General features: G+C 67.1%; 47 protein-coding genes, 1 tRNA gene and 1 pseudogene (1 of these 49 running past the window's edge). 23 read left to right on the top strand and 26 right to left on the bottom strand.

Going from position 1 to position 48,705, the window contains the following annotated elements:
- Positions 1-209: 209 nt before the first annotated feature.
- Entirely contained in the window at positions 210-1,490 is a 1,281-nt protein-coding gene (locus AC5QAB_RS05280) for an NAD(P)/FAD-dependent oxidoreductase (protein ID WP_164109782.1), read from the bottom strand.
- A gap of 123 nt (positions 1,491-1,613) precedes the next feature.
- Here AC5QAB_RS05280 and AC5QAB_RS05275 point away from each other — a divergent pair, with 123 nt between their 5' ends.
- Both AC5QAB_RS05275 and AC5QAB_RS05270 read left to right on the top strand, forming a co-directional pair.
- The gene (locus AC5QAB_RS05275) at positions 1,614-2,393 is read left to right on the top strand and encodes an NYN domain-containing protein (protein WP_014648580.1); all 780 of its coding nucleotides are present in this window, start codon (positions 1,614-1,616) and stop codon (positions 2,391-2,393) included.
- A 133-nt stretch (positions 2,394-2,526) separates the two neighbouring features.
- Entirely contained in the window at positions 2,527-3,147 is a 621-nt protein-coding gene (locus tag AC5QAB_RS05270; protein ID WP_014648579.1) for a glutathione S-transferase family protein, read from the top strand.
- 96 nt (positions 3,148-3,243) lie between these two features.
- Here the strand turns inward: AC5QAB_RS05270 and AC5QAB_RS05265 are convergent, their stop codons facing one another.
- Entirely contained in the window at positions 3,244-5,421 is a 2,178-nt protein-coding gene (locus AC5QAB_RS05265) for a primosomal protein N' (RefSeq protein WP_164109798.1), read from the bottom strand.
- Positions 5,422-5,833: 412 nt separating this feature from the next.
- Here AC5QAB_RS05265 and AC5QAB_RS05260 point away from each other — a divergent pair, with 412 nt between their 5' ends.
- The 4 genes from AC5QAB_RS05260 (at position 5,834) to sppA (ending at position 11,021) form a co-directional block, all read left to right on the top strand.
- Positions 5,834-6,838 (top strand): hypothetical protein, encoded by a 1,005-nt coding sequence (locus AC5QAB_RS05260; RefSeq protein ID WP_262216921.1) that lies wholly within the window; start codon positions 5,834-5,836, stop codon positions 6,836-6,838.
- The gene (locus AC5QAB_RS05255; RefSeq protein ID WP_046432756.1) at positions 6,831-7,412 is read left to right on the top strand and encodes a DUF3106 domain-containing protein; all 582 of its coding nucleotides are present in this window, start codon (positions 6,831-6,833) and stop codon (positions 7,410-7,412) included. The genes AC5QAB_RS05260 and AC5QAB_RS05255 overlap by 8 nt, the downstream gene beginning before the upstream one ends.
- Before the next feature lie 206 nt (positions 7,413-7,618).
- Positions 7,619-8,983: an MATE family efflux transporter gene (locus AC5QAB_RS05250; protein ID WP_262087833.1), complete on the top strand. Its 1,365-nt coding sequence runs from the start codon at positions 7,619-7,621 to the stop codon at positions 8,981-8,983.
- Positions 8,984-9,098: 115 nt separating this feature from the next.
- Positions 9,099-11,021 carry a signal peptide peptidase SppA gene (sppA, locus tag AC5QAB_RS05245; RefSeq protein ID WP_032958263.1) on the top strand — a complete coding sequence of 641 codons (1,923 nt, stop codon included), beginning with the start codon at positions 9,099-9,101 and terminating at the stop codon, positions 11,019-11,021.
- A 98-nt stretch (positions 11,022-11,119) separates the two neighbouring features.
- On the opposite strand, the gene AC5QAB_RS05240 is transcribed toward sppA, so the two are convergent.
- Entirely contained in the window at positions 11,120-11,332 is a 213-nt protein-coding gene (locus AC5QAB_RS05240; protein WP_262216925.1) for a hypothetical protein, read from the bottom strand.
- 112 nt (positions 11,333-11,444) lie between these two features.
- On the opposite strand from AC5QAB_RS05240, the gene AC5QAB_RS05235 reads away from it, so the two are divergent.
- A complete protein-coding gene (locus tag AC5QAB_RS05235) occupies positions 11,445-12,221 on the top strand; it encodes an SDR family oxidoreductase (protein WP_014038643.1) in 777 nt (258 codons plus the stop codon).
- Between the two features lie 94 nt (positions 12,222-12,315).
- Here the strand turns inward: AC5QAB_RS05235 and AC5QAB_RS05230 are convergent, their stop codons facing one another.
- From AC5QAB_RS05230 to AC5QAB_RS05190, 9 genes are all read right to left on the bottom strand, one after another.
- Positions 12,316-13,029 carry a hypothetical protein gene (locus AC5QAB_RS05230; protein WP_041864295.1) on the bottom strand — a complete coding sequence of 238 codons (714 nt, stop codon included), beginning with the start codon at positions 13,027-13,029 and terminating at the stop codon, positions 12,316-12,318.
- A gap of 34 nt (positions 13,030-13,063) precedes the next feature.
- Positions 13,064-13,753, bottom strand: a complete 690-nt coding sequence (locus AC5QAB_RS05225) for a hypothetical protein (protein ID WP_014648571.1) — start codon at positions 13,751-13,753, stop codon at positions 13,064-13,066.
- A 43-nt stretch (positions 13,754-13,796) separates the two neighbouring features.
- The gene (tsaC, locus tag AC5QAB_RS05220) at positions 13,797-14,387 is read right to left on the bottom strand and encodes an L-threonylcarbamoyladenylate synthase type 1 TsaC (RefSeq protein WP_080053022.1); all 591 of its coding nucleotides are present in this window, start codon (positions 14,385-14,387) and stop codon (positions 13,797-13,799) included.
- 128 nt (positions 14,388-14,515) lie between these two features.
- A complete protein-coding gene (locus tag AC5QAB_RS05215; RefSeq protein WP_069117783.1) occupies positions 14,516-17,008 on the bottom strand; it encodes a DNA topoisomerase I in 2,493 nt (830 codons plus the stop codon).
- 193 nt (positions 17,009-17,201) lie between these two features.
- Positions 17,202-18,131, bottom strand: a complete 930-nt coding sequence (locus tag AC5QAB_RS05210) for an RDD family protein (protein ID WP_164167315.1) — start codon at positions 18,129-18,131, stop codon at positions 17,202-17,204.
- 49 nt (positions 18,132-18,180) lie between these two features.
- The gene (locus AC5QAB_RS05205) at positions 18,181-18,945 is read right to left on the bottom strand and encodes a pilin (RefSeq protein ID WP_014648567.1); all 765 of its coding nucleotides are present in this window, start codon (positions 18,943-18,945) and stop codon (positions 18,181-18,183) included.
- Between the two features lie 39 nt (positions 18,946-18,984).
- Positions 18,985-19,458, bottom strand: coding sequence for a DUF494 family protein (locus tag AC5QAB_RS05200; protein ID WP_005419622.1), 474 nt, complete (start codon positions 19,456-19,458; stop codon positions 18,985-18,987).
- A gap of 43 nt (positions 19,459-19,501) precedes the next feature.
- Positions 19,502-20,629 carry a DNA-processing protein DprA gene (gene dprA / locus AC5QAB_RS05195; protein ID WP_111144189.1) on the bottom strand — a complete coding sequence of 376 codons (1,128 nt, stop codon included), beginning with the start codon at positions 20,627-20,629 and terminating at the stop codon, positions 19,502-19,504.
- Positions 20,630-20,758: 129 nt separating this feature from the next.
- Entirely contained in the window at positions 20,759-21,889 is a 1,131-nt protein-coding gene (locus AC5QAB_RS05190; RefSeq protein ID WP_032958270.1) for a LysM peptidoglycan-binding domain-containing protein, read from the bottom strand.
- A gap of 126 nt (positions 21,890-22,015) precedes the next feature.
- Here AC5QAB_RS05190 and def point away from each other — a divergent pair, with 126 nt between their 5' ends.
- The 5 genes from def to AC5QAB_RS05165 all read left to right on the top strand — a co-directional run bounded on the left by def (position 22,016) and on the right by AC5QAB_RS05165 (position 28,050).
- Positions 22,016-22,528 carry a peptide deformylase gene (gene def / locus AC5QAB_RS05185; RefSeq protein WP_014648564.1) on the top strand — a complete coding sequence of 171 codons (513 nt, stop codon included), beginning with the start codon at positions 22,016-22,018 and terminating at the stop codon, positions 22,526-22,528.
- Positions 22,529-22,648: 120 nt separating this feature from the next.
- On the top strand, positions 22,649-23,572 hold the full coding sequence (fmt, locus tag AC5QAB_RS05180) for a methionyl-tRNA formyltransferase (RefSeq protein ID WP_478439805.1): 924 nt from the start codon (positions 22,649-22,651) through the stop codon (positions 23,570-23,572).
- Positions 23,573-23,575: 3 nt separating this feature from the next.
- Positions 23,576-24,907 (top strand): 16S rRNA (cytosine(967)-C(5))-methyltransferase RsmB, encoded by a 1,332-nt coding sequence (gene rsmB, locus AC5QAB_RS05175; protein ID WP_046432737.1) that lies wholly within the window; start codon positions 23,576-23,578, stop codon positions 24,905-24,907.
- A 24-nt stretch (positions 24,908-24,931) separates the two neighbouring features.
- On the top strand, positions 24,932-26,641 hold the full coding sequence (locus tag AC5QAB_RS05170) for an ArnT family glycosyltransferase (RefSeq protein ID WP_495233199.1): 1,710 nt from the start codon (positions 24,932-24,934) through the stop codon (positions 26,639-26,641).
- Between the two features lie 152 nt (positions 26,642-26,793).
- A complete protein-coding gene (locus AC5QAB_RS05165) occupies positions 26,794-28,050 on the top strand; it encodes an O-antigen ligase family protein (protein WP_050483512.1) in 1,257 nt (418 codons plus the stop codon).
- A gap of 30 nt (positions 28,051-28,080) precedes the next feature.
- Here the strand turns inward: AC5QAB_RS05165 and AC5QAB_RS05160 are convergent, their stop codons facing one another.
- Positions 28,081-28,887 (bottom strand): glycosyltransferase family 2 protein, encoded by an 807-nt coding sequence (locus AC5QAB_RS05160; RefSeq protein WP_014648559.1) that lies wholly within the window; start codon positions 28,885-28,887, stop codon positions 28,081-28,083.
- Between AC5QAB_RS05160 and AC5QAB_RS05155 the strand changes: the two genes are divergently transcribed.
- Positions 28,886-29,944 carry a CDP-glycerol glycerophosphotransferase family protein gene (locus tag AC5QAB_RS05155; RefSeq protein WP_164167319.1) on the top strand — a complete coding sequence of 353 codons (1,059 nt, stop codon included), beginning with the start codon at positions 28,886-28,888 and terminating at the stop codon, positions 29,942-29,944. The two genes, AC5QAB_RS05160 and AC5QAB_RS05155, sit on opposite strands and share 2 nt — an antisense overlap.
- 97 nt (positions 29,945-30,041) lie before the next feature.
- Here AC5QAB_RS05155 and AC5QAB_RS05150 read toward each other — a convergent pair whose 3' ends face one another.
- The 4 genes from AC5QAB_RS05150 to AC5QAB_RS05135 all read right to left on the bottom strand — a co-directional run bounded on the left by AC5QAB_RS05150 (position 30,042) and on the right by AC5QAB_RS05135 (position 34,296).
- Positions 30,042-31,580, bottom strand: coding sequence for a PH domain-containing protein (locus AC5QAB_RS05150; RefSeq protein ID WP_262216771.1), 1,539 nt, complete (start codon positions 31,578-31,580; stop codon positions 30,042-30,044).
- Positions 31,577-32,077 carry a PH domain-containing protein gene (locus AC5QAB_RS05145; protein WP_032958281.1) on the bottom strand — a complete coding sequence of 167 codons (501 nt, stop codon included), beginning with the start codon at positions 32,075-32,077 and terminating at the stop codon, positions 31,577-31,579. The genes AC5QAB_RS05150 and AC5QAB_RS05145 overlap by 4 nt, the downstream gene beginning before the upstream one ends.
- A 74-nt stretch (positions 32,078-32,151) precedes the next feature.
- Positions 32,152-33,288: a GTP cyclohydrolase II RibA gene (gene ribA, locus AC5QAB_RS05140; protein WP_075076440.1), complete on the bottom strand. Its 1,137-nt coding sequence runs from the start codon at positions 33,286-33,288 to the stop codon at positions 32,152-32,154.
- Positions 33,289-33,375: 87 nt separating this feature from the next.
- Positions 33,376-34,296: a lauroyl acyltransferase gene (locus AC5QAB_RS05135; protein ID WP_075076439.1), complete on the bottom strand. Its 921-nt coding sequence runs from the start codon at positions 34,294-34,296 to the stop codon at positions 33,376-33,378.
- Between the two features lie 61 nt (positions 34,297-34,357).
- On the opposite strand from AC5QAB_RS05135, the gene dtd reads away from it, so the two are divergent.
- The 4 genes from dtd (at position 34,358) to AC5QAB_RS05115 (ending at position 37,435) form a co-directional block, all read left to right on the top strand.
- Positions 34,358-34,798, top strand: a complete 441-nt coding sequence (dtd, locus tag AC5QAB_RS05130) for a D-aminoacyl-tRNA deacylase (protein ID WP_014648553.1) — start codon at positions 34,358-34,360, stop codon at positions 34,796-34,798.
- Positions 34,799-34,888: 90 nt separating this feature from the next.
- The gene (rpoD, locus tag AC5QAB_RS05125) at positions 34,889-36,742 is read left to right on the top strand and encodes an RNA polymerase sigma factor RpoD (protein WP_014648552.1); all 1,854 of its coding nucleotides are present in this window, start codon (positions 34,889-34,891) and stop codon (positions 36,740-36,742) included.
- A 265-nt stretch (positions 36,743-37,007) separates the two neighbouring features.
- Positions 37,008-37,319, top strand: a complete 312-nt coding sequence (locus AC5QAB_RS05120; protein WP_032958284.1) for a hypothetical protein — start codon at positions 37,008-37,010, stop codon at positions 37,317-37,319.
- A 40-nt stretch (positions 37,320-37,359) separates the two neighbouring features.
- Positions 37,360-37,435 (top strand) — tRNA-Ile (locus AC5QAB_RS05115).
- 410 nt (positions 37,436-37,845) lie between these two features.
- Here AC5QAB_RS05115 and AC5QAB_RS05110 read toward each other — a convergent pair.
- The 5 genes from AC5QAB_RS05110 to AC5QAB_RS05090 form a co-directional block, all read right to left on the bottom strand.
- A complete protein-coding gene (locus AC5QAB_RS05110; RefSeq protein WP_262216772.1) occupies positions 37,846-38,415 on the bottom strand; it encodes a YdcF family protein in 570 nt (189 codons plus the stop codon).
- A gap of 484 nt (positions 38,416-38,899) precedes the next feature.
- The gene (locus AC5QAB_RS05105) at positions 38,900-39,460 is read right to left on the bottom strand and encodes a fasciclin domain-containing protein (RefSeq protein WP_032958323.1); all 561 of its coding nucleotides are present in this window, start codon (positions 39,458-39,460) and stop codon (positions 38,900-38,902) included.
- Positions 39,461-39,637: 177 nt separating this feature from the next.
- Positions 39,638-39,889 carry a hypothetical protein gene (locus tag AC5QAB_RS05100; protein ID WP_014648542.1) on the bottom strand — a complete coding sequence of 84 codons (252 nt, stop codon included), beginning with the start codon at positions 39,887-39,889 and terminating at the stop codon, positions 39,638-39,640.
- A 91-nt stretch (positions 39,890-39,980) separates the two neighbouring features.
- Positions 39,981-40,226: a hypothetical protein gene (locus AC5QAB_RS05095; protein ID WP_014648541.1), complete on the bottom strand. Its 246-nt coding sequence runs from the start codon at positions 40,224-40,226 to the stop codon at positions 39,981-39,983.
- 669 nt (positions 40,227-40,895) lie between these two features.
- Complete coding sequence (locus tag AC5QAB_RS05090; protein ID WP_262216773.1) at positions 40,896-41,288, bottom strand: DoxX family protein; 393 nt, start codon at positions 41,286-41,288, stop codon at positions 40,896-40,898.
- A 117-nt stretch (positions 41,289-41,405) separates the two neighbouring features.
- Here AC5QAB_RS05090 and AC5QAB_RS05085 point away from each other — a divergent pair, with 117 nt between their 5' ends.
- The 3 genes from AC5QAB_RS05085 to AC5QAB_RS05075 all read left to right on the top strand — a co-directional run bounded on the left by AC5QAB_RS05085 (position 41,406) and on the right by AC5QAB_RS05075 (position 43,071).
- Positions 41,406-41,825, top strand: a complete 420-nt coding sequence (locus AC5QAB_RS05085; RefSeq protein ID WP_041863852.1) for an H-NS histone family protein — start codon at positions 41,406-41,408, stop codon at positions 41,823-41,825.
- 50 nt (positions 41,826-41,875) lie between these two features.
- The gene (locus tag AC5QAB_RS05080) at positions 41,876-42,283 is read left to right on the top strand and encodes a hypothetical protein (RefSeq protein WP_262216774.1); all 408 of its coding nucleotides are present in this window, start codon (positions 41,876-41,878) and stop codon (positions 42,281-42,283) included.
- Between the two features lie 164 nt (positions 42,284-42,447).
- On the top strand, positions 42,448-43,071 hold the full coding sequence (locus tag AC5QAB_RS05075; protein ID WP_227864596.1) for a hypothetical protein: 624 nt from the start codon (positions 42,448-42,450) through the stop codon (positions 43,069-43,071).
- 287 nt (positions 43,072-43,358) lie between these two features.
- Here AC5QAB_RS05075 and AC5QAB_RS05070 read toward each other — a convergent pair whose 3' ends face one another.
- Positions 43,359-44,000: a glutathione S-transferase family protein gene (locus tag AC5QAB_RS05070; protein ID WP_046432704.1), complete on the bottom strand. Its 642-nt coding sequence runs from the start codon at positions 43,998-44,000 to the stop codon at positions 43,359-43,361.
- A gap of 86 nt (positions 44,001-44,086) precedes the next feature.
- Positions 44,087-44,356: pseudogene (locus tag AC5QAB_RS05065) on the bottom strand (helix-turn-helix domain-containing protein); the annotation flags it as partial.
- Between the two features lie 122 nt (positions 44,357-44,478).
- On the opposite strand from AC5QAB_RS05065, the gene AC5QAB_RS05060 reads away from it, so the two are divergent.
- Both AC5QAB_RS05060 and AC5QAB_RS05055 read left to right on the top strand, forming a co-directional pair.
- Positions 44,479-44,715, top strand: coding sequence for an EamA family transporter (locus tag AC5QAB_RS05060; RefSeq protein ID WP_232017591.1), 237 nt, complete (start codon positions 44,479-44,481; stop codon positions 44,713-44,715).
- Positions 44,716-45,168: 453 nt separating this feature from the next.
- Positions 45,169-45,621, top strand: coding sequence for a PA2169 family four-helix-bundle protein (locus AC5QAB_RS05055; protein ID WP_014648535.1), 453 nt, complete (start codon positions 45,169-45,171; stop codon positions 45,619-45,621).
- A 91-nt stretch (positions 45,622-45,712) separates the two neighbouring features.
- On the opposite strand, the gene AC5QAB_RS05050 is transcribed toward AC5QAB_RS05055, so the two are convergent.
- A complete protein-coding gene (locus tag AC5QAB_RS05050; protein WP_032958333.1) occupies positions 45,713-46,384 on the bottom strand; it encodes a response regulator transcription factor in 672 nt (223 codons plus the stop codon).
- A 314-nt stretch (positions 46,385-46,698) separates the two neighbouring features.
- Positions 46,699-46,800 carry a class III lanthipeptide gene (locus tag AC5QAB_RS05045; RefSeq protein ID WP_014038605.1) on the bottom strand — a complete coding sequence of 34 codons (102 nt, stop codon included), beginning with the start codon at positions 46,798-46,800 and terminating at the stop codon, positions 46,699-46,701.
- Between the two features lie 450 nt (positions 46,801-47,250).
- On the opposite strand from AC5QAB_RS05045, the gene lanKC reads away from it, so the two are divergent.
- A protein-coding gene (lanKC, locus tag AC5QAB_RS05040) for a class III lanthionine synthetase LanKC (protein ID WP_495233198.1) crosses the window boundary here: on the top strand, positions 47,251-48,705 show its 5' portion. Its footprint extends 1,266 nt past the window's final position; the window shows 1,455 of its 2,721 coding nt (coding positions 1-1,455); its start codon is at positions 47,251-47,253; the stop codon falls past the right edge of the window.

The following is a 48,705-nucleotide window of genomic DNA, read 5'->3' as shown; positions in this document are numbered from 1 at the left end:
GTTCAGGGAGAATCCGGCGTGGGGACCCAAGCTACTTCTCGGTCGCAAGACCTGGATCCACACGGTCGCCCACGCCGGGCTCTCGGCCCCCAAGGTGCCAGATCGGCAAGAGATAAGATCCACGCCATGCGTGGATGGCGCTCCATGTTTGTTGACGGGGTCAGAGCCCTTTCCCGCGGAAAGGGATCCGACCCCTGTTGCGTGCGGCCTTACCGCCTCGGCCGCCGGTCGTCCTGGTCATCACCGAAGATGATGCGCGCGCTGCGCTGGTAGCTCCAGTACGCGACCGCCCAGTTCAGCAACACCACGATGCGGTTGCGGAAGCCGATCAGGAAGAACACGTGCGCGGCCAGCCAGAACCACCAGGCCAGCACGCCGGAGAGCTGCAGCCGGCCCAGGTGCACGATCGCGGCCATGCGGCCAATGGTGGCCAGGTTGCCGTAGTCGGCGTACTTGAACGGACCGGGCTCGGGCTTGCCGTGCAGGCGTGCACGGACCACCTCGGCCACGTACTTGCCCATCTGCTTGGCCGCGGGCGCCACGCCGGGAACCGGCTTGCCGTCGGCCTGGCTCAGTGCGGCAAGGTCGCCGGCCACGAACAGCTCCGGGTGATCAGGCAGGGTCAGGTCCGGCTGCACCTGCACGCGGCCGGCGCGGTCCAGCGGCACGTCCAGCGTGCGCGCCAGTGGTGAAGCGGCCACGCCGGCGGCCCAGACCACGGTGCGGGCCGGCACGAACTGCTCACCGAGCTTGAAGCCCTGGCTGTCGATGTCGCTCACCGGGGTACCGGTCAGCACTTCCACGCCCAGCTTTTCCAGCTGGCGGCGCGCCTTCAGCGAAAGCACTTCCGGGAACGAGGACAGCACGCGCGGCCCAGCCTCGACCAGCCGCACCTTGGCGCTGGCCGGATCGATGTGGCGGAATTCGTTGCGCAGCGTGTGGCGCGCGATCTCGGCCAGCGTGCCGGCCAGTTCGACGCCGGTGGGACCACCACCGACGATGGCGAAACTCAGCCACGCCGCCTTCTTCGCCGGGTCCGGTTCGGCCTCGGCGCGTTCGAACGCCAGCAGCAGCTTGCGGCGCAGTGCAATGGCATCGTCCAGCGTTTTCAGGCCAGGGGCATCATCGGCCCACTGGTCGTTGCCGAAGTAGGCGTGGGTAGCGCCGGTGGCCAGCAGCAGGCTGTCGTAGTCCAGCGTGCTGCCATCGGCCATGCCGATCTGCCGTGCCTGCTTGTCGATGGCGACCACTTCGCCGAGGCGGACTTCCACGTTGCGCTGGTGGCCGAGGATGTGGCGCAGCGGTGCGGCGATATCCGGCGCGGACAGGCCGGCGGTGGCCACCTGGTACAGCAGCGGCTGGAACAGGTGATGGTTGCGGCGGTCGACCAGGGTGATGCGTATGCGCTCGCGAGCCAGGGCACGGGTGGCCCAGAGACCGGCAAAACCGCCGCCGACAACGACCAGGTGGGGAACGCGCTCGCGACTCATCGACTCACTCCAGTGGGGGCATTGGGGGAAGCGCCTGGCATCTTCGCACGGCGGCCACCTGTCACGTCAGCGCCCGCGTGGATCGGCGATACTCGGGTTCAGGCAACCGCCCGCGAGGAATCCATGAGCGAACCGGAAAAGCGCATCGCCCTGTTGATCGACGCCGACAATGCGCCGGCCTCGAAGATCGACGAGGTCCTGGCCGAAGTCGCCCGCTATGGCGTGGCCAACGTGCGCCGTGCCTACGGCAACTGGAAGAGCCCGCGGTTGAAGGGCTGGGAAGCGGTGCTGCACGAGTATGCGATCCGCCCGATCCAGCAGTTCGCCTACAGCAAGGGCAAGAATGCGTCGGACATGGCGATGGTGATCGATGCCATGGACCTGCTGTACGCGCGCAACCTTGATGGCTTCGCCATCGTGTCGAGCGATGCCGATTTCACCCCGATGGTGATGCGCCTGCTGACCGACGGCGTGAAGGTGTATGGCTTCGGCGAAAAGAAGACGCCGGAACCGTTCGTCAACGCGTGCTCGAAGTTCACCTATCTGGAAGCGCTGGGCCAGACCCACGCCAGCGTGCCGGATGCCGAGCAGGCATCGAGCGAACAGGCGTCGAACGAGCCCGTCGCCAATGATGATGCACGCCCGCGCAAGAGCGGGGCGGAGATGCGCAGCGACACCCGGCTGGTGAAGATGCTGCGCCGCGCGGTGTCCTCGGCCGAGGGCGAGGATGGCTGGTCGCACCTGGGGCCGGTCGGCAGCCAGATCGGCAACCAGGCCTCGTTCGATCCGCGCAACTATGGCTACGGCAAACTCAGCGATCTGCTGGCGGCGATCGGCCTGTTCGAGCTGAAGAAGGACGGCAAGTCGTCCTACGTGCGCGCGCTGCCAAAAAAGAACCGGTAGTGCCGGAAAAAGAACCGGTAGTGCCGGCCGCTGGCCGGCATGCTGTAGATGCCCGATCCCGCATCCGGCACGCACATCTCCACTCCAATCAGGCGTATCGTTGCCGCTCGCATTGCCAGCAAGGAAAACCCGCATGTTGAAGATCTGGGGCCGCCGCAATTCCAGCAACGTCCGCAAGGTGCTGTGGTGTGCCGAGGAGATCGGCCTGCCGTACGAATCCATCGAAGTCGGCGGCAGCCATGGCGGCACGCAGACGCCAGAGTACCAGGCGATGAATCCCAACGGCCTGGTGCCGGTGATCGAGGACCACGGCCTGCCGCTGTGGGAATCGAACACCATCGTGCGTTACCTGAGCGCGCGCTATGCGCTGGGCACGCTGTACGCCGAGGACCCGATGGAGCGCGCGCAGGCCGAGAAGTGGATGGACTGGAGCACCTCGCGGATGGCGCCGCTGTACAGCGACCTGGTCTGGGGCATCATGCGCACCGCGCCGGCCGACCGTGACGAAGCGCGCATCAGCGCGGCCATCGTCCGTGCCGGTGACTACCTGGCGATGGCCGATGCCACCCTGGCCACGCAGCCATGGCTGTCGGGCGGGACGTTCGCCATGGGCGACATTCCGCTCGGCTCGCTGGTGTACGCCTGGTATGAACTGCCGATCCAGCGCCCGGACCTGCCGCACCTGGCCGAGTGGTATGCGCGCCTGCGTGAGCGACCGGCCTACCAGCGCGGCGTGATGTCGCCGCTGACGTAAGCGAAGGCGTCCGGGGTCAGAACCCTTTTCTGCGAAAAGGGATCCGACCCCAGGGCATCGGGGTCGGATCCCACTCGACGGGTGGGCTCTGACCCTTCAATAAAGATCCGTTGGATCCACATCCAGCGACCAGCGCACCTTGCGTGCTTCCGGCAGCGCGTACAGCTGCGGAACCAGTTGCGAAAGCACGCCATGCAGAGGCGGCCGCTGCACCGCAGACAGCAGCAGCTGCGTGCGCTGGTAACCGGCCCGCCGTGGCATCGGCGCCGGCATCGGCCCGTAGGCCTCGACCACGTTCTGTTCGCCCAGCAGGTGCCGGGCCGCCAGCAGGAATGCATTGGCATGCTCCACCTGCTGCGCTTCGGCGCGCATCAGCGCCAGATGCGCGAAGGGCGGGAATCCGGCCGCCTGGCGCTGGTTCAACTCGGCTTGCGCGAACGGATGGTAGCCACCGCTCACCAGGGTTTCCAGCAGCGGGTGCCCGGGGTGATGGGTCTGCAGCCAGACCTCGCCCGGGTCGCGTGCACGTCCCGCGCGGCCGGCCACCTGGATCAGCTGCTGCGCCAGTTTTTCGCTGGCGCGGAAGTCGGCCGAGAACAGGCCCTCATCGATACCCACCACCACCACCAGGGTCAGCTTGGGCAGGTCGTGGCCCTTGGCCAGGATCTGCGTGCCGACCAGGATGCCGGGCTGGTCGCCCAGTTTCGCCAGCTGCTGTTCCAGCGCGTCGCGCCGTGAGGTGGTGCCGCGGTCGATGCGCACCACCGGGAAGTCGGCGAAGGCCGCAGTGAGATGTTCTTCCAGGCGTTCGGTACCGATGCCCTGCGGTTGCAGTGCCAGGCTGCCGCAGGCCGGACATGCCAGCGGCGCCGGTTGCCGCGCGCCGCAGTGGTGGCACTGCAGGCGACGACCGCCACCATGCACGGTCATCGGCGCATCGCAGCGCTGGCATGGCGCGGTCCAGCCGCAGTCGTGGCACAGCAGCACCGGTGCGTAGCCGCGGCGGTTCTTGAACACCAGCACCTGCTGGCCACGCTGCAGATGCTCCCCGATGCCGGCCAGCACATCGGCCGAGAGGCCGTCATGCAGCGGGCGCTTGCGTACATCGAGGATGCGCACGCGCGGTGGCCGCGCATCGCCGGCGCGCTGTTTCAGGCGCAGGTGGGTGTAACGCCCGGCATAGGCGTTGTGCAGGGTTTCCAGCGAGGGCGTGGCACTGCCCAGCAACACCGGAACGCCCAGCGACTTGGCCCGGACCAGGGCGAAATCGCGTGCGTGGTAACGGATGCCGTCCTGCTGCTTGTAGCTGCCGTCGTGTTCCTCGTCGACGATCAGCAGGCCGGCCTGGGGCAGCGGCGTGAACACCGCTGAGCGGGTGCCGACGATGACGCGCGCTTCGCCGCGTGAGGCCGCTGCCCAGACGCGCGCGCGCTCGTTGTCGTTCAACCCCGAGTGCAGCGCATGCACGGCGATGCCGAGGCGGCCACGGAAGCGTGCCAGGGTCTGCGGGGTCAGGCCGATTTCCGGCACCAGCACCAGCGCCTGCCTGCCCTGCGCCAGGCAATGGATGATCGCCTGCAGGTAGACCTCGGTCTTGCCGCTGCCGGTCACGCCATCCAGCAGGAACGGCTGGAAGCCGTCGGCGGCATTGATCGCGGCCACCGCCTCGGCCTGGTCCGGGTTGAGCGTGGGACCGGGCAGTGGCTGCGCGTGTTGGGGGGCCACGCTCAGCGCAACCCGCTCGGCCAGCCCGCGCTTGGCCAGGCTGCGCGCGGCGGTGCGCCAGTCCTGCATGCGTTCGCCCAGCACGTCCTCATCCACGATGGCTTCGGCCAGCAGCTCGGCCAGTTGCCGTGGACGGCTGCCGGCGCGCAGCTTTTCACGCTGGGCGTGGCCTTCGGTGGTCAGCTGCCAACCCCAGTGGTGTGTGTCGGGCAGGACCTCGCCATGGCGCAGCGGGCCGGGCAGGGCGGTGCTCAGCACCTCGCCCAGTGGCGCATGGGTGTAGCGCGCCAGCCATTGCAGGCTCTGCCACAGCTCCCCCTGCAGCAGCGGCTGCGGGTCGCACCAGGCCAGGGCCTGGCGCAGTCCCTGGCCGTCGTCGGTCTGGCCGTGCCCTGCCACCACACCGACCAGCTCCCGGTTGCCGAACGGCACCTTCAGGCGGCAGCCGACCGCGAGCGCCGGGGCATCTCCCTCCGGCGACAGGTAGTCGAACAGGCGGGGCAGGGGGACAGGCAGGGCGACCTGCAGGGTCGGAATCGGTGAAAGCATCGGGCCAGTGTAACGGGCCATGCGCGCGCGAACGGCAGCAGCGGGAGCGGCGGGGCGGCGCCCGTTGAATCATAAATGTCACCTAAATATCGGTGTCCATTGGAGATTCAGTCTTATCCACATGTTCTGTGGATAACGTTGTGCGTTAACGGCCATCGGAAACGTAGAAGGCCGATGGCGACGGCCTCAGGCTTGGGTTGGTCAAAAAATCGCCACACAACAAAAGACAATAAAATCAATATCTTAAGTGTGAAACAATGCTGAAACAGAGTGAATTCAGCCCGAAGCCACAGTTTTCGCCGGAGGGGGCGTGGTGCTGTGCACAACCTGCAGCACGAAGTGCCTGTGGGCGCAAGTCCTACGGGCGTCGATGGCCTGCCGCTATCATGCCGGCAGACCTTTGGAGTGACCGATGACGGCTGTGCCCGCCCCTGTTTCCTCGACCGCGGCCGGCGCGCTGTCGGCGTTCCTGCGTGGCGTCGAGCGCCGTGCCCTGGTGGTCGCTGAACTGCAGTGCGGCGATGCCGCGCGCGCCGAGCAGACCCTGGTGGCGGTGATGCGCGCCTTTGCCGCAGTGGCCAGCGACCTGCCGATGGCGCAGTGGCCGACCCGCTTCTGGACCCTTCTGGGCCAGCGCCAGGCGCTGCGCGAGCCGGTGGGCGGGCAGTGGCTGCCGCCGTTGGCCGTGCTGGGCGCGATGCCGCCGCTGCCGCGCCTTGCGCTGCTGCTGCGGGTGGGGGGCAGCCTGGACGAGGGCATCGCCATGCGCGTGCTCGACCAGGACGAGGCCGGCTACCAGCACCTGCTGGCCGACGCCTGCCCGCGTGATGCCCACGGCCAGCCGGATGCCTCGGCCTGGCGCCAGTTGGCCGAACAGGTGCAGGCGCGTATCCGTGAGTTGCCGGCCGCGCGCCTGCAGCAGCTGCAGCAACCCGCCGCCGCGACCGCCCACAATGAAGCCCCGACCCCGAGCTGGCGCGCACCGCAGCGCGATGAGCGGGCGGCCGCCAATGGCAAGCGCCGTCGCACGAACGCCAAGCCACGTTGGCGCGGTCCGCTGATCCTGCTGGCGACCGTGGCGATACTGTTGGCCGCAGCGCTGGGCTGGCGCCACTGGCAGGGGCATTCCTTCGGCGGTGATGCACCGCTGCCGGAGGGGGTGGTGGGCGAAGCCGGTCCGGTGACGGTGGAAGCCCTGCCACCCAGCAAGGTCAACGCCACGCCGGATGCGACCACGGCCCAGGCCACGGACGACGCAGCGATGCTGGCCGATCGTGACTACCCGCTGGTTGCCGATGCCGACCTGTACGCGTGGACTGCCGCGGGCGGCCCGCTGCCGGTGGATGAATCGCAATCCAGGCCGAGCCGGCCCGAGCCGGCCAGTGCCACGCTGGAAACCGCTGCTGCCGATGAATAAGTCCGTGTTCGCCAGCCTGCTGCTGGCCCTGCCGTTGTCGCTGTCTGCCGCGCCGCAATCGTTGAACGTGCCGTTGCCGCCACCGACGTCGCCGGCCACGCCGGTGGCTTCGCCAGCACCGTCGGCGGCAGCACCCTCTGGCTTCGCCCAGCTCGATGCGCAGCAGCAGCGCCAGCGCCGCGCCGACTACGCCGCCTGGCGCGCGCTGCCGGAAGGAGAGCGCGAGCGCATCCGCCAGGCGGCTGCGCGATTCAATGCGCTGCCTGCGGACCAGCAGCAGCGCCTGCGCCAACAGTTCCGCGACCAGGACCAGGCGTTCCGCGACGGGTGGCGGCTGGGCCCGCAACTGGGCCTGGAATTCCCCAAGCTGCATGGCTTGTTCGGCTTCGTGCCGCCGGAACAGCGCGAGACCGCGCTGGCCGTACTGCGCCAGCTCAGCCCGGCGCAGCTGGCCCAGCTCACTCTGGTCGCGCAGCGAACGCCACCGCAGGAACGCGACGCAGTGCGCAGCGCTTTCCTCGCCGTGCCCGCCGCCGAGCGCGACAGCTGGCTCAAGCGCCAGGCCGGCCAGTAAAAAAGGGGACGGAGGGGATTAAGTCGCATCCGGCACTAGCGGGCCTGAAACGACTTAATCCCCTCCGTCCCCTTTTTGTGTGGGGCGGCTGAAACCCAGCATTCACGCCATGTCATGGGAATGCTGGCGTCGCCCGCGTAAGATGGGCGCCCGCAACCCGGTGCCTGTGCCCTTCGCGCGCAACCGCAGTTCGCGTCAAGCACCTTATGTCTACTGCAACCTCCACGCCGCGCTTCAGCAAGGAAGTCGGCGCCACCGGTCTGCTCGCCCTGCCGCTTGTGCTGGGCCATGTGTCCACCGGTTTGATCTCCTTCGTCGACAACGTGATTGCCGGCCACCACGCCACGGCCACACTGGCCGCCGTCACCATCGGTACGGCGCTGCTGTGGCTGCCGATGCTGATTCCGATCGGCACCCTGATCTCGCTCACCGCCTCGGTGTCGCAGCTGCATGGCGCCGGCCGCGAGCGCGAGATCGGCCCGCTGTTCCGCCAGGCACTGTGGCTGGCCTTGGGGCTGGGCCTGATCATGTTCACCTTCCTCACCGTGGTGCCGCCGCTGCTGCCGTCGTTCGGCATCGCGCCGGACATCGTGCCGGGGGCGACCGCGTTCCTGCATGCGGTGCGCTGGGGCGGACCTGCGCTGACCCTGTACTTCTGCATGCGCTATCTCAGTGAAGGCATGCACTGGACGCTGCCGACCATGCTGCTCGGCTTCGGTGGCCTGCTGGTGCTGGCACCGATGGGCTATGTGCTGGCCAACGGCAAGCTCGGCTTCCCGGAAATGGGCGCCGAAGGCCTGGGCGTCGCCTCGGCGGTGATGATGTGGCTGCAGGCGATCGCCTTCGCCACCTACCTGTGGTTCACCAGGCGCTTCGCCCATCTGCAGCTGTTCTCGCATTTCGAAGGGCCGCGCTGGAAGGCGATCTGGGACTTGCTGCGCACCGGCCTGCCGATCGGCATCACCGTGCTGATGGAGGGCGGCCTGTTCATCGTCACCGCGCTGCTGATCGGCCGCCTTGGTGCCAACGAAGCCGCTGCGCACCAGATCGCGATCAATGTCGCGCAGCTGTGCTTCATGATCCCGATGGGCGTGGCCGAGGCCACCACCGTGCGCGTCGGCCATGCGGTCGGCCGTGGTGACGGCTTCGGCGTGCGGCGTGCGGCCTGGGCCGGTTACGCGATCATCATGGGCACGCAGACGTTGTCGGCGGCGGTGCTGCTGTTCGGCCACGATGCCATCGTCGGTGTGTACACCAACGACCTGGCAGTGGCCGGCCTGGCCTCGACCCTGCTGCTGTACGCGGCCACCTTCCAGTTCCCGGACGGCATCCAGGTGCTGTCGGCCGGCGCGCTGCGCGGCCTGAAGGACACCCGCGTGCCGATGTTCATCGCCATGTTCGCGTACTGGGGCCTGGGCATGCCGCTCGGCGCCGGGCTCGGCCTGGGGCTGGGCATGGGCCCGCAGGGCATGTGGATCGGCCTGATCGTCGGCTTGACCGCCGCTGCCATCCTGATGGGCTGGCGCCTGCGCCGCAGCAGCCAGCGCATCGGGCAATCCGCGCTGTCCTGATCTTCCCGCCCGCCACGTTCACCCGTGACGGGCGATCCCCTGACTTGTGTCCGATGCTGCATCACGCGGCACCGGCTATGCTGGTACCACGGCAAGAAGCCATCCGGAGCGTTCCATGAATCAACCCGTGCCCCCGCTGCCCCCGGCGCGTCGCAACCCCGTCGCCAGTTTCTTCATCGGGCTGTGGGACGTCATGAACTTCACCCGCCGGTTGATCCTCAACCTGGTGTTCTTCGGCCTGCTGTTCCTGCTGCTGGTGATGTTCGTCATCGCCGCCGGCATGGGTGCCGGTGCCAGCAAGTCGCTGCAGGACCGCACGACGCTGGTGATCGCGCCGGAAGGCCGCCTGGTCGAGCAGTTCAGCGCCGACCCGGTCAGCCGCGCGCTGGCCAAGGCGGTGGGTGACAACGGCGCCGAGGAGATCCAGCTGCGCGATCTGCTGCGGGTGATCGAGTCGGCCAAGGAAGACAAGAAGATCGAACGCGTGGTGCTGGAGCTGGACAAGCTGCAGCCGTCCGGTTTCGCCTCGCTGCGTGAGGTGGCCGCCGCGCTGCAGGACCTGCGCGCCTCCGGCAAGCAGCTGGTGGCCTACAGCGAGAGCATGGGCCAGTCGCAGTACCTGCTGGCCGCGCAGGCCGACGAGGTCTACCTGGACCCGATGGGTTCGGTCGTGCTCGAAGGCCTCGGCCGCTACCGCCAGTACTTCCGCACCGGCCTGCAGGACAAGCTGGGCGTGGACGTGCACCTGTTCAAGGTGGGCGAGTACAAGTCCGCGGCCGAGCCGTACGTGCTCGACGCGGCGTCGCCGGCCTCCAAGGAAGCCGACCTGTTCTGGATGAACGACGTGTGGCAGCGCTACCTGGGCGACATCGCCAAGGCCCGCCGCCTGGATCCGGCACAGCTGGCCGCCGGCATCGACACCCTGCCGGAAGGCATCGCTGCCGCCGGTGGTGACCTGGCCAAGTTCGCGCTGCAGCAGAAGCTGGTGACCGCGCTGAAGACCCGCGAGGAATTCGAGGATCTGATGATCGAGCGCGGCGTGGCCGACGAGGATGCCGACGGTGGTTTCCGCAACGTCGACTTCGGCCGCTACCTGGCCCTGCTCGACGCGCGCCGCAACCCGGTGGACTCGCGTCCGCAGGTGGCCGTGGTGGTGGCCGCCGGCGAAATCAGTGGCGGTGACCTGCCGGCCGGCCGCATCGGTGGCGAGTCGACCTCGGCGCTGCTGCGTGCCGCGCGCGACGACGACAACGTGAAGTCGGTGGTGCTGCGGGTGGATTCGCCGGGCGGTGAAGTGTTCGCCTCCGAGCAGATCCGTCGTGAAGTGGTAGCCCTGCAGGCCGCTGGCAAGCCGGTCGTGGTGTCGATGGGTGATCTGGCCGCTTCCGGTGGCTACTGGATCAGCATGAACGCCGATCGCATCTATGCCGATCCGTCGACCATCACCGGTTCGATCGGCATCTTCGGCATGGTGCCGAACTTCAGCCGCGCGCTGGACAAGATCGGCGTGCACACCGACGGTGTCGGCACCACCCGCTTCGCCGGCGCCTTCGATGTCACCCGCCCGATGGACCCCGCCGTGGGCCAGGTCATCCAGACGGTGATCAACAAGGGCTACGCGGACTTCACCGGCCGTGTCGCCGACGCCCGCAAGAAGCCGGTCGAGGCCGTGGACGAGGTCGCCCGTGGCCGCGTGTGGAGCGGTGCACAGGCCAAGGAACGCGGCCTGGTCGACGCCTTCGGTGGCCTGAAGGACGCGGTGGCCGATGCGGCCAGCCGCGCCAAGCTGGGCAAGGCCGATGCCTATCGCGTGCGCTACATCGAGAAGGCAGCCACGCCGTTCGCGCAGTTCGTCAGCGGTTTCGCCGGCAGCCGCGCCGGTGCCTGGATGCTGTCCGATTCGGGGATGGCGCGGATGATGCTGGCACGCACGATGCCGGAAGTGGACACTCAGTTGCGCTTCGTCGAGAACGCGGCCCGCGAGAAGGGCAATGGCGCTCCGGTGAAGGCGCTGGCGTACTGCTTCTGCGGATTCTGATCGGCAACGGTACCGAATGAAAACGCCCGGCTCTGGCCGGGCGTTTTCGTTCATGGGGTCGGATTCCTTGGCAGCACAAAGGTCTCTGACCCCACAGGTCATTGCGTCGCGTCGGCTTCGGCCTTGCGCTCACGCGCGGCGGCATCATCGACGGTTTTCTGCACGACCTTGGCGCGGTCCAGCGGGTCGTTGATCGCACGCGACATCGCTCGTGGCACCGGTGGCTTCTCCGGGTTGGGCGTGGGCGGCCGCTGGCAGGCCGCCAGCAGCAGGCTGGCCAGCAGCGACGTGGACAGGATCAGGATGCGCATGGCGGCTCTCCGCGGTGGGCGTATGGGCAAGTGTCGCATCCCCGGCCGAGCGCTGCCGTGAGCGCGTATCCTTGCGGCATCGAAACACAGCGGGCGCGGCCCCGGAGGACTCATGACCCAGCAACGGTGGCGCCTGGACGGCCAGACGGCCCTGATCACGGGTGCCAGCGCCGGTATTGGCCTGGCCATTGCGCACGAACTGGCTGGCCTCGGCGCCGATCTGATGATCGTCGGCCGCGACATCGACATGCTGGAAACGGCGCGCGACGAACTGCTGGATGTCTATCCGCAGCACCAGGTGCACGCGCTGGCGGCCGATGTCTCCGATGACGAGGACCGTCGGCAGATCCTGGACTGGGTGGAAGATCACAGCGATGGCCTGCACATCCTGGTCAACAATGCCGGTGGCAACGTCACCAAGGCGGCCACGGAATATTCCGAGGACGAATGGCGCAAGATCTTCGAGACCAACCTGTTCTCGGCCTTCGAGCTGTCGCGCTACGCGCATCCGCTGCTGGCCCGGCACGCGTCGTCGTCGATCGTCAATGTCGGCAGCGTGTCCGGGCTGACCCATGTGCGCAGTGGCGTGGTCTATGGCATGACCAAGGCGGCGATGCACCAGATGACCCGCAACCTGGCCGTCGAGTGGGCCGAGGATGGCATCCGGGTCAACGCGGTGGCGCCCTGGTACATCCGCACGCGGCGCACGTCCGGTCCGTTGTCGGACCCGGACTACTACGAGGAAGTGATCAACCGCACGCCGATGCGCCGCATCGGCGAGCCGGAGGAAGTGGCCGCAGCCGTCGGCTTCCTGTGCCTGCCGGCGGCCAGCTATGTCACCGGCGAATGCATCGCGGTGGATGGCGGCTTCCTGCGCTACGGGTTCTGATCTTCCAAAAGGTAGTGCCGGCCGCTGGCCGGCAACTGGAATCATTTGAAGATCCTGCGATTGCCGGCCAGCGGCCGGCACTACCGGGTGGCTGTCACCCCGGTACCGGGCAGTTGCTGGCCTCCAGCACGCCCTGCAGCCGTTCGCGTTCCCCACGGGCGTTGTCGCGGTTTTCCGGCGAGGCGAACCGCTCACGGCCACGTGCGTCGCGGAAGCGTTGCTGCCAGCTGCTGCAGCGCTGCGCGTCCGGCAGTTCCTCGCAGCGGTCGCGCACCACTTCGCAGCCGGCGGCATTGACCGGCGTGGCGCCGCCCAGTCCCTGCACGGTCATCAGTTCGCAGCGCCCGGGGGCGGCTTCGTATTCGTGCAGGTAGCCACCGCCCTGGCTGTCGGTGCACTGGAAGATCGGTGGCAGCGGCGGCTTCGGCGGCGCATTGCTGTCCGGCGCGGCATCGGCCTGGCGCGGCAGCGATGCACTGTCGAGTATCAGATCGCCGCCTTCGCGTTCGACCATGCCAGCTTCCATGATCGTGCGTCCTTCGCCGGGGCGACGAGGCGCGGGTGCGGGAACGGACGGCGCAGTGGCCGCGGCCGGTCCGGGCGCGGCCGGCACGGGTGCCGCTGAGGCCGGCGCCGGCGGAGCACTGGCCGGCACCCTCACCACCTGCTGCTTGCTGCCGGCAGGGCAGGGCGTGCGTTGCAGGGTAGGCACATCGCTGCTGCTGGAGGTACAACGGTAGATCACCCCGTCGTCGGCCAACGCGTTGCCGGCGAACAGGCCCAGGGCCAGCCAGATCAGGTTTTTCATGCGCACAGCGTACATGCCCAGGCAGGCATCGCGCTCAGCGTTCGCAGTCCCGCGACAGGCGCGCGTCGATGCCACGCTGTTCATTGCTGATGGCGGTGCGCTCACTCTGCAGCGCGCTGTTGTAACGGCGGTCCAGTTCCCAGCGGCGGTCACGCAGGCGCGCACAGACGTCCTGCGGCGGCAGCGCATGGCAGCTGTCACGGACCAGCACGCTGCCGGCCGGCACCTGCACGCCGACGCCCACCGCAGGCGGCCGGTAGCCTGTGCCTTCACCGATCGGCGCACCGACCGGCGTGCCGAAGCCCGGGCGTGGACCGGGATGGACCGCGCCGTGGTGCCCGTGCGGGAGCCACACGCTGGTCCACAACGGGACCCAGCGCGGATTGCCCTCGTTGCTGTCGCTGGTGTAGCGGCGACCGTCGTCGCTCACGCACTCGTACAACGGTTGTGGCGGCTGGATGTAGACGTGGCGGACTTCGCGATCGCGCATCACCGGAACCTCGCTGGGCGCCGCGGGAGGGGCGTCACTGCGCACCACCCGGGGTGCCGGATCGCGCGGGCGCTGCAGGTCACGCACCTCCTGCCGGCCGCTGCTGCAGGGCCTGTCCTGCAGGGCCACGGCGCCATTGCTGGCGACGCAGCGGTAGACGCGCACGTCCTCGGCGGCCGGTGCGGTCCATGGCAGCAGCAGGCACAGGCCCAGGGCGGTGCGCAGCAGGTTCATGGCGGCAGGGTGCGTGATTGTGCGTGGCAGTGCAATCGTCCGCTCAGGAGCGCAGCACGTTGCCGCTGAGCGCGTCGCGGATCGGGGTGGGCTGGGCCAGGCCGCCGGTTTCGCCATCGAGGATGCCATCGAGCAGGCGCAGCAGGCGTGGATCCAGCTCGGCACGGCTGCGTGCCGGTGGTTCACCGGCCAGGTTGGCGCTGGTGGAGACGAGGGGCCCCCCCCAGGCGCGGCACAGTGCGGCGACCAGCGGGTGCGCGCTGATGCGCACGGCGATGCCGCTGTGCTCGCCGGTAATCCAGGGCTGGGCGCGCGGACCGGCCGGCAGGATCCAGGTGTTGGCACCCGGCCAGCTGGCCAGCACCGCGCGCTGGCGGGCATCGGGCAACGCCTGCAGGCGCACCCAGCCCTCCAGCTGCGACAATTCGGCGGCGACCAGGATCATGCCCTTCTCGATCGGCCGCTGCTTCAGCCGCAGCACCATGTGCACCGCCGCCTCATGCGAGGGATCACAGCCCAGGCCCCAGACCGCTTCGGTCGGATAGGCGATCACGCCGCCGGCGCGGAGCGTGGCGACAGCAGAGTCCAGGGTGAGTTCTTTCATGGCGGCGACCGGCCCGACGTGGGCCCCCATTATCCCCCTGCGGCGTGCAGAAGGGGTGGACCCTGGCCCGGTAGTGCCGGCCGCTGGCCGGCATCGGGTGCTTCTGGATGTTGCCGGCCAGCGGCCGGCACTACCCCTTATCCACGCATGGCGTGAATCTACTTCGCGGCTTTCTTGACGGCCTTCTTCGCCGGTGCCTTCTTTGCAGCGGCCTTCTTTACCACGGCCTTCTTCGCCGCCTTCTTGGCAGGCGCTTTCTTGGCTGCGGCCTTCTTCGGCGCCGCTTCCTTCTTCACCGCCGCCTTCTTGGCCGGTGCCTTCTTCGCGGCAGCCTTCTTGGCGCCGAAGCCCTTGCGCACGGGCTTGCCGGTTTCTTCCATCAGCTGCTGCACTTCGGCCAGGGTCAGCGATGCCGGCTCGCGATCCTTGGGGATCTTGCCGTTCATCCTGCCGTCGCTGATGTACGGGCCGAAGCGGCCGTTCAGCACCTGGATGTCGCTGCCCTCGAACTCCTTGATGATCCGGTTGCGCGCGATCTCTTCCTTCTCTTCGATCAGGAACACGGCGCGGGCCAGGTCGATGGTGTACGGGTCGTCTTCCTTCTTCAGCGAGGCATAGGTGCTGCCGCGCTTGGCGAACGGGCCGAAGCGGCCGATGCCGACGCTGACCGGCTCGCCGTTGTCCTCGCCCAGCGCGCGTGGCATCAGGAACAGTTCCAGCGCGTCTTCCAGCGAAATGGTGTGCATCGACTGGCCGGGGCGCAGCGAGGCGAATTTCGGCTTCTCCTCGGCGTCCTCGGCGGTGCTGCCGATGGCGGCGTAAGGCCCGAAGCGGCCGAGGCGCACGCTGACCGGCTTGCCGGTCTTCGGGTCGGTGCCGAGCTCGCGCGCGCCACTGGCCTCGGCGCGGTCCACCGATTCCTTCTTGTCTTCCACCAGCTCCTTGAACGGCTCCCAGAAGCGGGCCATCAGCGGGATCCACTCTTCTTCGCCACGCGAGACGGCGTCGAGCTCGTCTTCGAGCTTGGCGGTGAAGTCGTAGTCCACGTACTGGGTGAAGTGGCTGGACAGGAACTTGGACACCGCGCGGCCGACGTCGGACGGGCGGAAGCTGCGGCCTTCCATTTCCACGTACTTGCGGAACAGCAGGGTCTGGATGATCGAGGCGTAGGTCGACGGACGGCCGATGCCGTACTCTTCCAGCGCCTTCACCAGCGCCGCTTCGGTGTAGCGCGGCGGCGGCTGGGTGAAATGCTGCTCGGCCTGGATGCGTTCCAGCGGCACGCGGTCGCCCGGCTTCATCGCCGGCAGCTTGCGGCCTTCGTCCTCGTCTTCGGCGCTCTTGTTGTCCTTGCCTTCCTCGTACACGGCCAGGAAGCCGGGCACCACCACGGTGGTACCGCTGGCACGGAACACGTGCTCGCTGCCAGCCGACAGGTCGACGCTGACCGTATTGAGCGTGGCCGGGATCATCTGGCAGGCGACGGCGCGCTTCCAGATCAGTTCGTACAGGCGGCGCTCGTCGTCGGTCAGGAAGCGGGCGACCTGCGACGGAGTGCGCAGGGCCGAGGTCGGGCGCACCGCCTCGTGCGCTTCCTGGGCGTTCTTGGACTTGGTCTGGTAGGTGTTCGGCTGGTCGGGCAGCGAGGCGATGCCGTAATCACGGGCGATCACGTCGCGGATTTCGGCCAGCGCGTCCTGCGACAGGTTCACCGAGTCGGTACGCATGTACGAGATGAGGCCGACGGTGCCTTCGTCACCGATCGCCACGCCTTCATACAGCTTCTGCGCCACCTGCATGGTCTTGCGGGTGGTGAAACCGAGCTTGCGCGAGGCTTCCTGCTGCAGGGTGGAGGTGGTGAACGGCGGCGCCGGGCGGCGCTTGCGCTCCTTGCTGGCCACGTCGGTGACATGCAGCGAGCCCTGCGCGGCCTGCTGGATGCGCAGGCGGGCGGCTTCGGCGGTGTCGCCGTCGGTGATGGTGAACTGCTCGAATTTCTGCCCGTCCAGCTTGATCAGCTTGGCGTTGAAGTGCTGCGACGGGTGTGCGCACTCGGCGGCGATCGACCAGTACTCGCGGGCGATGAAGGCTTCGATCTCTTCCTCGCGCTCGACGATCATGCGCAGCGCCGGGCTCTGCACGCGGCCGGCGGACAGGCCGCGCTGGACCTTGCGCCACAGCACCGGCGACAGGTTGAAGCCGACCAGGTAGTCCAGCGCGCGGCGCGCCTGCTGGGCATCGACCAGGTCGCTGGCGATCGCGCGTGGCTGGCTGATCGCTTCCTTGATGGCGCGCGGGGTGATCTCGGTGAACACCACGCGCTGCATCGGCTTGTCCTTGACCAGCCCGCGTTCCTTCAGGATCTCGGCGATATGCCAGCTGATCGCTTCACCTTCGCGATCCGGGTCGGTCGCCAGCAGGATGTCGTCGGCGCCCTTGGCGGCCTTGGCGATCGCGTCGACATGTTTTTCGTTCTTGTCGATCACGTCGTAGTGCATGGCGAACCCGTTGTCCGGGTCGACCGCGCCTTCCTTCGGAATCAGGTCACGCACATGCCCATACGAGGCCAGGACGGTGTAGTCCTTGCCGAGGTATTTGTTGATCGTCTTGGCCTTGGCCGGCGATTCGACGATGAGCAGGTGCTTGGGCATGGCAGCAGTGTCTGTGGGGCGAGCCGCAGGGGAGGGGCCGCTAGGGTGGAGCAAACGGCCGCATTAGTGAAGCGGCCACGGACAAATCAATACGCTGAACGCCCGGTAGTGTGCCGGGCGTTCAGGTTTCACCTTATTAGAGGAATCACGCCCGGCCAGCCCCTGTCAAGCAGCCAGACGTGAGGATGGCCGTTCATGAGGCCATCTTGGCGATGAAGCCGACCGCGGCCACCAGCACCACCAGGCCCGCCAGCACCAGCAGGCCGGTGAGCACCAGGATCACGATGGTGACCGTGCCCAGCTCATGGCGCTGCAGGTGCGGCTGGTCGGTGTAGGCCCAGCGGTCGACCACCAGGGTGTCGCAGATCATGTCGTGCAGGCCCTGCTTGCGCTCGGTGAAGGCGGCCATCAGGAAGCCGATGCCGAGGGTGAAGCTGCTCAGCAGCATGGCCCAGTAGCGGCCGAAGGCGCGGCCCTTGGTCAGGCGATCGCCGTTGCTGCGCACGACCTTGATGCCGACCGCCATCTTGCCCAGCGTGGCGCCACCCTGCGAGGAATGGAACCAGGTGTAGTAGGCAACGCCGATGGCCATGTTGATCAGCGCGCTCGCCACCTGCGCGACGATTTCGATGGAGGTCTCGCCGCTGCCCACCGCGCCCATGCTGGCGCCAAGCACCACGCCGATGATGGCGCCGATGATGCCGCCCGGAATGGCCAGCACGAAGTAGTCGATCATGTACGCCGCTACGCGCTTCCAGAAGCCTGCGTAGACCACCTCGCCGCCGATCACCGGCTGCGGGCCACCGGCACCGGAAGCGGCCGGGGCGCTGTAGGGCGAGCTGCTGAGCGCACCCGTGCCAGGCAGCGGTGCAGTGCCGTTGTCGATGGCGGCGTAGTCGCCGCGCAGGTCGAAGCCGCCGCTGGCGGTGGCCGTGCTGGCATCGGCCAGCGTCTGCAGGCCGAGCTCATCGACCACCTGGCGCAGTGCAGCCCACTGGGCCATGCCTTCGCGCCAGACCAGGGTGTCCAGGTTCAGTTGGCCGCGCTGGAAGCGCTGGCGGATCTCCTGGACCGGCAGCGGGCCCTGGCGTTGCTGTCCTTCGGCGTAGTACCACTCGGTCATTGCATGTTCCCTGTTGGATCGTCCTTGGAGGTGCTGCCGTGCGCGTGGCTCAGCCGCGGCACGACGGCGGCAGGTACTTGTCGTCGCTTTCACCGCTGCATTCCCAGCGGCCGCTGTCGCGATCATATTCCAGCCACAGCAGGTCGCCATCGAGGCTCTTGCCGGGCACGGCCAGCGTTGCTTCGATGCCGCAGTGGCCGTTGTTGAAGCGGCCGATGTTCACCGCCGACAGGCCGGCCTGGGTGAAATCACCCGGCGCCGGGAAGCCGGCATCGTTGGCACCGGGGCAGCGGCCTTCGTCGTCGGCGAAGTGCTGCACCTGCTGTTTCAGCGGCTGCAGGGCATTGACCGCGGTGGCAACCTTGGCACGCACGGTGTAGTCGTTGTAGGCAGGCAGGGCGATCGCCGCGAGGATGGCCATGACCGGCACCAGCACCAGCAGCAGGCCGCCGCCGATGATCGCGGTCAGGGCGCAGCCGGAGAGCTTCTTTTTCGGCGGCGGCAGCACCCCGGCCGGGGTCTGCGTGGCATAGGGCGTGGACGGTGGCAGCACCGGTGGTTGCGGCGGCGGCGGCGCAACCGGTTCCGGTTCGGGCTCCGGCTCGGGTTCCACGGCCGGCGCGGCGACGTCCAGCGCCGGCACGATCAGGCCCAGCTCATCGACCACGCTGCGCAACGGCTGCCATTGCGGCAGGCCGTCGCGCCAGACCAGGGTGTCCAGGGAGATCTGGTTGTTGCGGAACAACTCGACCAACTGTTCCGCCGGCAGCGGGCCTTGCTGCCGGTTGCCTTCTGCGTGGAACCACTCGCTCACGGGGACGCTCCTGAATGCGCTATGCCCCCAAGTGTACGGTCAGTGCAGGGGTTCTGGCTCGTCCATGAACATCTGCGTCTCCATCCAGGCGTAGGCCGCTTCGGAGCCGGGCTGGTTGAACAGCACCATCAGCACGACCCACTTCAGGTCGTCCAGGTCCAGTTCGTCCTGGTCCAGGGCCATCGCCCGGTCCAGCACCAGCTCGCGCTGGTCGGCGTCGAGGATGCCGTGCTGTTCCAGGTACAGCAGGAAGCCGCGGCATTCCACGTCCAGCTTGTCCAGCTCGGGGCCGTGGTAGATGCGCACGGGGCCATCGACCCGCGCCTGGGCCACGCTCGGCCGCTGCGCGGCCAGGGCATCGAGCCAGTCGAACGCCTTGTTGATCTCGGTGGGGCTGAAACCGGCCTGGATCAGGCCGTTCTGGAGCGAATCGCGGTCACGGATCAGGTCCGCATCTTCGCTGAAATAGTGTTCAAACAGGTACAGCAGTACATCCAGGATGCTCTCTTTCATTGCCCCTCGGCCTGCGTCGCGCGACGCTGTGGAGGTGAAGAAACTAGGGAGTTCGACAGTAGCGGCCGTGTACGCACACCACGATTCCCGCCAGTTCCATGGCCAGCAGCATGGAGGACACCTGTGACGCCGTCAATCCACAACGCGTGATCAGTGAATCCATACCGCTTGGGTTGTGGTCCAGCGCCCGCCACAAGCACTGGTAGTCAGGGTCGCCGGCCCAGCGCGCCGGCAGGAGCGCCGGCGGTGCCTGTTCAGTGGGGGTGGCCAACCGCGATTGCAAGCCCGGCAGCTGCTGGCGAAGGGCGGGGGCGAGCAGTTCCAGGACCTCCTCGGGGCGCTCGACCAGCGCCGCGCCCTCGCGGATCAGGCGATGGCAGCCGGCCGCGCGCGGGTTGAGCACCGACCCGGGCAGGGCACAGACCTCGCGGCCCGCCTCGGCGGCCAGGCGCGCGGTGATCAGCGCGCCCGAGCGCTGTGCGGCCTCGACCACCACGGTGGCCAGCGCCAGTCCGGCCACCAGCCGGTTGCGCGCAGGGAAGTGGCTGGGGCGGGCAGCCGTGCCCGGCAGGTACTCGCTGAGCACCACGCCTTCGGCGGCGATCCGCGCCTGCAGCCGGGCGTGGCTGTCCGGATAGGCCCGGTCAGGGCCGGTGCCGATCACTGCCATGGTGCAGCCGCCGGCCTCCAGCGCAGCCTGGTGCGCGGCCGCATCGATGCCTGCGGCCAGGCCGCTGGTCACCGCCAGGCCGGCCTCGACGAAGCAGCCGGCAAAACGCGCGGCCAGTGCACGCCCGCCCGGGGTGGGCGAGCGGCTGCCGACCAGCGCCACCGAAGGGCGCCAGGCCAGGCAGGGATCACCGGCCACGAACAGCGCCAGCGGCGGGTTGGGTACCTCCAGCAGTGATGGCGGAAAGGCCGGATCGGTACACGGCAGCAGGTGATGGTTGTCCTGTTCCAGCCAGCGCCGGGCGGATGTCCAGGCCCGGGTATCGGGGCGTTCCAGGGCGGCGCACTGCTCCGGCGTGCAACCGTGCGCACGCCAGGTCGCAGTGCCTTGCGCGATGGCGGTTTCCGCATCGCCCGCGGCCTGCAGCAGGGCCCGTCGGGACGCCAGTGCGCCTCCCGCCATCAACAGGCGCAGCAGCGCCTCGTATGCATGTGTGGTCATCCCCCACTATCGGCCGCACACAACAAAGGCGCCCTAGGGCGCCTTCGCATGTGGCTGTCAGGTTTTGCCGGAGGTGCCTGCCGGCCCGCGGCCGGCACTCCAGTGGTGGCCGGGGCAGTCCGGCAACCGTTACTTCGCGTCCGGGTGCAGCGCGTTGTAACCCACCTGCACCGGCTTCACGCCCTGCATCACCAGCGCGTAGCTGACGTTGTCGAAGGTGCGGAACACCATCGCATGCGCGGCATATTCATCCGGCAGCGAGACCCGGCCTGCGCCGGTGCTGAGCGAGTCGTCCATGCGCGAGGAGGTCGGGTACTTCATGCGGTGCGCTACATGCCGGCCCGGGCGCCACAGCGAGAACACGGTGCCGTTGTCCACGCCCTGGGCACGGCCGGCCGAAATCGCGATCACGTCGCGTGGGCCACCGGCGGTGAACATGTCGGTGACCGCCAGCACGCGCACGTCCACGCCCTCGACACCCGCAGCGGGTACGTGGGGCACGAACTGCAGGTCGTACGGCCGGGCTTCGACCGGCACCAGGCGGTCGCCGGCGCGCACTTCGCGGCCGCCGACGTTCTTGTCCAGCACCAGCGTGGAGGCCTCGACCTTGCCGCCGGCGATCTGGGTGATGGTGCCGGTGGCGACCTGGGCCAGTTCGTAGCCGAGCACGCCACGACGTGCGTTGGGTGCGTTGTAGGCCTTCCACAGGTTGCCGCTGCCCGGGGTGACGTCGCCGTTGGCGGTCAGGTCCTCGGTCGGCTTGGGCTGGGCGTAACGCACGGTCGGGCGTACCACGGCCCAGCGCTGGCCCACCTGGGCATCCGCCAGGCGCACGTAGACGGTGTCGCCACCGGACACGCGCAGGCGGCTGTCCTCCAGGCCGACGACGTAGGGCAGCTGCTTGACGCTGTCGACAACGCTCAGCTGCTTCAGGAACGGCTCGACCTGGGCCAGCGGAATGGCGTCGATCGGGGCCTCCTGGCGCGGACCGGCCTGGGACACGGTCACCCGGTCCAGGTAGGCCAGGCTCAGCACGTCACCTGGATAGATCAGGTGCGGGTTGGCGATCTGCGGATTGGCTTGCCAGATCTCCGGCCACAGCCAAGGCTTCTGCAGGAAACGTGCGGCGATATCCCACAACGTATCCCCTTTTCGGACCACATAGGTGTCCGGGTGCCCGCCATTCACTTCCACGGCGGTAGCATAGGCAGCCACGGTCAGCATCGCCGCGGCGACGACCGTACGAAAACGAAGCAACATAGGTGTGAAGCCCTGATTCCCCAACAGGTCCACGCACTATAGTCCAGAAACCGGGGCGCAAGGCAAGCGTTGGAGCTAGAATCTGCGACGTATGCCGGCGTGCCGGCCCCCTATCCGGAAACAGCCATGGCCCTTCTCCCCATTCTCGAGTTCCCCGATCCGCGCCTGCGTACCAAGGCTGCGTTGATCGACGCCGCCGAAGTCACCACGCCGGCCTTCCAGGAACTGATCGACAACATGTTCCTGACCATGTACGACGCCCCGGGCATCGGCCTGGCCGCCACCCAGGTGGACGTGCACAAGCGCTTCATGGTCATCGATGTCAGCGAAGAGAAGAATGAACCGCATGTGTTCATCAACCCGGAAATCGTCGCCAAGGACGGGGGCCGGGTGTACCAGGAGGGCTGCCTGTCGGTCCCGGGCATCTTCGCCGACGTGACCCGCGCTGACACCATCACCGTGAAGTACCTGGACCGCAACGGCCAGGAGCAGCAGCTGGAGGCCGGTGAAGTGCTGGCCACCTGCATCCAGCACGAGATGGACCACCTGGACGGCAAGCTGTTCATCGACTATCTGTCGCCGCTCAAGCGCGAGATGGTCCGCAAGAAGCTGGCCAAGCAGCGCAAGCACGTGGCGTGATCGCCAATCCGGGCCGCCCTCCGGGTGGCCCGTGCCTGCGCGACGCGCGCGGGCTGTACGGCGCCGGCCGACGGCGCCGTTTTCTTTCCTGCACGAATCCATCCTGCAAGTGGGGTAGCCATGAGGATTGTCTTTGCCGGTACGCCGGAATTCGCGGTGTCGTCGCTGCGCGCCGCGGCGCGCCACCACGAGGTCGTGGCCGTCTATACCCAGCCTGATCGCCCGGCCGGGCGCGGCCGTGGCCTGGCACCGTCGCCGGTCAAGCTCGAAGCCGTGGCCCGTGGCATTCCGGTCTACCAGCCCGAATCGCTGAAGGATGAAGCTGCCCAGCGGCAGCTGCGCGACCTGCAGCCGGACCTGATGGTGGTGGTCGCCTACGGCCTGATCCTGCCCAGGGCGGTACTGGCGATCCCGGCCCACGGCTGCTGGAACGTGCATGCCTCGCTGCTGCCACGCTGGCGCGGTGCCGCGCCGATCCAGCGCGCGATCCAGGCCGGTGACGCAAAGACCGGCGTGTGCCTGATGCAGATGGAAGCCGGCCTGGATACCGGCCCGGTGCTGCTGCACCAGGAGCTGCCGATCGCGGCCACCGATACCGGCGGCCAGCTGCATGACAAGCTGGCCGAACTGGGCGCACAGGTGCTGTCCGACGGCCTGGGCCTGCTGCGTGCCGGCATCAAGCCGATCGCGCGGCCGCAGCCCGAGCAGGGCGTGACCTACGCGCACAAGCTGGACAAGGCCGAAGCCCGCCTGGACTGGGCGCAGGACGCCGATGCACTGGCGCGCACCGTGCGCGCCTTCAATCCGTGGCCGATCGCCGAGGCCACGCTGGCCGGCGAGCGCGTGCGCATCCACGGCGCGGTCGCTCTTGACCTGGCCCACGGCCAGGCGCCGGGGGCGGTGCTGGCGGCCAGCCGCGATGGTATCGACATCGCCTGCGGCCAGGGCGCGCTGCGCCTGCGCACGCTGCAGCGCGAAGGCGGCAAGGCGATCACCGCCGCCGACTACCTCAATGCCCGCCGCGACCTGCACGTGGGGGCATAGGCGGTGTCGAAGCAGAATGATTTCTCCGTCGCCAAGGCGGCGCCGGGCGCGGCCACCCGCATGCTGGCCGCACGCGTACTGGCGCAGGTGTTCACCCGTGGCCGCTCGCTGAAGGCGGAACTGGCCTGGGCACTGCCCAAGCTGGCCGACAGTCGTGATCGGGCCTTGCTGGAAGCGCTGTGCTTTGCAGTCCTGCGCCGCCGCAGTACCTACGACGCTGCCTTGCAGTCGTGGATGCAGAAGCCGCTGTCGGCGCGTGATGCCGACCTGCGCACGTTGCTGATGGTGGGCTTCGCGCAGCTGGACGTGCTGGAACTGCCGGCGCATGCGGCCCTGTCGGCCACGGTCGACGCCGCCCGCGCGCTGGGCCGTGAGCGCCAGGCCGGGCTGGTCAACGCGATCCTGCGCCGCGCGCAGCGCGAGGGGTTCCCGGAGCAGCCTGCGCGTGACGCCTTTCCGGCGTGGCTGGCCGATGCCGTCGAGCGCGACTGGCCGTCCCAGGCCCAGGCGATCTTTGCTGCCAGCCTGCAGCCGGCGCCGCTGTGGCTGCGTGCCAACCGCCAGCAGGGGGGGCGTGACAAGGCGCTGGCCACGCTGGCCGAGGCCGGCATTGCTGCCGAAGCCAGCCCGCTCAGCGCCGACGCGCTGCGCCTGGTGGCGCCCATCGCGGTGAACCAGTTGCCGGGGTTCGCCGACGGTGCGCTGTCGGTGCAGGACCTGTCGGCGCAATGTGCGGCGGACGCGCTGGCACCGGCGTCCGGCGCCCGCGTTCTGGACGCCTGCGCGGCACCGGGTGGCAAGTCGGCGCACCTGCTGGAGCGTGACCCGAGCCTGCGCCTGCTGGCGCTGGATATCGATGCGCGTCGCCTGGCGCGTGCCCGCGATACCTACACCCGCACCGGTGTAGGTGAGGGCGCGCAGACCCGGGTGGCCGATGCCAGCGACCCCGGTGCGTGGTGGGATGGCACCCCGTTCGACGCCATCCTGCTGGATGCGCCGTGTTCGGCCACCGGCGTGATCCGCCGCCAGCCGGACGTGATGTTCCACCGCCGCGCCGAGGATATCGATGCGCTGGTCGGCGTGCAGGCCCGCCTGCTGGAGGCCTGCTGGTCGATGCTGCGCCCGGGCGGCGTGCTGCTGTACGCCACCTGTTCGATCCTGCGCGCCGAGAACATCGATCAGGTGCGGGCCTTCCTGAAGTGGCATCCGGACGCGGTGGCACAGCCGCTGGATGACAGATTCGGCCTGGACTGCGAGGGGATCGCGCGCCAGCGACTGCCGGGTGACAGCGATGCTGACGGTTTCTTTTACGCGCGTCTGCTAAAAACGGCCTGACCCCCCGCTGACGTTGCGAGTCCCATGCTGAAATCCCGCGCGTCGCGCGAGACGTGGTTGTTCGTGGTGATGGCCCTGCTGGTGCTGGGGGCCGGGCTGGGCCTTCGTGATCCGTGGCCGTCGGACGAGCCGCGCTTCGCGCTGGTGGCCAAGCAGATGTTCGACAGCGGCCACTGGCTGTTCCCGCACCGCGGGACCGAGCTGTACTCGGACAAGCCGCCGATGCTGATGTGGTGGCAGGCCACGCTGTACAGCCTGGTCGGGCAGTGGCGCGTGGCCTTCCTGCTGCCGTCGCTGCTGGCGGCACTGGGCACGCTGTGGTGCGTGGTCGACCTGGGCCGGCGGCTGTGGACGCGGCGGGTGGGGCTGTATGCCGGCTGGGCGCTGCTGTTCGCGCTGCAGTTCACCTTCCAGGCGAAGAAGGCGCAGATCGATCCCCTGCTGCTGCTGTTCATCACCCTGGCCAACTACGGCCTGCTGCGCCACCTGCTGCTGGGGCCTGCCTGGCGCTGGTGGTGGCTGGGCTGGTTCTTCGCCGGCATCGGCGTGATCACCAAGGGCGTGGGCATGCTGGCGCTGCTGATGATCGTGCCCGCGGCAATCGCCACGGCGCTGCGGTGGCCACGGGTGGGCCTGCACGCGCGCGACGCGCGCTTCTGGCTGGCGCCGCTGGCCTTCCTGCTGGCGGTGTCGTTGTGGCTGGCGCCGATGCTGCTGGCCGGCTTTGCCACCGGCTCGGACGAATATCGCGCCTACATGGACGATATCCTGTTCCAGCAGACGGCGCGGCGCTACACCCATTCCTGGGATCACCACCAGCCCGCCTGGTACTTCCTGGCGACGATGCCGCTGATGTGGATCCCGGCATTCCTGGCCATGCCCTGGGCGATTCCGGCCTGGCGCCGCCGGCTGCAACGCCGCGACGCGCGCTATCTGCTGCCGCTGGCCTGGTGGCTGATGGTGGTGCTGTTCTTCTCGATTCCCGCCGGCAAGCGCGACGTCTACATCCTGCCGGCGCTGCCGATGTTCTGCCTGGTGCTGGCACCGCTGTTGCCGGGGTTGCTGAAGCGACGCGATGTGCAGGCCGTGGTCGGGCTGTTCACCGGCCTGCTGTCATTGGGCCTGGCCGTGGCTGGCGCGATGGCGGTGCTGGGTGACCCGGCCTTCGAGCTGCGCCTGACCCATAGCCGCGGGCTCGCCCCCGGGGCCGTCGACGCGCTGGCGTGGACGATCCTGGCGATGGGCCTGTGGGGCGGATTGAGCCTGCTGGCCTGTGGCCGTCGCCGGCAGCTTGCGCTGGTGTCGACCCTGGCGGTGGTCTGGGTGCTGTACAGCCTGGTCGGCTACCCGCTGCTGAACGATTCCAGTTCGGCCCGTGGCCTGATGCGCACGGTCGGTACCCGCCTGGGCCCCGATGCCGAGCTGGGGTTGGTGGCCTGGAAGGAACAGCACCTGCTGCTGGCCGACCGTCCCGCCGCGACCTTCGGTTTCGAGACTGACTGGGACGAGCAGCTGGTGGCGGCCACGCGCTGGCAGCGGCTGGCGCCCGGACGCCGTTGGCTGCTGGTCCACGAGTACGCGATGCTGTCGTGCGTCGACCGCAACCGCTCCGAACTGGCCGGCGTGGCCAACCGGCGGCGCTGGTGGCTGGTGCCGGCGGCGGCGGTGACGGTGCCGTGCGTGGTCACTGCCGAGGAGCGGGAACGTGAACGGCGTTTGCAGGAACATGACTAGCCAGCACGATTTCCGCTTGTCCAGTCTGCCCAAGCGGGTCCAAAGGCAGTAAAACAGCAGGCTGGGACGGCCCGCGTTGGCCCGTCCCATTCTTCCAGCAGATTGCAGCGATACTTCCCGACGTGCCAGCTTCACCGGACAACCTGAACCTCATGGCCGGCGACCCGCTGGGCGTTCCCGTCGGTGGGCGTCACGGGGTTGCACACGGGCTGGCCCAGCTGGGGCTGTTCTGCCTGCCGGCACTGGTGCTGACCGTGCCGATCAACCTGTTGCCGTATGGTCTCCTGCTGCTGCTCAGCACCCTGCTGGCGCCGGAGCTGCTGTGGCGCGCGCGGGGCATGGCCGGCCAGCCGGTGAAAGTGCTGGTCTGGCTGATGCTGGCGGTGCTGGCGCTCGGCGTACTGTCGGTGGTGCTGTTCGAACAGGGCCTGCGTGACGTGGACAACCGTTCGCGGTTCGTGGTCATCCCATGGATCGCGCTGTGGATCTGCGCGCTGCGTCCCAGCCTGCGGTGGCTCTGGTACGGCTCGTTGGCCGGCCTGCTCGCCACCTTCGTGATGTCGCTGTGGCAGGTGCTGGGCGGCGCCCCGCGCGCGGAGCTGTTCACCAACGCCATCGTGCTGGCCGACATCGTGATGGTGTTGATGGTGCTGCTGGTGTTCTGCCGGCCGTCGCGGCGCTGGTCGCTGGTGATCCTCGGCATGGCCGCCGGTTGCGGCACCATCGTGCTGACCGGCAGCCGCGGTGTGTTCGCCGCCTTGCTGGCGCTGCTGGTGGTGCTGGCGCTGAGCCTGCGCTGGCGTACCGGTGCGGCGCGCCTGTCGGTGCTGGCAGGGATGCTGGCGATCGGTGCGACGCTGCTGCTGTCGGTGCCGGAGCTGCGCCACCAGGTCCGCCTGAGCGAGCTGCACAGCGACGTGCAGCGGATGGAGCTGGGCGACAGTGATTCTTCCGCCGGTGCCCGCGTCGAGCGCCTGCAGGTAGCCTGGCAGACCTTCCTCGATCATCCGCTGGTGGGTGTTGGCATCGGTCATTTCGACAGCGCGATGCAGCGCGTGCCGGTCTGCCGGGAGAACCCGGAAGAGTTGCGCTGCCACCTGGGGCATGCCCACAACGACGTGGCCGAATGGGCGGCGACCCAGGGTGTACCGGGCCTGCTGCTGTTGCTGGCGGTGTATGGCATCCCGCTGTGGTTGTTCGTGCGCCTGCATCGCCGCAGCGGACGGGCGACCTTCCGCGGGCCGGCCGCTGCCGGCGTCATGCTGGTGATCACCTACGCGTTGTGCGGGCTGACCCAGTCGATGTTCGCGCACCAGATGACGGCCAGTTTCTACGTGACCCTGGTCGGGCTGCTGACCGGCCTGTCGATCGTCGAAGGCGCGCGCCACCGGGCGATCACCGGCTCGTGATGCGTCGGCGCGCCGGGCGGGCCCCGGCGATCAGGGGTTCGGCGGGTCGGCCACGGGCTGGCCGTTGCCCAGCATCCACAGCATGATGGTCTTCTGCCGCACGTAGTTGGCGCGCACGTAGGCGTAGACCAGGCCGTGCCAGCCGTCGCGGAAGCCGCCACGGAACACGAAGCCGCGCCAGAACCGCCAGGCCGGCGCCAGTACCAGCTTGCCCAGCGTGGCCCGCTTGCCGCGTGCGAACTCGTGCTCGGCCATCATCCGCGCGTACTTCTCGGTCTTGGCCAGCTGCTGCTGCAGGGAGCGGTACGGGTAATGGACCAGGTCGCCGCGCAGGGTGCCGACGCTGCCGTCGACGCTGGCCGCCTCGTGGATCTCGCGCTTGCCGCGCCAGCCGCCGCGGCGGCGGTCGAACAGGCGCATCACCCGGTCCGGGTAGGCGTTGCCATGGCGCAGGAACCTGCCGAAGTACTCCGACAGGCGCGCGAAGCGATAGCCGGCATGGCCGGCGAAGCCACCGTCGCGGGCCCGTTCGATGGCTGCGCGCAGTTCCGGGCTGATCCGCTCATCGGCGTCCAGGCACAGCACCCAGTCGTGGCTTGCCTGCTCGACGCAGTAGGCCTTCTGGCTACGGAAGCCATCGAACGCGCGCTGCAGCACGCGGGCGCCTGCGGCCTCGGCGATGGCCAGGGTGGCATCGGTGGAGTACGAGTCCACGACGATGATCTCATCGCAGAAGGCCAGCGAGGCCAGGCAGTCGCCGATGCGGCCGGCCTCGTTGAACGCGATAATGCAGGCCGAGATGCGAGGCCGTTCGATGGGAGCGGTCGTGGAGGACATGATGGCCGGGTACCTGTTGTTTGCGACGGAGCGCTATGCGCTGCCTATTCTCGCCCCGTTGGCGCAGGCCTTGCACGCCTCCGGGCAGGAGGTGGCGGCCTGGTTCGAGGACGGCGCTGCCGCCAGCAGCCTGCCGGACGTGCCCAACATCGGACTGAAACAGGCCCTGGCGATGCGGCCGCGTGCCGTGTTCAGCGCCGCCAACTGGGTGCCGACCTTCCTGTCCGGCGCCAAGGTACAGCTGTTCCATGGCTTCAACGTAGAGAAGCGCGACAGTGCGCGCGGCCACTTCCGGGTGCGCGGCATGTTCGACCTGTACTGCACGCAGGGGCCGGCCACCACCGCGCCGTTCCGTGAGATCGCCGCCCTGCAGGGCCACTTCGCCGTAGCCGAGACCGGCTGGCCGAAGCTCGACCCGCTGTTCCGCGACGACGGTGGCGAGAGCGCCGCGCTGCGCGCAGCGGCGGGCGGGCGCCCGGTGATCCTGTTCGGTTCGACCTTCACCGAGCGCCTGAGCGCAGCGCCCCACCTGCATGCGCAGATCGCCGCCGATATCGCTGGCGGTGAGCGCTACTGGCTGCTGACCCTGCACCCGAAGTGCCCACCGGAACTGTTCGAGCGCTACCGCGCGCTGGCCGGTGCCCATGCCCGCTTCATCGAGCCGGAGCAGGTGATGGCCGCGCAGCGCGCCGCCGATGTGCTGGTGTCGGACACCTCGTCGATCGTTTCGGAGTTCATCGTCCAGCACAAGCCGGTGGTGACCTTCCGCAACCGCGTGCCCAAGCCGCACATGATCGACTTCGACGACCCGGCGCAGCTGCCGGCGATGCTGCAGCGCGCGCTGCATCCCGACGCCGCGCTGCAGGCGGAGATCGTGCGCTACGCCGACGCCATCCATCCGTACCGCGATGGCCTGTCCAGCGAGCGGGTGATCGCCGCCACCGAGGATTTCCTGTCCGGTGAAATGGGCGTGCTGCGGCGCAAGCCCTTCGGCAGCTGGGTGCGCGACCTGCAGATCCGCAAGGACCTGGGATATTGGGGGCCGTCGCAGCGCTGATGCCTCGCCGACCCCGCTCGCGGTAGTGCCGGGCGCTGGCCGGCAACCTCGGGAATGTCTGCGGTTGCCGGCCAGCGGCCGGCACTACCGGTATTGCTTACCAGCGCAACTTGCGCCGCGCCAGCGCCGCGGCCAGCTGCTCCATCACGTGTTGCGCCTGCGCCTGCGGCAGGTAGCGCAGGGTCAACGCCACATCACCGTGCGCACCGGCCGTATCCAGCTGCAGGCTGCTGGTGCCGAGCAGCTTGTCCAGCGGTGAACGCTGCAGGCGCAGGCCCTGCACCTTGTCCAGCTCGGCCCAGCGCCACCAGCGCTTCCACCAGCCGCCGCGCACGGCCACGTAATGGGCATCCAGATACCAGCCCATGCGCGCCATCTGCCGATGTGCCACCAGCAGCGCCACCGGCAGCCAGGCCAGCACGATCAGGCCCCATGATCCCCAGCGCCAGTACGCGGCCGCTGCCAGCAACGGCACCAGCAGCAGCGCGCCCAGGCACAGTCGCCACCAGCCACGCTGCTGAATGGACTGCCATTGCGCTGGCGGCCATTGCAGTTGAGGCAACAGGTGCTGCACCAGCTGCTCGCAGCGCATTGCCGGTGCCAGCGGTGCCAGCTCGCGCAGGGCGCGGTCCTCGTCGCGCGAGGGGCCGCCGGCGGCGCTGTCGATGCGCAGCTGGCGCAGGCCGAACCAGCGATGCAGGGTGGTTTCGCGCAGCGTCCAGGCCTGGATGCGGCGACGCGCGACACTGCTGCGGGTACGGCTGAGCAGGCCGGCCGAGACGGTCAGGCGGCGATCCTGCTCGCTGAGGGTGAAGCCGTGATAGCGCAGCAGGGTCAGCACCACCGACAGCGCACGCAGCGCCAGCCAGCCCAGCAGCAAGGCTGCGGCCAGCAGCAGGAAGGCGCCGGCCACGCCGGGATGCAGGTGGCTTGCGTAGCCGAAGGCTTCCCGGCCGCCACGCTGGATGGCCGCGTCCATCACCGGCCGCGGCACGGTCTGGAACAGCACGCCGAAGGCGGCGATCGCCAATGCCCAGCCGCGGTTGGACAGCAGGCCCATGCGCACCACATCCCAGCTCGACAGGCGCAGCAGCACCTGTTCGGTGTCGGAGTCGGTGATCGAGGGGGCGGCCACAACGTCGGCGGCCTGCGGTGCCTGCCCACGCTGGCGCACCAGTCGTTCCAGCGCCAGCGCCTGGTCCAGCTTCAGCACGCGCATTTCGGCTTCCGGACGCACGCCGCCGGCCGATTCAAGGCGCAGCTCGGCCACGCCGAACAGGCGGTGCAGCGGGTTCTGCCGCACTTCCACGTTGTGGATGCGGGCGAACGGGATCTCGCGGCGGTTGCGCGCCAGCAGTCCGCTGCGCACGGTGATCGCGTCGCTGCCGATGCGGTAGCGGTAGCTGAGGTACTGCAGCACCGAGACCAGCACCAGCGCGGCAATCGCCGACAGCGGAATCAGCTGCGCCCACATCGGGTCGCGGTCACCGCGCTGGCCGAACACCAGCAGCGCCACCAGCGGCAGGAAGTAGTGGCGCAGCTGCATCAGCAGCACGAACAGCCACGACCATGGGTGCAGGCGATGGTCCTCGCCACCGGCAGGCAGCGATGCGGGCAGGGGCGGCGGCAGGCTCACAGGGCGTCGGCGTCCTGGTCGAGCTGATGCGACAGGGTGTCACGCAGGCGCTCGGCGTCGGCCTCGTCCAGGCCGCTCACGGTCACTGCGCTCATGCGGGTCCCGGCGGTGTGCACGATCAGCGTGGCCAGGCCGGCACGGCGTTCCAGCGGGCCGCGGCGCAGGTCCAGGTGCTGCACGCGCGAAATGGGGATGCGCGTTTCCAGCTGCCACATCAGGTCGCGGCGCAGGCCCAGCCCTTGGGTATCCAGCCGCCAGCGGGTGCGGGTCAAGCGCCGGTGGCCAAGCCACGCGCCGAAGACGATGCCGATCAGCAGCCCAAGGGCGGCCGTCCACAGGCCGCCGGGCAGCTGGAAGAACCACGCGGCCGCGGCCAGCGGCAGGCCCGGCACGAACAGTCCGCCGAAGGCGCCTTCCAGTGCGGCCAGGCGGGCGGCGCGCTGCGGCAGCGACTGCCAGGCATCGGCAGGCGGGGAGGTCAGGGGAACGTCGATCACGCAGGCTCCGTCAGGTGGCAGGGCGGGCGGTGGCGGCAGGGCCGCACCGCGCAGACGGTAGCAGGTCGACCGCGCTACTGGGCAGCCTGGATCAGCGCGTCCACATCCAGCATGTGGCCGGCACGATCGGCCTTGGTGCGCAGGTAGTGTTCGTTCTCGGCAGTGATCTCGCCGGTGACCGGAATGCAGTCCAGCACCTCGATGCCGGCGTTGCGCAGACGCTGTGCCTTGGTCGGGTTGTTGCTGAGCAGGGCCACGCGCGAAATGCCCAGGCCATGCAGCATCGCCACCGCACTGCCGTAGCGGCGCTCGTCGGCACCGAAGCCCAGCTGTGCATCGGCATCGATGGTGTCCAGGCCGTCGTGCTGGTAGCCGTAGGCGCGCATCTTGGCGGCGATACCGGTGCCGCGGCCTTCCTGGTCCAGGTACAGCAGCACGCCGCCGCCCAATTCCTTCAGCTTGCGCAGGCCGCGCCGCAGCTGGTCGCCGCAGTCGCACTTGAGTGAGCCGAACAGGTCACCGGTCAGGCACGAGGAGTGCACGCGTACCGGCACCACCGCCGACAGGTCCGGTTCGCCGACGATGATCGCGACCTGGTCGCGCTGGGCCACGCCGCCGCGGAACACCGCGAAGGTGGTCATGCCGACGTCGCGCAGCGGTACCGGCGAACGGGCGACCAGTTCGTAATCGTGGGCGGCGTGTGCCGCGCCCTCGGCCAGGTCGCACAACGCCACTTCGGCCGCACCCGCAAAGGTCGTGTCCTCTGCATCCAGGCGCACCGCCACCATGGCCGGCAGCAGCAGGCCCAGGCGGGCCAGCTCCACCGCGCCGGCATCGAAGGCGTCGCCGGCCGTCCAGTCGTCCGGCATCGGCCCGGGCTCGCGCAGGTAGCCCAGCGAGGGCAGGGCATCGAAGGCAACCCCTGCCAGCGGCAGGCGCGCGCCTGCCGGTGCCTCCACGCCGAGCACGCGGGCGCGGGTGGCGGTCAGGAACAGGTAATGGCGCTCGCGTGCGGCAGCGGCGAAGGCAGCGAAGCTGCTGGCAGTGGCGCTGTCCAGTGCAATCACCGCCAGGCGCTGGCCCTGCCCATCGTGGAGCAGTACCGGGCGACCGGCACGCAGTTCGGCCACCGCGCGTTCGCAGCGGATCGCGGCGGGGTCGCCGAACAGGGAAGAGGCAGCAGGCATGGCGGGACCGGGGGAGGCGGACATCGCAGTCTCTATGGGGGCGCCGGCGTCGTATTCAACGTGGTGCGGCCGCCGGTCGCAGGGGCCGGATGGGCATGGGCGTGGGGGCCGTCAGTGCGGATGCTCTTCGGTCGCATACGGATCTTCCTCGCCGCTGCCCGGTGGCCGCAGCGTATAGCGCTTGTAGGTCCACTGGTACTGCGTCGGGTCGCGGCGGGCGATGCGCTCGATGCCGGCATTGAGCGCGGTGGCGGCCACCTGCGGGTCCGGATCGGCCACGGCCGGGTCGGTCGGCTCGATGTGCAGGGCGAATTCCATGTCCGGCCCGATGCGCTCGCACCAGCCATACAGCACGGTGGCGCCGGTGCGCTCGGCCAGCCGGTTGACCAGGGTCATGGTCAGCGCCTGCACGCCGAAGAACGGCACGAACACGCCATCGCCGGCCTTGGGCTGCTGGTCGGGCAGGATGCCGGTGGCGCCGCCGTCCTTGAGCACCTTGAACAGCTGGCGCACGGCCGGGCCCTCGGCGCGTACCTGCTGCACGTTCTGGCCGCCGCGCACCAGCTGCAGGAAGGCGTCGCTGGCCTCGTCTTCCGGCGGCTTGTAGACGATGGCGATCTGCCCGCGCGAGGCCAGCCACTGGTTCAGCAGCTCCCAGTTGCCGAAGTGCGGTGCGGCCACGATCACGCCCTTGCCGCTGGCCAAGGCCGCGTCGTACAGGGCTTCGCCGTGGCGCTGCTTCAGGTGCAGCCGCAGGTTGTCGGCCGGCTGCCGGCTCCACAAACGCAGGGTCTCGATGGCCTGCAGCGCAGTGGAGCGCAGCAGTTCGCGGTGCAGGCGGTCGCGTGCAGGACCGTCCAGCTCCGGGTAGGCCAGTTCCAGGTTGCGCCGGGTGACGCGGCTCTCACGGGCATTGACACGAACCCACGTCCACGCCAGGGCGTGTGCGACCCCCCGCAGCAGCGGCCAGGGCAGGCGGGCGAACAGGGTGGTGGCGCGGTAGACCAGCCGGGCTTTGCGTTGCGGATTCATCGGCGCCAGTTTAGCCAAGGGCGCTGCTATCGTGGCCGGCCCCGTTCATTGGAAGCCCACGATGCTCGTCCTGATCCAGCGTGTCAGCCAGGCCGCCGTCCATGTCGACGAGGAGGTGGTGGGGCAGATCGGCCCCGGCTTGCTGGCCCTGGTCGGCATGGAACCGGGGGATAGCGAGGCCCAGCTGCGGCGGATGGCCGAACGCCTGCTGGGTTACCGGGTGTTCGCCGACGAGGCCGGGAAGATGAACCGGTCGCTGCGCGACACCGGTGGCGGCCTGCTGCTGGTCAGCCAGTTCACCCTGGCGGCCGATACCCGTTCGGGCATGCGGCCGAGTTTTACCAGCGCCGCACCGCCGGACGAGGCTGAACGCGGGTTCAATCGATTTGTCGACATCTGCCGTGAAAATCATGCGCCAGGGGTGGAAACGGGCCGGTTTGGCGCCCATATGGTCGTCAGCCTGGTCAATGACGGTCCCGTGACCTTCCTTCTCAGGCCCTAGGCCGCCGGGACCACCGCCCGGCAGGCAGGGCCCCGGGCTGGTATAATGCTACGTTCCCTATTTCTCCCTAGCCGGTGGCGCGAGCACTACATGGCCAACGAACGTCCTGCCCAATCCGAAATCAAGCAACTGATCAGCAAGGGCCTGGAACAGGGCTACCTGACCTACGCCGAAGTCAATGACCATCTGCCGGACGACATGGTCGACCCGGAACAGATCGAAGACATCATCGGCATGATCAACGGCATGGGCATCGATGTCCATGAAGTTGCGCCGGATGTGGAAACCCTGCTTCTCAACGACGGCAACACCGGTAACCGCGAAGTCGATGACACCGCGGCCGAAGAAGCTGCCGCCGCGCTGAGCGCGCTCGACACCGAAGGTGGCCGTACCACCGACCCGGTGCGCATGTACATGCGCGAAATGGGCACGGTCGAGCTGCTGACCCGCGAAGGCGAAATCGCCATCGCCAAGCGCATCGAGGAAGGCCTTTCGCAGGTCCAGGCCGCCCTGGGCCAGTTCCCGGTTTCGGTCGAATCGCTGCTGACCGACTACGAGGCCCACAAGGAAGGCAAGAAGCGCCTAGCCGAAGTGATCGTCGGCTTCAACGACCTGGCCGACGAAGAGCCGGCGCCGCCGGCGGTCGCTGCCGATGACAGCAGCGATGCCGACGCAGAAGGCGACGAGGACGAGGACGATGACGTCGAGGGTGGCGAGGAAGAAGCCGCACCGACCGGTCCGGATCCGGAGGAAGTCGCTGCGCGCATGCAGGCGCTGAGCGATGCCTTCAATGCCTTCAAGAAGGCGGCGACCAAGGGCGACAAGAAGAACCTGCCGCGCCTGCGCGAAGAGATGTCGGCGGTGTTCGTCACCCTGAAGCTGCCGCTGCCGCTGACCGACGTGCTGACCAAGCAGCTGCGCGACACCATGGCGTCGATCAAGGCCCATGAGCGACGCGTGCTGAACCTGGCCACCGTCACCGCGCGCATGCCGCGCAAGGACTTCATCCGCTCCTGGGAAGGCAACCAGACCAACCTGGAGTGGGTGGAAGACGCACTGAAGCGCAAGCAGAAGTGGTCGTCGGCCCTGCGCGAAGTGAAGGACCAGATCATCGCCGAACAGCAGGCGACGATCGACATCGAGAAGCTGACCCAGCTGGACCTGGAAGAGCTGAAGGAAATCAGCCGTGCCATGGCCTACGGTGAAGCCAAGGCGCGCAAGGCCAAGAAGGAAATGGTCGAGGCCAACCTGCGCCTGGTGATCTCGATCGCCAAGAAGTACACCAACCGTGGCCTGCAGTTCCTCGACCTGATCCAGGAAGGCAACATCGGCCTGATGAAGGCCGTGGACAAGTTCGAGTACCGCCGCGGTTACAAGTTCTCGACCTACGCCACCTGGTGGATCCGCCAGGCGATCACCCGCTCGATTGCCGACCAGGCGCGCACCATCCGTATTCCGGTGCACATGATCGAGACGATCAACAAGTTGAACCGCATTTCCCGCCAGATGCTCCAGCAGTACGGTCGCGAGGCCACGCCGGAGGAGCTGGCCAAGGAAATGGACATGCCGGAAGACAAGATCCGCAAGGTGATGAAGATCGCCAAGGAGCCGATCTCGATGGAAACCCCGATCGGCGACGACGAGGATTCCCATCTGGGCGACTTCATCGAGGACACCAACGTGGAGTCCCCGATCGAGAACACCACCAACATCAACCTGTCTGAAACCGTGCGCGACGTGCTGGCCGGCCTCACCCCGAGGGAAGCCAAGGTGCTGCGCATGCGCTTCGGCATCGACATGAACACCGACCACACGCTGGAAGAAGTCGGCAAGCAGTTCGACGTGACCCGCGAGCGCATCCGCCAGATCGAAGCGAAGGCGCTGCGCAAGCTGCGTCACCCGAGCCGCTCGGAGCAGCTGCGCAGCTTCCTGGATATCGATTGATTTCCAGCGGCTGTTGAAGCGTTGAGAGAAACCCCGCTTGGTGCGGGGTTTCTCTTTTTGGGTGCCTGGACATGCCCGACGGGGCTTGCCGATGTCGCATCTACCGTTTGAATTTTTCCTGCGACGGTCGCACGCTGATCGCGCAGATGCTCAACACATCCCGTAGGCGGGCCGGTCATCACCGGCGCCGATGCAAGCGCGCGGCAGGTCACGTGCAACTCGTACGGCCTGCGGCATTGATTCGTCATGCATCTGGAGTCACGCCATGAATGATGTGGAGCACGATGTTCCCGAGCCCGTGCAAACCGATTTCCCGCCGCTGCTGGACTGGGATAAGGTGATGCGGGATGAGTGCGAGGATCGATTGGGATTTGCACGCCGTACGACGTATGCGCTGCTGACGCTGTCGGAGGCCGGATTGCTTGCCGGCTTCAGCGGCGACAACCAACAGGGACTGGAGCAGATCAGAAGGATGGTTGCGTTGTTCCAGGCATGCCTGAGGCGGCAGGTATGGCTCGCGGAAGCGGCGGAGAGGCGGCTGGGGCGTATTTCGGAGGCGTTTGCCGCTGCCGGGTAGCCGATCGAGCGCGGCCTCCACTACACTGTGACGCTGCGCCGGGCCTATAGCTCAACGGTTAGAGCAGGGGACTCATAATCCCTTGGTTCCAGGTTCGAATCCTGGTGGGCCCACCATAAGAAGCAGGTGCTTGGGCGTCGGGCCCGATGCCTCTACCGCGTCGGCGGAAAAAGCATCGGAAATAATTCTCGGGCGCCGATAGGGTTCCACCGGATTTACTGCGCATCGACAGGCAATGGACACTTGTTGCCATGACAAGGAAGGCAGCAAGAAACGAATGGTTGGTCCTCGCCGGCAGGTGCGCGGAGAGTACACGGAGGCGGCCACGCCGGCTAACTCTATCGCCAGGACCATATCTCCATGGTGACGCTCGAAAGCGGCAAGATAATGGCCTACAGGAAGTACTGGGATCCTTACGTTGCATTGAGACTTCGGGCTGGCCAGGCCCGGTGTTGCCGCTCGGTAGCCCTGAACAGCACACGGCGTCGTGGCGTGATGCGTGCAGCGTGCCTTGGCAGCACCTGGATCAGCTTTCTGGAAGCTCGATCAGGAATCCCCTCCTTATGTAGTGCGGGATCTTCACGTACTCGGCCCTGACGCGTTCGGCGAACTCCGGATCCAGGTGCCAGTCACTCTTGTCCACCGCGAAATAGTTGACCCACTGCGCGGTAACGATTGGCCCTGGCCAATGACGGGCCATTGTCATCAGATATCGACGCGCGGAACAGATTTTTCCGATGGCAATGACGCTCCGTCTCTCTTCGAGAGGCAGCATGCGCTCGGCAAGCTCGCGCGAGCGCCATACGTTCTCACCAGTGTTCATGGCGAGCGGCTCGATGATGAGCACATGCTCTGGAATTCCCAACTCCATGAGGCGGGTAGCCATGGTTTCGGCTTCTGAATCGTGAAGACCTGCGGTCATGCCACCGGAAACGACTGCCTTCCGGAACATTCTCTTGTGCCACAGGGTGACTACTGCCTGGCAGAAATCCTCCACTCCGTGCCGAGTTCCGAAGATCAGTGCGAGATCTGAGCGTACTGCAGGGCGCTCCGGCATGACGTAGTCGCCTATGCGCTCGATGTCTTCCAGTTGCATGGCTGCTTCCCTCATGGTCAATTTGGCTGGCTTCTAAGTTGACCACTGGAGTATTACGGCCTGTGGGTTCTCGAGTTGGTACGAAGACCCTCTTCGACGCGCAGGTCAGGGGGGGCAGCCTACGATCTGGTGGTGCATCTCCTGGATACCCCGCATGACATTCGTCGTGATCGCGTCCGCCAGCGCAGTCGCGAGAAAGGCGCAACGTTCCCCATGGAGGCACCCGCTGCCTTCTGCGAGCTGGCGAGCGAGCATTGAGAACCGATGGTCCCAACCGAATGCGAGATCTACGACGTCAGGTAATCACCTGGAATCCAAGGCCCCCTTCTGACTGACAGGGATACCAAGGCCCCAACGCCGCTGCACGCTCCTGATACATGAGGTAGCGCGTCACCCGCCCCGCAGCCGCGATGCTGATTCATGGGAGGAGACGGCGGCAGCCGCGATGCGGCTGCCGCGCATGTGCTCGTCCTGCTGCTTGCAACTACTTCGGCATCAACACGGTGTCGATCACGTGGATCACGCCATTGGACTGGCCGACGTCGGCAATGCTGATCCCCGCCTTGCCGCCCTTCGCATCGATGACCCACAGCTTGCCGTCATGCAGTGCGACGGTGAGGGATTCACCTTCAACGGTCTTCAGCGTGGCCTTGCCGCCGTGCTTCCTGGCATCGGCCATCAGCTGCGCTGAACTGTAATTGCCTGGCACCACGTGGTAGGTCAGGATCTTGGTCAGTTGTGCCTTGTTTTCAGGCTTCACCAGCGTATCGACCGTACCTGCGGGCAGCTTGCTGAAGGCTGCATTGGTGGGCGCGAAGACAGTGAAGGGGCCGGCGCCATTGAGGGTATCGACCAGGCCCGCTGCCTTGACCGCAGCGACCAGGGTCGTGTGGTCCTTGGAGTTGATGGCGTTCTGGACGATGGTCCTGGTGGGATACATCTCCGCTCCGCCGACCATCACGGTACTGGCGGCGAAGCTCATTGAAGTGGCTGAGACGAGTACGGCGAAGCTGACTGTGGCGGCTATCCGCTGAAGGGCTTTCACGGCGCGTTCCTCTATGGGATGCCCGCAAGGCGCGGGCATCCTACATACGCGCTGGCGCGGCCCTTGGATGCAGGCAGATGCATCAGTGCGCGTTGTCGCTTGAAACGTCGCAGCGTTGTAAAAGCCGAGTGAACGACTGCCCCTGCCGGCGGCTACGCAGTACGAACTGCGCGCCGCTCAGCGGCGCGGATGGCGGATGTCGGAAGCGCAGCCAGAAAGGCGCGCGTTGCTGATGGCCTGGCGGACACCACAGCCACGGCATGACAGCACGGTTCCACCGGCAACGTGTTCCATCTCATGCTCGTCCCACACGCTCGTCGATCCGCAGGCGGTGCAGGTGGCGACGATCTGCAGTGCGCGGGCCAGGTCGCCCTGCTCCCCAGCCTTGTAGGTGAGATCGGTGATCTGAAAAATGCCGGTATGACTCATGGGAATGCCGGGGGGTGCTTGTTGGCGAACGATAGGGCCCACCGGGTATCGGTCGTGTCGGTGCTGTGTTGATGGATGGTTGAAGTGCAGGCTATTCGTCGCTGCGTCGATTGAGCTCTTCAAGCCGTGCGCGGCTGACTGACTGGTGATTGCCGCAGGTTGGGCAACTGAGGGCAGCCGCACCGTCGAGATCGACAAGGCCATGGTTGGGAATGGCCCTGAACTGCCAGGAACACTTGATGCAGGAGCAATCGATTCGGGTGACCTGCAGCAGGGTGCCGTCTGCCCGCGTCACTCCCTCGACGCTGATTACGTAGAACTGTCCGATGTCACGCATGAAGATGAACGAAATCCCTGAATCCGTAGGGCGCCATCATGCTGTTTTGTGGGCCATCTGGGACAAAGGTGGCTTGGTCGAATTCTGAAGAGTTAAGAATTCGAGTGACGGTGCGGACTCGCAGCGGGACAAGTAATCCAACGCCGCGCGAGTGAGAGTTGGATACGACGACGTGAGCGCCTTCCGCAAGGTGTTCCAGGGCATTGTCGGCATGTCCCCGTCCGCATGCCGGGATCATTTCCGTGTCCGGCGGCGTGCACAGGGGGAAGGCCGACGTCGGGGGGCGTGGTTGACGGGATGGTGTCGACCCATCGCCAGCATGCCGGTGTCACCGCGCGGGGTCGTCGACCACAGGCATGCTTGGCGTGCGGATGCTGATTCCGATCCCGACAGGAGATCGCATGATGCGCAGTGCTTGTACGTCCTTCGTTCTGGCTGCATCGCAATGCGTTCCGGCATTCGCGTCCGACGCTGGCGAATCACCCAGGTCAAGACGCCGGCGCCGATCATCGATGGCCTGCAGTACAAGCGCGCCTTCAACGTGGCCGGACCCTCATGGCCGAGGGTTACGGTGCCATCGAGTTCCTGGATGCACAGGGCAAGGTGATCCACACGCTGGCGCCAGAGGCCGAACTTCGCCGCTAGCGCGTGCACACCTCGAATCGAGGCTTACCCGCGCCGACCGCGCCCGTCGATGCTGTAGCGCCCGGCCCCGGTGCAGGCCAGCAGCAGGAACCCACCGGCCAGCCCCAGGTTCTTCAGGAACATGATCTGCTGGGTTTGGTCGGCGAAGTTGTGGTGGAAGATGAAAGCGGTGACCAGGCTGAAGCCCGCCAGCACGATCGACACCAGCCGGGTCTGGAAGCCGAGCAGGATGCACAGGCCACTGCCGATCTCGAAGGCGACCGTTGGCCACAGCAGGATGCCGGGCACGCCCATGGCTTCCATATAGGCCTGGGTGCCGCTGAGATCGCCGAGCTTGCCCAGCCCGGAGACCAGGAACAGCGCCATCAGCAGGATGCGCGCAAGCAGGTAGGCAAGCGAATGCGATGAGGTGCTCACAGGGATGTCCTCGGGGATGGCCGACGAAGGCGATCGGAGCCCACCCGCAGTGAAGCCCGTGTCTACGCGGGGGCAAGCCGCCTTGACAGGCGCCGCGCGGCAGTAGACCTTTCCAGCATGACGATCGATATTGAATCGCTCAGCCTGCGGGAGCTGGGCGCCTTGGTGGTTGCCGCTGAACAGCGGAAGCAGCTGATTTCCAACCGCCGTCCTGCCAGCGCGGTGCGGCGTATGCTGAAAGCCGCCGCGGCGGAAGCGGGATATACCCTCGAAGAACTCTTTGGCGATGAAGCCATCGAAGCGGGCGCACCCAGCCGGAAACCGGCACGGCGCAGAACCGGCAAAGTGGCCGCCAAATACCGAGACCCGGAATACAAGCGGCTGACCTGGTCCGGCCGCGGGCGCATGCCGCGTTGGCTCGCTTCCAGGATCCAGAAGGGCCACAAGGTCACCGACTTCCTGATTCCCGGGTTGGCGCGACCGACGGCGCGCAAGGGCAGCCCGATCGGCAAGCGCACAGTCTTCAAGAAGGATTGAGCCTGCCACGCTGCTACCCTGCCGGGGGTCTTTGAACGAAGGAGCGCGGGATGGCACACGATGCAGGCAGGACGATCACGCCCACGATGCTGTATGCCGCCGCGGCCGCGGCCGTGCTGGTCAGCCTGCTGGCCTGGGCGGTGGAATGGAGCGGGATGGCCTATGTCTGCCCATATTGCCGCGTGCAGCGCACGGTCATCGGCGTGCTGGGCCTGCTGACGCTGTTCGCGCACCCGGGCGGCATCGTGGTGCCCTGGCTGTCGTACAGCGCGGGCGCCTTCGCGTTCGTGGTGGCGGCGATGCAGCACTTCAACGGTTGGAAGCGCATTTCCGCCGGCGACTTCAGTTTCAACGAACAGTGGTACATCGATCCGTGGCTGCTGTCGGGCTGCGCGATGCTGGTCCTGGTGGCGCAGCTGATGCTGGTGCAGGCCGCCTGCCGGCGCAGGTTGCACTGACAGTGTCGTCGCTGCGGGAGAAGTGCCGGGTATGGCAAGCGCTCTCAATCCTTCAAAGCGGTAGTGACATCGCGTGTGGCGCGCGATGCTCATGAAGTATGCCGTCGCACAGGATCCTCTACATACTGAATCCATCGGGCAACATGGCACGAAAGTTCAGCGTCATGCGTGATCGTGAAGGCGGCATCCGTTGCGACAAAATGGAACCCGGCGCGATGGATTGCGAACCCTTCGTCATCATCGACGAGCTCCCGGTCGAGCAACCGGCGATCAACTATCTTCAGTTCAAGCGCATAGTCGCTCAATCGGTGATCAGCCTGTCTGAGCCCGGCTACCCGACCAATGTGTACGATGACATCCAGAATCCGCAGAGAAGGGATGCGGTCAGCCAGCATCTGGGGCAGCGTTTCGAGACTTACATCTACCTGGCTTCCGGCGCGTACTCGCTTGGCATCGATGTCTGGGCGCCGCAGAAGATCCGCTATGCTGACGGGTCTACCGCTTCCTACAACTACAGCATGATCAACCGTCGCTGGGAGCCCAACGCCCTCCTTTACAAGGACAGGTTCGGTAACTCCATTCCGCTTAGCGTTACACAGTTGAGCGAGGGGCGAGGCGGCGTTACGCATCGCTTCGAATTCCCGAATGGGAATGCCACCGATATGGGAAGCTTCGTCAATGCGCTCAACAACATCGGTGTCCCGGTGACGGGGGCGGGCAATCAGTCTGTCACCTGCACCAGCACGATCAGGCTGACCGAGGTCAAGGTGACCTGCAACCGGAACTGATGAGGAATAGATCGATGCGAGTTTCACCAGGCCTGGGTTCCACGGTCATATTCGGTACTTCCTTTGTGGGAGCACTGCTATGCGGGTTCGTGTTTCCATCCATGTCGGCAGGTTCCCCGGAGCTGACCCCTTGGATGTTCAACGGCCTGCTGGCGTGCGGTGCGGTTGCGCTTTTTAGTGCTCCCTTTGGCTGGCGGGGTTACCTGAACTGGAGATCGCGTCGATTGAAGTAACGCATGGGGCCTGCGTGACTGCTGGCCCCTTGTTGCCTGGGAGGAGGCGCAGCGCTAGGCGTCCTGGAAAACCGCCAGCTGCGCAGCAAACGCACGCTGGTAGGCGGGCCGCTGCGTGGCCCGGGCCACATAGGTGGCGACCTGTGGGTACTCGTCGAGCAGGCCGCTGCTCTTCAGGCGCAGCAGCACCGAGACCATCATCAGGTCGCCCACGCTGAATTCGCCGTCCAGCCACGTTGTCCTGGCCAACCACGTCGATAGTTGGGCCAGCCGCGTCCGGACCCGCTCATCGAGCATTGGCAGCCGTTGCGCGTACCAGGGTTGCTCGCGCTCAAGCACCCAGGCCATGGAGCGCTCGACGATGGGGGGCTCCACCGTGTTCAGCGCAGCGAACACCCACATGATCGCGCGCATGCGGGCGTCCGGATCGCGCGGCAGCAGGCCGGGGTGCTGTTCGGCCAGGTGCAGGGCGATGGCGCCGGATTCGAACAGGGTCCGGTCGCCCTCCTGCCACGTGGGAATCTGCCCGAACGGATTCCGTGCCAGGTGCGCGGGCTGCTTCAGCTCGGCGAAGCTGAGCAGTTGTACGTCATAGGCCACGGCCAGTTCCTCCAGCGCCCAGCGCACGCGCATGTCACGGGCCAGGCCCTGGCCCCGGTCGGGGGAGGCGGCGAAGGCGGTGAGGATCGGTGGCATTGGAGCGCTCCTGCAGGCCGATGGGCCTGCCTTTCCTGTTCCGACGAGCGACGGGGCGGGAAATCGACAGCCCTCGATGCGGGCCTTCACCCGGCCCGATGCTGCTCCCGATACTGATCGGGCGTGCACTGCGCGTGCCGCTTGAACATTTCGGCAAACGCGCTGACGCCTGAATAGCCCAGCTCCCCGGCGATGCGGCTGATCGGCTTGCGTGTGCACAGCGCCTCGGTGGCGCGCACGAACTTCACACGCCCACGCCGGCCGCCGAGTGACATGCCCAGTTCACTGCGCGCCATGCGCTCCAGCGTGCGCACGCTCATGTGAGGCCGCTGCGCGATCTCGGCCACGGATTCGGCCGTGCATTTGCCGCCTGCATCGTGCTGATGCAGCGCCGGAAGATTCCGCTGACGGTGCTGGAGTCACTGTTCCTGCAGGCCACGGCGGCATCGCTGATCCTGCTGCCGGTGCAGCTGCCGGAGTGAACAACCTGACCGCGGTGGGCTGTTTCGGTTTCGCTGCGGTGTGTGCATCGATCCTTGCGCCCCTCAGCTGGATGACCGGTCTTTCGCGGTTGGGCGCGGCGCGCGTTTCGGGATTCTTCAGCCTGGTGCCGATCGTGACCACCGCACTGGCGGTGCTGCTGCTGGGTGAGTCACTCAGCGGATGGGGTGCTGGGTGGCAGCCTGCTGGCGGTGTCGGGTGTGGTACTTGCTGAATATGCCGCCAGGCACGGGTGCGGAAGGCCGATGCGGCCCGATATTCCAGCAAGGTCTGCACGAAACGTGCACCTCACGTCGACGTTGTGCGATGCCGTTGCGCTTCAGTCTGGCAACCCCATTCCCCGCCTGCGCAGGAGCCCATCGATGAATACGCCTGGAAAGCCGAGACCCACCTGGAAGCAATGGCACGTGCTGCTGGTGATCCTGGCAATCGCGCTGCTGGTCACCCTGATCATCGTCACCGCACCGTGGTAACGCGTGCAACGCGCTCAGATTCCGTGAAAGCCGACGATGCTTGAAATGACGAAGTCAGCAGGTGTTTCGCATGGTGATGCGTGCATCAATTCGTGCTCACCTGGTTGGCACACGCGATTGCACACAGTGGGGTCGAAGGCAATGCAGATGCACTGCCATTCTCCACTGACTTTCGAGCACACAGGAGCGACGCCATGAGCACCCAGTCCACCATCGAACATCGCCTCAACGACCTGATCGAAATCGCCCGCGATGGCAAGTCGTTCTATGAAGAAGCGGCCACCAAGGTCAAGGATGCCGAGCTGTCGGCACTGTTCACCCGCATCGCTGGCGTCAAGGGCCGCATCGTGGCGGCGTTGAGCGGCTCAGTGGCCGCCAGCGGTGGCAAGCCGGCCGAACATGGCACCGTGGTCGGTTCGATGCAGCAGTTCTACGGCAAGGTTCGAGCCGCTTTCGGTGACACCAACTATGGCTACGTGGCTGAACTTGAAGAATCCGAGGACCGCCTGCTGGGCGCGTTCAAGGATGTGCTGCAGGACAACGAGCTGCCGCCGGCCGTGCGCCAGGAAGTGACCCAGCTGCTTCCGGAAGTGCAGGAGTGCCACAACGTCATGCGTGCGCGAAAGCACGCAATGAAGGCCGCCTGACCGCAGCGGTCGGCCCAATCAGCGGGACTGGCAGCCGGGGCGGTTTACCGCCCCGGCTGTTGCATTTGCGGCCCGCGCCGATGGCCTTTGATCAGGCCGCGTCGTCGTTCAGCATGTAGCCCAGCCCACGCTTGGACTCGATGCTGACACTGGCCGAGCGCAGGGCACGGCGCAGGCGTGATACGTGCGGATCCAACACGGTGGTACCGCCGTCGGCGCCGGCCAGGTGCACGGCAGCACTCAGCACTTCATGGCGGACGATCCGGCCCTGGCGGGCGCAAAGCGCTTCCAGCAGCAGCAGCTGGCTACGCGGCAGGCTCAGGGGCGCACCGCCTACCAATGCCATGCGGTTGGAAAAATCGAACGTGAAATTGCCGATTCTCAGAATGTGGCCGGCATCAGCGTCGAGGCGCCGGGTAATCGCGCGCAGCCGCGCGGCCAGTTCGTCGAACTCGAACGGCGTGGGCAGGTAGTCATCGGCACCGGCATCCAGGCAAGCGATGCAGTCGGCAGCGTGGTTGTGGCGCCCCAACAGCAGAATGGGCAGCCAGGTACGCAAGCCGCGCACGATCTGCACCAGCTTCAGTGAATCGCCTTCGGGCAGCCAGCGGTCGAGAATGAGGGCGCGGTACTCCACGGCCTGTACCGCGGCCTTGGCCAGTGACCAGGTTGCCACGAGGTCCACCAGCATGTTGCGGCTCTGCAATACGTTGCGAAGCGCCTGTGCAAGTTCGGCGTCGTCCATGGCCACGAGGATGCGCATGCTGCGTCTTTTCCTGATTGCTGGATCCGGCGGGCGTGCAGGCGCACTGCGTAGCGTCCGTCATGGTGGTGAGGTCGCAGCGGGGCCGAGCAATGGTCACGGCTGCAGCACGTGCTGCAGCTGGCTGATCATCCCCCCCCCCGGGATGCCTGTCCTGGCATTGGCAGATGCAGGACGCGCAGCGCGGGCAGCGGACGGCTGCCTGCCAAGCGATCTCTACGTCGTATGGAGACCTGCCACGTGGCGGTGCATCACGCTGTGGCAGATGTCGAGGTGGTGGGCGCGCACCACCACCTCAGGCAAGCCGGAGAGGCTTAGCCGTTGCAGCAGTTGCTGTCGGAGCTGCTGCAGCTGTTGCCCAGGTTTTCCTGCTGGTTTTCGATCATCAGGCGCTGCAGATTCAGGACGCGATTCATATCAACTCTCCTTAGTCGTACATGGGATCGGGAGGCATGCGTGCCTCCCACGCGTTACGCAATGAAATGATTCACTGCGCGATTGCACCACGCAATCTCAAAGCCCTGTTGCAGTTGCTGAAGAACCCCGGTCTATACGTGGCGGATGGAAAATGGCATTGCCGATTGGAATGAGTCAAGTCAATTGTGGAATGAGAATCGCCTGCGCAATGTAGCGGCAAGGTACGGTGGCAATCATCGATCTGCAGGGACATTCCGGGCGGCTGCATTGCAGCGATAGCCGGCGGATTTCACGCCGTGCTTACGAATGAAGCAGGCAGGGAATCCGCATTCCGCATTTTGCGATGCCTGCAGGCTGGAGCGCCCGCAATGCATCCATCGCGCATGTGCGAGGCGTTCGGGGATGTGTGCACCGGGCAAATGAGCCGTGGAACCGACCAGGGAGAGACGATGTCAGCGCGTCAACGATCACTGCGTGAAGCACGCCACATGGACAAGGCCGCCTATGTGGGGGGCGACGAGCGGTTCTACGAATTGAGCTACAACCAGTACCGGCCCAGCGAAGATTTCCGCAGTATCGTTGAAGCGGAGATCGAGGCGGCCGGCATGGCGTGGACGATCCATCGCATCGGTGTCTGGTCGCACCTGGCGACGCATGGCGACCCGGTCGCCGGCAACCTGCCGCCGCAAGGCTGGAAGATCCACGTTTCAGCCACGCAGGAGAACTGCCAGCGGTTGCTGCGCACCGTCACCCGGATGGCCCTGGCCGAGCGCGTGAAGTTCAAGTTCGCCAATGACATGAACACGCTGCGCATGATGAGCTCCAAGCGTTGGCCACGCGGTGGCTCGGGCAAGTTCATCACGCTCTATCCGCTGGACCTTGCGGTCTTCACGCGCTTCATCGAGCAGCTGCATGGGGCGCTGAAGGACGAAGATGGCTCGTACATCCTGTCCGATCGACGCTACAAGGACTGCCGCTGCCTGTATTACCGCTATGGCGGCATGCGCCAGGTGTACCGGCTTGATTTCATCGGCCAGAAGGTGCCGATGCTGGTCGCGCCCGACGGCAGCCATGTTCCCGACCTGCGCAATCCCTATTTCGAGGTGCCTGCCTGGGAAACCGACCCGTTCCCCAGCGAGGATGATCCCGGCGAGATGACGTTGAAGGAGGGCCGCTATCAGGTGCAGGCCGCGCTTGGGTTCTCCAACACGGGCGGGGTCTACCTGGCGTTGGACCAGGTCACCGGGGAGGAAGTGGTCATCAAGGAGGCGCGGCCCCATGTGGAAATGCACGGGGAAGGGCTCGACGCCACCAGCCGCCTGGCACGCGAACGACGCAATCTGGAGTTGCTGGGCCCGGTGGGCGCCTCGCCGCGCTGCCTGGATGCATTCACCGATTGGGAAAACAGCTATCTGGTGGAAGAGCGCCTGGATGCATTCGATCTTCGCGAGCTGATGCTCAAGCATTCGCCGCTGATGAAGGCCCGTCCCAGCGCACGCGATGGTAGTGACTACTACGGGATGTGCGTGACCATCTTCACCGGTCTGCTTCGCGCGGTCGACCGCGCACACAAGGTGGGAGTGGTGATCGGTGACATCTCGCCGTCCAACATCATGGTCGACCGCAGCGACATGCGTGTGCGCCTGATCGACCTGGAGGCCGCGTTCCTGGACGGCAGCGATGAGTGGGATGACATCCACACGCCCGGATTCCGCCGGATCATGAAGGGTCGCAAGCGCGCCAGCTGTTTCAGGGATGACCGCTATGCGACCGCGGTGGTGATGTTCTACTGCCTGTTCCCGCTGATGGCCATGGCCTACATCCGCACCGACCTGTTCCAGAAGGTGCTGCCGGTGATGATGGAGGACATCGGCTGGCAGCACACGCCAGTGGCCGAGGTCATC

The organism is Stenotrophomonas sp. YJH_SMC_127, from assembly GCF_059372445.1.
The sequence above is the reverse complement of the archived record's forward strand: the minus strand, read 5'-3'. Positions and strand labels throughout refer to the sequence as shown.

Bases quoted from the DNA above. Each gene is read 5' to 3' on its own strand.
- AC5QAB_RS05280 (WP_164109782.1), bottom strand. From the start codon at position 1,490: ATGAGTCGCGAGCGCGTTCCCCACCTGGTCGTTGTCGGCGGCGGTTTT.
- AC5QAB_RS05235 (WP_014038643.1), top strand. From the start codon at position 11,445: ATGACCCAGCAACGGTGGCGCCTGGACGGCCAGACGGCCCTGATCACG.
- AC5QAB_RS05230 (WP_041864295.1), bottom strand. From the start codon at position 13,029: ATGAAAAACCTGATCTGGCTGGCCCTGGGCCTGTTCGCCGGCAACGCG.
- AC5QAB_RS05170 (WP_495233199.1), top strand. From the start codon at position 24,932: ATGCTGAAATCCCGCGCGTCGCGCGAGACGTGGTTGTTCGTGGTGATG.
- AC5QAB_RS05210 (WP_164167315.1), bottom strand. From the start codon at position 18,131: ATGACCGAGTGGTACTACGCCGAAGGACAGCAACGCCAGGGCCCGCTG.
- AC5QAB_RS05255 (WP_046432756.1), top strand. From the start codon at position 6,831: ATGAATAAGTCCGTGTTCGCCAGCCTGCTGCTGGCCCTGCCGTTGTCG.
- AC5QAB_RS05070 (WP_046432704.1), bottom strand. From the start codon at position 44,000: ATGCCACCGATCCTCACCGCCTTCGCCGCCTCCCCCGACCGGGGCCAG.
- AC5QAB_RS05080 (WP_262216774.1), top strand. From the start codon at position 41,876: ATGGCACACGATGCAGGCAGGACGATCACGCCCACGATGCTGTATGCC.
- AC5QAB_RS05200 (WP_005419622.1), bottom strand. From the start codon at position 19,458: ATGAAAGAGAGCATCCTGGATGTACTGCTGTACCTGTTTGAACACTAT.
- AC5QAB_RS05275 (WP_014648580.1), top strand. From the start codon at position 1,614: ATGAGCGAACCGGAAAAGCGCATCGCCCTGTTGATCGACGCCGACAAT.
- AC5QAB_RS05260 (WP_262216921.1), top strand. From the start codon at position 5,834: ATGACGGCTGTGCCCGCCCCTGTTTCCTCGACCGCGGCCGGCGCGCTG.
- AC5QAB_RS05240 (WP_262216925.1), bottom strand. From the start codon at position 11,332: ATGCGCATCCTGATCCTGTCCACGTCGCTGCTGGCCAGCCTGCTGCTG.
- AC5QAB_RS05055 (WP_014648535.1), top strand. From the start codon at position 45,169: ATGAGCACCCAGTCCACCATCGAACATCGCCTCAACGACCTGATCGAA.
- AC5QAB_RS05095 (WP_014648541.1), bottom strand. From the start codon at position 40,226: ATGCGTGACATCGGACAGTTCTACGTAATCAGCGTCGAGGGAGTGACG.
- AC5QAB_RS05270 (WP_014648579.1), top strand. From the start codon at position 2,527: ATGTTGAAGATCTGGGGCCGCCGCAATTCCAGCAACGTCCGCAAGGTG.
- def (WP_014648564.1), top strand. From the start codon at position 22,016: ATGGCCCTTCTCCCCATTCTCGAGTTCCCCGATCCGCGCCTGCGTACC.
- sppA (WP_032958263.1), top strand. From the start codon at position 9,099: ATGAATCAACCCGTGCCCCCGCTGCCCCCGGCGCGTCGCAACCCCGTC.
- AC5QAB_RS05050 (WP_032958333.1), bottom strand. From the start codon at position 46,384: ATGCGCATCCTCGTGGCCATGGACGACGCCGAACTTGCACAGGCGCTT.
- AC5QAB_RS05100 (WP_014648542.1), bottom strand. From the start codon at position 39,889: ATGAGTCATACCGGCATTTTTCAGATCACCGATCTCACCTACAAGGCT.
- AC5QAB_RS05085 (WP_041863852.1), top strand. From the start codon at position 41,406: ATGACGATCGATATTGAATCGCTCAGCCTGCGGGAGCTGGGCGCCTTG.
- AC5QAB_RS05250 (WP_262087833.1), top strand. From the start codon at position 7,619: ATGTCTACTGCAACCTCCACGCCGCGCTTCAGCAAGGAAGTCGGCGCC.
- dtd (WP_014648553.1), top strand. From the start codon at position 34,358: ATGCTCGTCCTGATCCAGCGTGTCAGCCAGGCCGCCGTCCATGTCGAC.
- AC5QAB_RS05135 (WP_075076439.1), bottom strand. From the start codon at position 34,296: ATGAATCCGCAACGCAAAGCCCGGCTGGTCTACCGCGCCACCACCCTG.
- ribA (WP_075076440.1), bottom strand. From the start codon at position 33,288: ATGTCCGCCTCCCCCGGTCCCGCCATGCCTGCTGCCTCTTCCCTGTTC.
- tsaC (WP_080053022.1), bottom strand. From the start codon at position 14,387: ATGGGGGCCCACGTCGGGCCGGTCGCCGCCATGAAAGAACTCACCCTG.
- AC5QAB_RS05155 (WP_164167319.1), top strand. From the start codon at position 28,886: ATGATGGCCGGGTACCTGTTGTTTGCGACGGAGCGCTATGCGCTGCCT.
- AC5QAB_RS05160 (WP_014648559.1), bottom strand. From the start codon at position 28,887: ATGTCCTCCACGACCGCTCCCATCGAACGGCCTCGCATCTCGGCCTGC.
- AC5QAB_RS05045 (WP_014038605.1), bottom strand. From the start codon at position 46,800: ATGAATCGCGTCCTGAATCTGCAGCGCCTGATGATCGAAAACCAGCAG.
- AC5QAB_RS05225 (WP_014648571.1), bottom strand. From the start codon at position 13,753: ATGAACCTGCTGCGCACCGCCCTGGGCCTGTGCCTGCTGCTGCCATGG.
- AC5QAB_RS05120 (WP_032958284.1), top strand. From the start codon at position 37,008: ATGAATGATGTGGAGCACGATGTTCCCGAGCCCGTGCAAACCGATTTC.
- dprA (WP_111144189.1), bottom strand. From the start codon at position 20,629: ATGACCACACATGCATACGAGGCGCTGCTGCGCCTGTTGATGGCGGGA.
- fmt (WP_478439805.1), top strand. From the start codon at position 22,649: ATGAGGATTGTCTTTGCCGGTACGCCGGAATTCGCGGTGTCGTCGCTG.
- rpoD (WP_014648552.1), top strand. From the start codon at position 34,889: ATGGCCAACGAACGTCCTGCCCAATCCGAAATCAAGCAACTGATCAGC.
- AC5QAB_RS05215 (WP_069117783.1), bottom strand. From the start codon at position 17,008: ATGCCCAAGCACCTGCTCATCGTCGAATCGCCGGCCAAGGCCAAGACG.
- AC5QAB_RS05110 (WP_262216772.1), bottom strand. From the start codon at position 38,415: ATGCAACTGGAAGACATCGAGCGCATAGGCGACTACGTCATGCCGGAG.
- AC5QAB_RS05190 (WP_032958270.1), bottom strand. From the start codon at position 21,889: ATGTTGCTTCGTTTTCGTACGGTCGTCGCCGCGGCGATGCTGACCGTG.
- AC5QAB_RS05265 (WP_164109798.1), bottom strand. From the start codon at position 5,421: ATGCTTTCACCGATTCCGACCCTGCAGGTCGCCCTGCCTGTCCCCCTG.
- AC5QAB_RS05165 (WP_050483512.1), top strand. From the start codon at position 26,794: ATGGCCGGCGACCCGCTGGGCGTTCCCGTCGGTGGGCGTCACGGGGTT.
- AC5QAB_RS05075 (WP_227864596.1), top strand. From the start codon at position 42,448: ATGCGTGATCGTGAAGGCGGCATCCGTTGCGACAAAATGGAACCCGGC.